The organism is Paenibacillus sp. ISL-20 (assembly GCF_018613005.1).
Classification (GTDB): Bacteria; Bacillota; Bacilli; order Paenibacillales; family Paenibacillaceae; genus Paenibacillus_AQ.
Genome location: NZ_JAGGRD010000057.1, coordinates 1 through 44,761, shown reverse-complemented (window position 1 = coordinate 44,761; position 44,761 = coordinate 1). Strand labels below are relative to the sequence as shown.

The 44,761-nt window shown below is 48.1% G+C and carries 48 protein-coding genes; 5 read left to right on the top strand and 43 right to left on the bottom strand.

What is annotated here, in order from left to right; genetic code table 11:
- Nucleotides 1–249: 249 nt before the first annotated feature.
- The 15 genes from J7E85_RS27680 to J7E85_RS27610 all read right to left on the bottom strand — a co-directional run bounded on the left by J7E85_RS27680 (nucleotide 250) and on the right by J7E85_RS27610 (nucleotide 16,677).
- Entirely contained in the window at nucleotides 250–588 is a 339-nt protein-coding gene (locus tag J7E85_RS27680; RefSeq protein WP_215163155.1) for a potassium channel family protein, read from the bottom strand.
- Nucleotides 589–690: 102 nt separating this feature from the next.
- The gene (locus tag J7E85_RS27675; RefSeq protein WP_215163154.1) at nucleotides 691–4,026 is read right to left on the bottom strand and encodes a DEAD/DEAH box helicase; all 3,336 of its coding nucleotides are present in this window, start codon (nucleotides 4,024–4,026) and stop codon (nucleotides 691–693) included.
- Nucleotides 4,027–4,457: 431 nt separating this feature from the next.
- Nucleotides 4,458–4,967 carry a GNAT family N-acetyltransferase gene (locus tag J7E85_RS27670; protein WP_076325112.1) on the bottom strand — a complete coding sequence of 170 codons (510 nt, stop codon included), beginning with the start codon at nucleotides 4,965–4,967 and terminating at the stop codon, nucleotides 4,458–4,460.
- A gap of 108 nt (nucleotides 4,968–5,075) precedes the next feature.
- Nucleotides 5,076–5,966 (bottom strand): TIGR01777 family oxidoreductase, encoded by an 891-nt coding sequence (locus tag J7E85_RS27665; RefSeq protein WP_215163153.1) that lies wholly within the window; start codon nucleotides 5,964–5,966, stop codon nucleotides 5,076–5,078.
- Nucleotides 5,967–6,160: 194 nt separating this feature from the next.
- Nucleotides 6,161–6,730: a methyltransferase domain-containing protein gene (locus tag J7E85_RS27660; protein WP_215163152.1), complete on the bottom strand. Its 570-nt coding sequence runs from the start codon at nucleotides 6,728–6,730 to the stop codon at nucleotides 6,161–6,163.
- Between the two features lie 243 nt (nucleotides 6,731–6,973).
- On the bottom strand, nucleotides 6,974–7,903 hold the full coding sequence (locus J7E85_RS27655; protein ID WP_215163151.1) for an aminoglycoside phosphotransferase family protein: 930 nt from the start codon (nucleotides 7,901–7,903) through the stop codon (nucleotides 6,974–6,976).
- Complete coding sequence (locus J7E85_RS27650) at nucleotides 7,900–8,400, bottom strand: STM3941 family protein (protein ID WP_251036089.1); 501 nt, start codon at nucleotides 8,398–8,400, stop codon at nucleotides 7,900–7,902. Before J7E85_RS27650 ends, J7E85_RS27655 begins: the two co-directional genes overlap by 4 nt.
- Before the next feature lie 105 nt (nucleotides 8,401–8,505).
- Nucleotides 8,506–9,393: a PhzF family phenazine biosynthesis isomerase gene (locus J7E85_RS27645; RefSeq protein WP_215163150.1), complete on the bottom strand. Its 888-nt coding sequence runs from the start codon at nucleotides 9,391–9,393 to the stop codon at nucleotides 8,506–8,508.
- Between the two features lie 289 nt (nucleotides 9,394–9,682).
- A complete protein-coding gene (locus J7E85_RS27640) occupies nucleotides 9,683–10,798 on the bottom strand; it encodes a class I SAM-dependent methyltransferase (RefSeq protein ID WP_215163149.1) in 1,116 nt (371 codons plus the stop codon).
- Between the two features lie 325 nt (nucleotides 10,799–11,123).
- A complete protein-coding gene (locus tag J7E85_RS27635) occupies nucleotides 11,124–13,259 on the bottom strand; it encodes an Ig-like domain-containing protein (protein WP_215163148.1) in 2,136 nt (711 codons plus the stop codon).
- Between the two features lie 209 nt (nucleotides 13,260–13,468).
- The gene (pgsA, locus tag J7E85_RS27630; protein WP_076325118.1) at nucleotides 13,469–14,053 is read right to left on the bottom strand and encodes a CDP-diacylglycerol--glycerol-3-phosphate 3-phosphatidyltransferase; all 585 of its coding nucleotides are present in this window, start codon (nucleotides 14,051–14,053) and stop codon (nucleotides 13,469–13,471) included.
- Nucleotides 14,054–14,099: 46 nt separating this feature from the next.
- A complete protein-coding gene (gene fosB, locus J7E85_RS27625; RefSeq protein WP_076325119.1) occupies nucleotides 14,100–14,525 on the bottom strand; it encodes a metallothiol transferase FosB in 426 nt (141 codons plus the stop codon).
- A complete protein-coding gene (locus J7E85_RS27620; RefSeq protein WP_215163147.1) occupies nucleotides 14,522–15,220 on the bottom strand; it encodes an HAD family hydrolase in 699 nt (232 codons plus the stop codon). Before J7E85_RS27620 ends, fosB begins: the two co-directional genes overlap by 4 nt.
- An 18-nt stretch (nucleotides 15,221–15,238) precedes the next feature.
- On the bottom strand, nucleotides 15,239–15,718 hold the full coding sequence (locus tag J7E85_RS27615) for an 8-oxo-dGTP diphosphatase (protein WP_215163160.1): 480 nt from the start codon (nucleotides 15,716–15,718) through the stop codon (nucleotides 15,239–15,241).
- 224 nt (nucleotides 15,719–15,942) lie between these two features.
- Nucleotides 15,943–16,677 (bottom strand): RNA polymerase sigma factor, encoded by a 735-nt coding sequence (locus J7E85_RS27610; RefSeq protein WP_215163146.1) that lies wholly within the window; start codon nucleotides 16,675–16,677, stop codon nucleotides 15,943–15,945.
- Between the two features lie 175 nt (nucleotides 16,678–16,852).
- On the opposite strand from J7E85_RS27610, the gene clpP reads away from it, so the two are divergent.
- Entirely contained in the window at nucleotides 16,853–17,434 is a 582-nt protein-coding gene (clpP, locus tag J7E85_RS27605; protein WP_036664303.1) for an ATP-dependent Clp endopeptidase proteolytic subunit ClpP, read from the top strand.
- Nucleotides 17,435–17,504: 70 nt separating this feature from the next.
- Nucleotides 17,505–17,717, top strand: a complete 213-nt coding sequence (locus tag J7E85_RS27600; protein ID WP_076325135.1) for a hypothetical protein — start codon at nucleotides 17,505–17,507, stop codon at nucleotides 17,715–17,717.
- A 29-nt stretch (nucleotides 17,718–17,746) separates the two neighbouring features.
- Here J7E85_RS27600 and J7E85_RS27595 read toward each other — a convergent pair whose 3' ends face one another.
- From J7E85_RS27595 to J7E85_RS27535, 13 genes are all read right to left on the bottom strand, one after another.
- Nucleotides 17,747–18,664, bottom strand: coding sequence for a phosphotransferase family protein (locus tag J7E85_RS27595; protein WP_215163159.1), 918 nt, complete (start codon nucleotides 18,662–18,664; stop codon nucleotides 17,747–17,749).
- 30 nt (nucleotides 18,665–18,694) lie between these two features.
- Nucleotides 18,695–18,982 carry an antibiotic biosynthesis monooxygenase family protein gene (locus J7E85_RS27590; RefSeq protein ID WP_215163145.1) on the bottom strand — a complete coding sequence of 96 codons (288 nt, stop codon included), beginning with the start codon at nucleotides 18,980–18,982 and terminating at the stop codon, nucleotides 18,695–18,697.
- Nucleotides 18,983–19,022: 40 nt separating this feature from the next.
- Entirely contained in the window at nucleotides 19,023–19,376 is a 354-nt protein-coding gene (locus J7E85_RS27585; RefSeq protein WP_215163144.1) for a DUF952 domain-containing protein, read from the bottom strand.
- A gap of 442 nt (nucleotides 19,377–19,818) precedes the next feature.
- Nucleotides 19,819–20,517 carry a Type 1 glutamine amidotransferase-like domain-containing protein gene (locus J7E85_RS27580; RefSeq protein ID WP_215163143.1) on the bottom strand — a complete coding sequence of 233 codons (699 nt, stop codon included), beginning with the start codon at nucleotides 20,515–20,517 and terminating at the stop codon, nucleotides 19,819–19,821.
- A 14-nt stretch (nucleotides 20,518–20,531) separates the two neighbouring features.
- Complete coding sequence (locus tag J7E85_RS27575; RefSeq protein WP_076325139.1) at nucleotides 20,532–20,744, bottom strand: hypothetical protein; 213 nt, start codon at nucleotides 20,742–20,744, stop codon at nucleotides 20,532–20,534.
- A gap of 39 nt (nucleotides 20,745–20,783) precedes the next feature.
- Complete coding sequence (locus tag J7E85_RS27570) at nucleotides 20,784–21,794, bottom strand: phosphotransferase enzyme family protein (protein WP_215163142.1); 1,011 nt, start codon at nucleotides 21,792–21,794, stop codon at nucleotides 20,784–20,786.
- Nucleotides 21,795–21,797: 3 nt separating this feature from the next.
- Nucleotides 21,798–22,859: an alpha/beta hydrolase gene (locus tag J7E85_RS27565; protein WP_215163141.1), complete on the bottom strand. Its 1,062-nt coding sequence runs from the start codon at nucleotides 22,857–22,859 to the stop codon at nucleotides 21,798–21,800.
- A 229-nt stretch (nucleotides 22,860–23,088) separates the two neighbouring features.
- Nucleotides 23,089–23,721 (bottom strand): histidine phosphatase family protein, encoded by a 633-nt coding sequence (locus tag J7E85_RS27560; RefSeq protein WP_215163140.1) that lies wholly within the window; start codon nucleotides 23,719–23,721, stop codon nucleotides 23,089–23,091.
- Between the two features lie 43 nt (nucleotides 23,722–23,764).
- The gene (locus J7E85_RS27555; protein WP_215163139.1) at nucleotides 23,765–24,310 is read right to left on the bottom strand and encodes an NUDIX hydrolase; all 546 of its coding nucleotides are present in this window, start codon (nucleotides 24,308–24,310) and stop codon (nucleotides 23,765–23,767) included.
- 40 nt (nucleotides 24,311–24,350) lie between these two features.
- Nucleotides 24,351–25,232 (bottom strand): GNAT family N-acetyltransferase, encoded by an 882-nt coding sequence (locus tag J7E85_RS27550; RefSeq protein ID WP_215163138.1) that lies wholly within the window; start codon nucleotides 25,230–25,232, stop codon nucleotides 24,351–24,353.
- 144 nt (nucleotides 25,233–25,376) lie between these two features.
- Nucleotides 25,377–27,071 carry a M3 family oligoendopeptidase gene (locus J7E85_RS27545; protein WP_215163137.1) on the bottom strand — a complete coding sequence of 565 codons (1,695 nt, stop codon included), beginning with the start codon at nucleotides 27,069–27,071 and terminating at the stop codon, nucleotides 25,377–25,379.
- A gap of 141 nt (nucleotides 27,072–27,212) precedes the next feature.
- Nucleotides 27,213–27,527 (bottom strand): DMT family transporter, encoded by a 315-nt coding sequence (locus tag J7E85_RS27540; RefSeq protein ID WP_215163136.1) that lies wholly within the window; start codon nucleotides 27,525–27,527, stop codon nucleotides 27,213–27,215.
- The gene (locus J7E85_RS27535) at nucleotides 27,527–27,874 is read right to left on the bottom strand and encodes a DMT family transporter (protein ID WP_076325147.1); all 348 of its coding nucleotides are present in this window, start codon (nucleotides 27,872–27,874) and stop codon (nucleotides 27,527–27,529) included. Before J7E85_RS27535 ends, J7E85_RS27540 begins: the two co-directional genes overlap by 1 nt.
- A 145-nt stretch (nucleotides 27,875–28,019) precedes the next feature.
- Here J7E85_RS27535 and J7E85_RS27530 point away from each other — a divergent pair, with 145 nt between their 5' ends.
- Entirely contained in the window at nucleotides 28,020–28,886 is an 867-nt protein-coding gene (locus J7E85_RS27530) for a LysR family transcriptional regulator (RefSeq protein ID WP_215163135.1), read from the top strand.
- A gap of 18 nt (nucleotides 28,887–28,904) precedes the next feature.
- Here J7E85_RS27530 and J7E85_RS27525 read toward each other — a convergent pair whose 3' ends face one another.
- From J7E85_RS27525 to J7E85_RS27465, 13 genes are all read right to left on the bottom strand, one after another.
- Nucleotides 28,905–29,786 (bottom strand): Cof-type HAD-IIB family hydrolase, encoded by an 882-nt coding sequence (locus tag J7E85_RS27525; protein WP_215163158.1) that lies wholly within the window; start codon nucleotides 29,784–29,786, stop codon nucleotides 28,905–28,907.
- A gap of 193 nt (nucleotides 29,787–29,979) precedes the next feature.
- Nucleotides 29,980–30,633: an HAD family hydrolase gene (locus J7E85_RS27520; RefSeq protein ID WP_353049567.1), complete on the bottom strand. Its 654-nt coding sequence runs from the start codon at nucleotides 30,631–30,633 to the stop codon at nucleotides 29,980–29,982.
- A 14-nt stretch (nucleotides 30,634–30,647) separates the two neighbouring features.
- Entirely contained in the window at nucleotides 30,648–31,160 is a 513-nt protein-coding gene (locus tag J7E85_RS27515) for a hypothetical protein (RefSeq protein ID WP_251036088.1), read from the bottom strand.
- Between the two features lie 69 nt (nucleotides 31,161–31,229).
- Complete coding sequence (locus tag J7E85_RS27510) at nucleotides 31,230–31,634, bottom strand: RDD family protein (protein ID WP_215163133.1); 405 nt, start codon at nucleotides 31,632–31,634, stop codon at nucleotides 31,230–31,232.
- Nucleotides 31,635–31,694: 60 nt separating this feature from the next.
- The gene (gene yqeK / locus J7E85_RS27505) at nucleotides 31,695–32,294 is read right to left on the bottom strand and encodes a bis(5'-nucleosyl)-tetraphosphatase (symmetrical) YqeK (RefSeq protein ID WP_215163132.1); all 600 of its coding nucleotides are present in this window, start codon (nucleotides 32,292–32,294) and stop codon (nucleotides 31,695–31,697) included.
- Between the two features lie 275 nt (nucleotides 32,295–32,569).
- Nucleotides 32,570–32,983: a VanZ family protein gene (locus J7E85_RS27500; RefSeq protein WP_215163131.1), complete on the bottom strand. Its 414-nt coding sequence runs from the start codon at nucleotides 32,981–32,983 to the stop codon at nucleotides 32,570–32,572.
- A gap of 23 nt (nucleotides 32,984–33,006) precedes the next feature.
- A complete protein-coding gene (locus J7E85_RS27495) occupies nucleotides 33,007–33,483 on the bottom strand; it encodes an NUDIX domain-containing protein (protein WP_215163130.1) in 477 nt (158 codons plus the stop codon).
- Between the two features lie 178 nt (nucleotides 33,484–33,661).
- Complete coding sequence (locus J7E85_RS27490; RefSeq protein ID WP_215163129.1) at nucleotides 33,662–34,582, bottom strand: Gfo/Idh/MocA family protein; 921 nt, start codon at nucleotides 34,580–34,582, stop codon at nucleotides 33,662–33,664.
- Between the two features lie 229 nt (nucleotides 34,583–34,811).
- Complete coding sequence (locus J7E85_RS27485) at nucleotides 34,812–35,243, bottom strand: histidine phosphatase family protein (RefSeq protein ID WP_215163128.1); 432 nt, start codon at nucleotides 35,241–35,243, stop codon at nucleotides 34,812–34,814.
- A 42-nt stretch (nucleotides 35,244–35,285) separates the two neighbouring features.
- Nucleotides 35,286–35,624, bottom strand: coding sequence for a YrdB family protein (locus tag J7E85_RS27480; RefSeq protein ID WP_215163127.1), 339 nt, complete (start codon nucleotides 35,622–35,624; stop codon nucleotides 35,286–35,288).
- Between the two features lie 49 nt (nucleotides 35,625–35,673).
- Nucleotides 35,674–36,117, bottom strand: a complete 444-nt coding sequence (locus J7E85_RS27475; protein ID WP_215163126.1) for a DinB family protein — start codon at nucleotides 36,115–36,117, stop codon at nucleotides 35,674–35,676.
- Between the two features lie 37 nt (nucleotides 36,118–36,154).
- Nucleotides 36,155–37,246: a winged helix DNA-binding domain-containing protein gene (locus J7E85_RS27470; RefSeq protein ID WP_215163125.1), complete on the bottom strand. Its 1,092-nt coding sequence runs from the start codon at nucleotides 37,244–37,246 to the stop codon at nucleotides 36,155–36,157.
- Between the two features lie 46 nt (nucleotides 37,247–37,292).
- Nucleotides 37,293–38,081 (bottom strand): ABC transporter ATP-binding protein, encoded by a 789-nt coding sequence (locus tag J7E85_RS27465; protein WP_215163124.1) that lies wholly within the window; start codon nucleotides 38,079–38,081, stop codon nucleotides 37,293–37,295.
- Nucleotides 38,082–38,406: 325 nt separating this feature from the next.
- Here J7E85_RS27465 and J7E85_RS27460 point away from each other — a divergent pair, with 325 nt between their 5' ends.
- Nucleotides 38,407–39,156, top strand: a complete 750-nt coding sequence (locus J7E85_RS27460) for an MBL fold metallo-hydrolase (RefSeq protein WP_215163123.1) — start codon at nucleotides 38,407–38,409, stop codon at nucleotides 39,154–39,156.
- Nucleotides 39,157–39,178: 22 nt separating this feature from the next.
- Here the strand turns inward: J7E85_RS27460 and J7E85_RS27455 are convergent, their stop codons facing one another.
- Both J7E85_RS27455 and J7E85_RS27450 read right to left on the bottom strand, forming a co-directional pair.
- Nucleotides 39,179–40,144 (bottom strand): aldose epimerase family protein, encoded by a 966-nt coding sequence (locus tag J7E85_RS27455; protein ID WP_215163156.1) that lies wholly within the window; start codon nucleotides 40,142–40,144, stop codon nucleotides 39,179–39,181.
- A 98-nt stretch (nucleotides 40,145–40,242) separates the two neighbouring features.
- Nucleotides 40,243–43,581, bottom strand: a complete 3,339-nt coding sequence (locus J7E85_RS27450) for a DUF5107 domain-containing protein (RefSeq protein WP_215163122.1) — start codon at nucleotides 43,579–43,581, stop codon at nucleotides 40,243–40,245.
- A 169-nt stretch (nucleotides 43,582–43,750) separates the two neighbouring features.
- On the opposite strand from J7E85_RS27450, the gene J7E85_RS27445 reads away from it, so the two are divergent.
- Nucleotides 43,751–44,644, top strand: coding sequence for an AraC family transcriptional regulator (locus tag J7E85_RS27445; RefSeq protein ID WP_215163121.1), 894 nt, complete (start codon nucleotides 43,751–43,753; stop codon nucleotides 44,642–44,644).
- Nucleotides 44,645–44,761 lie beyond the last annotated feature (117 nt).

Genomic DNA, 44,761 nt, shown 5'->3' with positions numbered 1-44,761 from the left:
CCCGCCTGAACATCTCAATTCTATCGGGATGGTCTTATTGGTCAAACCCTCGATCCCTCCACCCGCATAGCGGGTGGTTTTTTGTTTCGCACGTTTTACGCGCTCAACCGGCTAAAGCCTAAAAAAAAGATGACCTCGACGAATTCGAGGCCATCTGCTTGCTAGTTAAGTCCAGGACGGTTTTCTCTGAACCATCCCCAATCAGTTCACAGTTCAAACGCCTGAATGTTTCCTTTTTCCATTAGGAATTCAGTCCTTTTCATCCCTTTGATTCGTTCGGATTAAGGCATACGCCAATTGTCCAACCATCCCAAGGAATAAACCCGTACCGACGACAATATACACCATCGTGAATGTTTTACCAAGCGGTGTCTGCGGCACGAATTCCGGATGACCTACTGTACTCAACGTCACTACGCAGAAATACAGGGCATCCAGCACGGATAACCCTTCCTGCTTGGTATAAAACATCGTACCCGATATCAGCATAATGACGATCAATACAAACAGTGCTACAAAATACCGCTGCTTAAACGCTCGAAACAGACCGCTGAAGAGACGTTTTAACGTTAGTAAAAAAGATATCATCCCGAAAACCGTCCTATTCTATAACTGGAGTATACGTTACATCAATCACATACAGCTATTATATCAGCGTTTTATCCCCTGCGCCCATCCACACTTAGAGACTTAACCCTGAAGCGTCAGCAGCTCCCGGATTTCCGCCTCGGTCCAACTTGGAAGCGACTCTTCTCCCGGCTGAACCAGTTCCTCGATCAGATCCTTCTTCTTCTGCTGCAGGGCGACCATTTTATCCTCGATGGTATCCTGAGCCACCAGCCGTATCACCTGCACAACCTTCTTCTGTCCGATGCGATGTGCCCTGTCCGTCGCCTGCTGCTCTACAGCAGGATTCCACCACAGATCATACAAGATCACCGTATCGGCCCCGGTCAGGTTCAGCCCCGTTCCGCCTGCCTTCAGTGATATGAGGAACACTTCCCGTTCTCCTTCGTTGAAGCGTTCGCACAGCTTCACTCGCTCCGATGCCGGAGTCTGTCCATCCAAGTAGAAAAACGGGATCCCCCGATATCCGAGCTCCCCGGCAATCAGATTCAGCATCCCCGTAAACTGGGAGAATACCAGCATCCGTCTTCCCGCAAGCCGACATTCCTCAATGGTTTCCAGAAGCTGCTCAAACTTGGCCGAACTACCCTCATAGCCCTCCACGAATAGAGCCGGGTGACAGCAGATCTGGCGCAGACGAGTAATGCCCGCTAAGATGCGAATCCGACTCTTCTGAAAGCCATCCTGCGCCAAATGCTTGAGCGTCTCTTGCCTTAACTTCGCAAGATAGGCGGTATAGAGCTTCTTCTGTTCGACCAGCAGGCCCGATGCCTGAACCGTCTCGATCTTCTCCGGCAGCTCCTTGAGCACATCCGATTTCAGCCTGCGAAGCAGGAAGGGACGCACTCGCCTCACCACAGTTTCTTTCGGCAATTCCTGAAACGTTTTTCGATCTCCAAAGAGTGCCGGGAAAACAGCATCATATATGGACCATAGTTCCTCAAGTCGGTTCTCGACCGGAGTACCTGTCAGAGCAAACCGATAACGGGCATGCAGCGTTTTGACTACCTGAGCCGTTTGCGTTGTGTAATTTTTGAAGAATTGGGCTTCATCCAGAATTAACGTTAAGAACGGCAGCTTCGCATAGCGCTCAACGTCCCTGCGGAGCAGCGGGTAAGAAGTAATGATGACATCTGCGTTCCCCGCATTCTGTATGATTTTAGCCCGTTCGGTCTGCGTACCATCGGCAATGACGGCCTTGATCTCGGGCGCAAACTTCTGGAGCTCATTATGCCAGTTATAGAGCAGAGAGGCCGGCGCCACGATCAGCGCAGGTTCGTTACGTTCTCTGATCTCCGGAAGTACTGACAGAATGAATGCAATGCTCTGAATCGTTTTACCAAGGCCCATATCATCGGCCAAGATGCCGCCGAAGCGGTAGTGGGCCATCGTCTTCATCCATTGGAAACCAAACTTCTGATAATCCCGGAGGACCGTTTCAAGGCTCGGCGGCACGGCAAAATCCAAATGATCCGGATTCTTCACATGCTGCAGCATTTGGCGCAAGGATCGGCCAAGCTGGACCGTTGATCCCGAATCTTCCCAATCCAGCAGCTGAAGTCCTTGGACTGCCGGCATTTTGAACTGCGTGCCCTCCCCTTCGTATAACCAAGGCCCTACCCGGTTCATTAAGGCAACCATTGCCTGGAACTCAGCGCTTTCCAGCGGAAGCAGCGCGCCGTTTCGCAACCGGTGATATTTGCGTTTTTCTTCAAGCGATTTAACGATCTCCCGAATTTCGGCTTCCCGAATCCCCTCCATATCAAACTTCAATTCAAGCCAATCCGTCCGTTCGTCGACCTCCACCCGCACCTTGGCACCCATCGGTTCAGTAAGCACCCGTTCCTTCACGGCCGTTGTTGCATAAACAACCAGCAGCTTCTCCAGCTGCGGGATTGTATGATACAGGAAATCGTATTCGGCATCCTCATCGTTCATGAAGAAACCGCCATCGGTCTTGGCAAAGGAGGCGTTCTCCATGAGCTCAAGAATCCGCTGCTCCTGCTCTCCGTCGCGAACGAGGATCGAGCTGCTGCTGCGTATGGCGCGATGCCCCTCCAACGGATTAATGGTGATTTCTCCATATTGAAATTCGAGTCCGGCCAAAAGCCGGCCACGCACCCGGTCCAGATAGAGCTTCGCTTTTAAAGGCGTTTTGACAATGCGGTCAGATACGGTCTGTGCCACATGGACACTTCCAAGCTTCATTAGTCCCGGAACCACCCGCTCCATAATGGACTCCATCATCTCAGGTTGAATCCGGATATGCGGTTTATTCGCATTCTCAAGCAGCTGTTTCATCTCGGAGAGTCTTCTGCAAGCATCCAATTCAAGATGGATGAGCTTACCGTCCACAATGACGAGTCCGTAACCTTCCAGAACGATCATTCGCTCCAGTCCCTCGATCTTCATCAGGTATTGATCATTGCCGGCTTCATCAAACTCGAATTGAAGGGGGATCGGATCTTGAACGAATTCCAGCTTATCCGTGAGGATCCCGTCCAAAGACAACAGGGAATGGTTCGAATGGGATAGTCGTTCCCTTACTTGGGGCCAAAAAGTGGGAGGAATAATCAGCATTCGGTCACCGCTTCCGTGTTTGCCATGCGGAGCATACATGTCCAGTGACTGTTTAAACATGCTTTCATGCTCGTATACACGAATCAGCTCCTGGAGAATATCATCATCCTCCTTTTTAAAGCTGTGCAGCTCCGGATCGTACGTAAAATTCTTCGTGAACATGCAGGTTTTGCCGTGTTTTACACACGCCAGAAACTCTCGAATCCGCTGTACGATGTACAATCGTTTCTTACCTATACGCAGTTCAACGCCAAACAAGTATTTCCGATTTCCGTAAGGATATAACTTGAAGATGAACTCCATCTCCAGAACTTCTCGGGTGTCAAACCTGGACGCTGCCGTGGCCCTCCGGCCTTCAGAATAAGAGAACAATCCGAGCAGCTGGCTGCTGAGTAGCGCATCCTGTTCCCCTTCATCCGAGCTTCTGTCATGCTCCGGAGAATACCGAGGCGTTAATTGCCCGTCTTCTGTATTTCCGCTACCAGAAGGATGTAATAACGATGGATAAGGGCGTATCGGAGCTTCCACCGTTTGCTCAATATCACGGATGTTCAGGAGCAGCGCCGCAATATGTCTGCACCGCTTCCGGGAGAATCCATAATCGATGCAGCTGCATTCGGTGAATACATCCCCGTTCGAGTCAATCTCAGCATAGGCGATACCCAACTCCTGATCCGCCACTTCTGCCTCGTATTTTCGAGTGTCCGGATCTTGTTTCAGCATCGTTACATGTCCATCTCTATATAAAACCCCGCCACGATCATAGGAGGTCTTTCCGCATAATAGCTTGATCACCCGTTCGGTCAGCTGGTAACCCATAACCACAATCCCTTCTCTATTTACTGCTAGAAAACAGTATACCATTTTGTGCGGAAAGGCTAGTAATGCCGACGGCCGATATTCGAAAACGTCTATCGACGTACATTCTCAGAAAACTGACCGCATTTACTGGGATATTTTTCGTGCCATATCAGGAAGGCCCATACTTTGAAGTTTATCCTTACTGATATCAAAAAAAAGAACTCGCCGCTACGGCAAGTTCTTCTTCCTCTGTTTCTCATAATAACGGGTCAAATTGTCATAGCGGGTGTTTTGGCCTCTCCATGCTCCGCTAGAAATAATGAAACCGACAATCATATAGATAAGAAAATAATAATAATACCGTGTTATAAAAAAATCAGGATCAAACTTGTCCTTGTCAAGAAACCAGGTGGCTGCAGCCCACACAATATATAATAAAAAGCCATGGCTTAGATACGTTTGTAATACAGCACCGTCCCGTCCAGTTGGCCGTTAGAGGATATGGCATAATCGGGTATGACTCCAGCTTGGATGTAACCCAGAGACTGATACAGCTTGTTGGAGGGGTCCCCCTCCCGGGTATCTAAGACCAGCAAGGTTCTACCCTCTTGCTTGGCTTTCGGCTCCAGATGCAGCATCAACGCTCTGCCGATGCCGCCGCGACGGGATGCAGGATCCACCATCAGTTTCGCAACCTCGGCCCGGTGTCTGCCATTCGCCTTCATGGCGCACTGCAGTTGAACCGTGCCGATCATCTGCCCATCCTGCACGGCAACCCACAGGGTAACCCCTGGGCCAAGTACATCCTCCCAGTAAGCGAAAGCTTCATCGTAAGACAGCGGAGCTAAGAATCCTACCGATGCCCCATTTTCAACTACCCGAATCAATAATTCCGTTAATTGATGATGCATGTCGGTTTCTAATGGATCGACCTCTATTATGGAAAACGCAGGGTTCATTATAGGACACTCCCTCTCTCTCATCTAATAAAATCATTCTATCCGTTCCGTTGGCATATGCAATCATTTTTTACGATGCGAAAACCACGACGCGCGGTCAGAATCCTCTTATCGCTTCAAGATGTCAGCCAGTGCTTTATTCAGCGTATCGTATGAAAAATGAAACCCTGCCTTGCAGAGTCTGTCCGGAATAACCCAGCGGCTCTTCAGCACGAGTTCCGTTTCGGTTTGAATAAGCCGGGCGCCCAGCTCAAGCAGCCATTTAGGTGACGGCAATCCCAATCTGCGATTCAATGAAAGCCGAAGCTGCTCCATCAATTCCTTATTCGTAACCGGATAGGGAGACGCACAATTGAAAACCCCGCTCAGCTCTGCCCTCTCTTGTAAGAACAGAATCATGCGGTACAGATCCTCCACGTGGATCCAGCTGAACTTTTGCTTGCCCGTACCTTGAACGCCACCGAGTCCGTATTTTACCAGGTTAACATAAGGAGTCATGACGCCGCCGCCCGGTCCCAGTACGATGGCAATACGCAAAGCGATTTGTCTTGTTTGAGGCAGCGAGAATGAGAAGAAAGCGCGCTCCCATTCCTTGGCAACCTCGACGGAGAAGCCCGAGCCGATTTCGCCCTGCTCCTCCGTCATCGGCTTATCTTCCGCATGGCGATAAATCGTAGCCGTACTGGAATTAAACCATGTACGCGGAGGAGTATGGCATGCCTCGATGGCACTGCCGAGTATATTCGTTGTATCTACTCTTGATTTGATTATAAGCTCCTTATTTTTCTCATCGTAACGGCAATTGACCGATTTACCTGCTAAATTAATCAGCATATCCGCCCCCTCCAGGGCAGCAACGATAGCTTCTTGATCGTTCCATGCGATATGACCCTTCCGTCGGGATATCATAAGTACTTGTGTTTGCTGTTCATTCGTGAATTTTTTCGTAAGATAAGTTCCGATAAAGCCAGTTCCACCGGCCAAAACGATCTTTTTCATAGAATAGAATCAGCTCATTTCTCTTTGTTTTATCCACATAATAAACTTCCATGATATCTATTGTTTCTTACAACAATATACCATTTCCTCAATAGAGAACAAAAAAGAAAACACCTTCCTCATAGAAGATGTTCCATTCCAATTCCATATATCTCCGCCAAATTTATTAAGATGATTTCTGAAAATGATCGCACCTACTTGCCTGTCATCGAAAACAAATATGTGGAAAAATCACGGTTAATGTAATCCTTAAAATGCCTCTTGTCAGCTACGGGAAACAGATCCAGCTCCTCCGTTGTCCATATGCTTAAATGGGTCTCGAATTCGTTCCCGTATTCGGCTCCCTGGGGCCAATCCGTTCCAATCGGAATATTAAGCAAAACAAAACGGGATTTTTGGATACAGGTTTGCAGCAGGATAAGCGCCCGCTCTTTTGTAAAGTGCTCCAGAACGTCACCCAGGATGATCAGATCGAATTGTCCCGGCTGGACGCCCGTTTGTATATGGTCGTATGCATCCACAACATGAATATCGTTATAGAAACTGGAATGATAGGAATCGATATTAGCCGGATAGATTTCAATCCCCTCTATTCGCGTATTCCAATTTGCGCGAAATACGCGCCCTCCCCATACGTCCAAATATTCACGGCAGATCATACCCCAGCGGCCAAAACCAACGCCAACATCAAGGACGGACTTAGGAGATACATATCGGATCAGATCCACACAATAAGATAAATTCTGCCAGTTTGATGTTCCCATTCCCGGACCTCCATTCGATCTCTCTACGCCAAATTCCCATACTCGACCAAATAAACAGCAGGTTGTAATCCACGAATCAAAGTGTTATCCTGCACACCGCTCCTTACCCTATCAGCATGATTCAAGACGATCCTGCACTTCAACTCAACCTAGTCCAGTATATTCTTGGCCAATTATTCTGGACTCGTCAGTTAACTATTCCGTTTCACACATTTCCCCATAAAAAAAGATCCCCGTAGGGATCTATCGATTTAATAGAGACATGATTTGGTTTTTCATGAACTGATAGCTGTGGGGATCATCCTTCTTCGCATAAAAACGGAGTCCGTCCAGCGCTTTGAACAGTTGATGGCCTAACAGCCTCTCTTCAAAATAAGGAATACTTACGCCTTGCTGCTCCATCGCTTGCTGCAGCTTTTTGGGAAACTCCAGCATCGGGTACCACATATGAAGAACAGAGACATCCAGCATGAAGTCGCCAAACATGGCCATCTCCCAATCCACGATCCCCGTTACGTTCTCGTTCTCTCCCAGCATATTGCCCAAATGGAAATCTCCATGTACAAGATATCGCTCCGGAGGCGAATAACGAACCAGTTCGATCATCGTTTGGTAGATTTCTTCAAAGAACTCTTTTTCCAGAAAACTATTCTCATACAGGCTCTGCCATCCATGGTAGAAACCTTCTTGCTCCTCATCGAAAACAGACGTCAGGTAGGCCAGCCATGAACCATGAGCAGCCTTGCCTTGCGGAGTAATCCAACCGAAGCCTTCATAGGACTCTCCGATATGTATCTGACGGATCCGCATGAATTGTTGGACAATGTCGGGGATGATTCCTCGGATTTGGATCGGCTCAAGAGCACTTATCGGCGTGCCGGATACTTTATCCGAAATGGAGAAGTGAATATTCTCCACCTTCCCTATCTTGTGGATACGGGGAATGGGCAAGGATTGCGTGCCGTACATATCGTAGATTTTGAGCACTTTATGAAGGCTGTCCCCATTATCCTTAAAATGAATGACATAATCGGCATCTCCCTTGCGGTAACTGAACACCTTGCTCAGTTCCCCCATCTCGATGGGGGTGACATTCATTACCGCTTCCCCTTCAATAAACTTCAGATGACTTACCGCCATATCCAAAGTCATCTCCGGCTTAAATGTTTTCATAACATGATCTCCTCCTTCATCATCTGATCCGGGTTCGATTTGGACTCATTCCAACTTCGATATAACAAGGGGAATAATTCATATAAATTAGCGGAGATACTCGATGCAGAAATATGAATAGTAGAACCCGTCATGCCTTTATTCATGTTCATAAGCTTCCGCTTCCAGGCAGGATGCCTGGACATCAGATGATCAGGATCATAAACCTCAATTCCTATGAACTTCTCATTTTTTATCTGATAGATATGAATATTTTTAATTTCGTTCCACGCGACGGCTCCAGCGCTCACATAGGAGGATTTATCGACGATCCCCTCTTTATTGATCAAGAGTGCCGGGTCTGATTGGAAAAGCTTTGTGATGGCAAACACCAGTCCCGCGCCAAAAAACAACGCACAGATGATTCCGACAATGGCAATAACCATGTTGTCCGACGTCACCCCGCCGTATACTAATCCACTACCTAGCAGCACAAACGCCAGAGAGCCTATTAGCATTTTGTCACCTTGGAATAAATCTTTATCTCTTCTTGTTCCTGCATTAGTCGTACTCCTTGTTTGTATTAACTTATGTAGACGATTCTATCATTCGTTGGTCATCCATCAATAGCTAACCTGGAACTCCTTGACGAACACCGCCGTACCGGATATATAGACATCCATGGTCTCTTTACAGCGATTCACTTGAACATGCACTCTCCCGTCTTTCCCCATTTCCTGGCCTTGTTCAATATTAAATTGAGCGGAGGATACCTCAGGGTTCAGGTAAGTCATATAATAAGCTCCCATTACCCCCGATGCAGTTCCAGTTACCGGGTCTTCAACGGTGCCAGAGTATGGCGAAGAGAAATGTCTCGCGTGCATGAACGAAGACGCATCCATCGTTTCCAGGCAAAAAGGATGCAGCGAGGCTTTAGGATTTTCTGTTAAAACGTCCGGAAACACTGCATTATCAGGCACCATACGGTCAAAATGCTCCAACCCTTTTATCGGCACCAACAATGTCCAGATCCCCGTGCTTCCATACACGATGGGCATACTTAAGTCCAAATCGTCACGTTTAAGACCTATAGATGATGCCAGGCGGTCAACATCTCCCTTATAAGTTATGAATTGAGGATGATCCTGCTTCATCTTCATGGTTAACTGGCCCTCGGCATTTTGAAATTCTATGGGCAACATGCCCACTTTGGTCTCAATCCACACGGTTTCTTTTTCCGGCAGCAGTCCCTTGGTTTTCAAGGCATACATGGATGCCATAGTGGCATGGCCGCACAAATTCATTTCATGGCCGGGAGTAAAATATCTCAGTCTGATATCTGCTTGCTCTGACTTTAAGATAAAGGTGGTTTCATTGAATCCAACGCTGCGGGCGATGGATTGCATCTCTTCCTCCGTCAGTTCATCCGCATTCAAGACCACACCAGCAGGATTTCCCTTGTTAGGCTGCACCGAGAATGCATCATAATGAAGTACGTTCATGGATTTCATGTTCCTCTGATCCTTCCTCCTGCATCGTCTAGGATTTGCGATCGAAATTTGAGAAGATTTTACCATTGGATTATTGTTAAATCCAGACCATTTTACGAACGGTTCTCTTCATATGATAAATTTGATTTCATCCAATCAACTGTTATCGATATGTAAGCAATCTAAAAACCGGCCGGACGACCTGTTTTTAGATTGCTTTAGGAGGGCAAGACCATCATCTCCTATTAATCGTTTGGTTATTGCGAACACGTCCTCAGCTAAGAAGATGTCATTGCCATTCACGCCCACATTAACCTCTCGATTTCCGAAATACCCCGAGCTCTCTCGTTTTACCTGTACCTGTCGTTATACCAAGCTTCTCATAATGATCAAAATGCGTGCTACCCAGCAAAATTGCCTTTTCAAGCTCCGGTTGATCTCCGGATTCCCAAAATAACATTTCCTCAACAGTCTGGTTAATTTTACGTAAGAATGCATCTCGAACTTTCACGTTTTTCATCATATGATAAAATACGGTTAACAACAGGCCAATATCGTATCGTTCGATCAGATTGGATGTCTCAAATCGCTCTTTCCGCAAATCAAAATAAACTCTTTCCAGATGATTCAGTCGTTGAGCCAGTTCATAATGCTCGGTCAAAGCCTCTACTCCCGTTACAATTGCCCCTTCTCTTGTAAAGTGACGGGCATAATACCCGATATTGCAGCCGATATCGATTACCTTTTTCCCAGCAACTGAAGTTGCATTCAGATATTCAAGAATCAAGTCAAGTCTCGTCGGATAGATGTCATCCCGTTCGCTTTCTAGATCCATGAACGAGGGGTGCAGAATGGGAGTATATATGAGAGTTCGTTGTTGCTGCTGAAAAACTTCCAATACAGACCCGAGCACCTCTGCGTTTTTCCATTGATCATAATCCTGCTGAGTCATGCTAACCCATACCTGTTTGACGCCATGACAATGAAGAAATGCAGTGCGATGATGACCGTCCTTAAGATTAAAGTAACCACCATTTCCGTTGTATTTAACCAATGGTGGATCCTGCTGAAAATAGGAGGTTTGTTTCTGCGAAAGGGCTCCCTTCATTATGTTATATTGAACAAAACGCTGATCTATGATCTGAGTATCAGATAGAGGAGGAACAAGGTTTCTGGAAGAAAAGATGGTATGATACCAATCCAAATACATGCTTGGAAAATCGGCCCGCTTCATAAAATAATGATACAGTTGTTTATGCGGGGAAAAGCGAATAACGGGCTTATTGGCAAAGCGTTTGTGGTGCTCATACCAACGCTCCGTAAAATAGGGAATATCCCTAGTGCCTTCTTCTGGTATGAAATCCGTAAACAACAATTCAATTGGTACTTTCGTATTCACAAGTTGATTCTCATGGTTTACAGACATTGTCTCATCCTCCATTAAGGCAACTTTACTTCGCTCGGGACGAGGAATCTAAATATGTGGAACAATCCTTGTTGACGTAATCGGTTTTCTTAAATCCCCCGTGTACGAATATGCCTAGTGGCAGTATATTCCTCTGATTATGATGCGGACTCGTCAGTCATCTATATCGATTCATTTATTTACAAACTGAGTCCTTCATCCGGGATTCACGGTTCCAATAAGCTGATAGCGTAAGAGCCTTACTTTAACTCCTAAAGAAAAGCTATCCCGGAACAGACACAGCCCGGCTCTTCTAAAGAGCCGGGCTGCTGCTAGTCTATTGGATCTATTTGACAGAGACGGTTATGGATACGGTCTTGGAATTGTACTGCCCTTTAATGCGGGCGGTTCCCTTCGCGATCGCTTCAATACGTCCGTTCGTTACTTTGGCAACGCTGGAGTTGCTGGTTGTCCAAACGGCGGTGTCTCCAACATTTGTTTTCGCGCCGGTATCGAATTCAGCAGTAACCGTTACAGTCTTAACGTCACCGGGCTTCAGATTCAGTTTCTTCTCGCTTACCGTCAATTTCTTCAATTTCGGAACTACGTTTACCTTAACTGTAGCCTCTTTGCCTTGGTAAGAACCCGTAATCGTAGCCGTACCTTCGGCAACCGCTTTAACAGACGTTTTGGATACCGTCACAATCGCGCTGTCCGACGAGCTCCAATTCATCTTGGAGGAGAGAGAAACCGTCTTGCCATTACTGTAGTAGCCTGTAACTTTAATCGATTTGGATTTCTTGATGTTGAGATCGATTTTCTCGGGCTCTACAACGATTTTTACAACTTCCTGTTCAACCACTACCGGAATCTTGATGTCTTTATTCAAGTAAGTTCCTTTCAGTGTCGTCGAACCTTTGGTTAATCCCTTAAGCGTACCGTCCTTGATGACAGCTGCCGAACCCGTCAGTGACCATTCAACGGAGGAGGTCACATCGCTCTCCTTGCCATCTTCAAATACAGCATTTACTTTCGGCAGCGCAATGCTTCTGCCCATAACCAGCTGATACTCTTCTACATCCGGCAGCAGCACCAGCACTTTTTCATTGACGGTAACCAGCACCGTCGCTACCTCTTTGGAACCAATCTTACCGGTGATTGTTGCTGTACCTGCATCAATGGCTTTGATTTTGCCGTCTTCGGTCGTTACCACTTTCTCATCGCTGGAAGTCCAAATAACCGCACTGCTGAAATCCTCTTTCTCGTCGTCCAGAAGCGTTCCCGTCACTTTAGGGAAAGATTTAGATTCGCCTTTGAGCACTTCCACTTCCGTATCGGCTGCCTCAAACTTGGTCACGGTCGGATAAACCTTTACCGTGAATTCTTTGCTGATTCCCAAGTAACTCACCTTGATGTTGGAGGTTCCCGAAGCTCTAGCAGTAATCACGCCACCATTAACGGATACGGCCAGCGGGTTGGATGAGGTCCATTCCCCGGTCACGTCAATGGATTGCGAAGCCGCGTTGCGAACCTTGGCTTGTACCGTAATCGAATCATTCATAAACAGCACCGGATTCTTGACGAAATCCGTCTGATCCAGAATCAAAGCTTCATATGGATTGCGCACATACACATCCAGTTTGGCCGTTGAACCCAGATAGCTCACGCTGATCGTAGATTTACCCAACGCAACCGGTTTTAGCTTGCCATCCTCTATTGCAGCTACGGAAGAATTGGACGATTTCAGCTCGATCTTATCCGTTACATCCATACCTGCATCGGTCTCCGACTGCTTGGCGAATACTTTCAGCTCAACAGGTGCATCGCCAACTAAGAGCTCCAGATCTTCGCCCGGGACGATCGCAAGCTTTTGGTAAGGTGCCGTGACTTTGACCGTAAAGGAAGCCTTACGTGCTTTGTATTCCGCAGTCACAGTTGCGCTTCCCAAACCTACAAGGGTCAGTTCGCCTTTACTTACTTTTACTACGCTGTCATCGGAAGTGGTCCACTTCGCTTCTGTTGTTACGTCGTTCGTTCCGTCAGCCAACGCTTTGACGGTTAGACCTTCCGTTCCAAGCTTATGTTCCACTTTATCCGGCTGATCCAGTTTAAACTCGTCAATGGCAAATTTGACATCAACATCAATCGTTTTGATCGCGCCTTTGAATTTTGCCGTAATTCGAGCCGTACCTTTCTCCAGTGGAATAATGAGTCCACCGTCAACCTTTACGATTCTTGTGTTGGACGAACTCCACGTCGATTCATTGGTTACATCCTTCTTCGTAGAAGAGCCTTCAATGTTAGCCAATACTCGAAGTTGTTCCGTTGTTTCATTAACGGTTAAGTAAATTTTGCTCTCGTTCGTATCAAATTCAATCGACGTTACGTCCCCGGAGGCGGCGAATACGCTGGTTGGAAAAACCATCGCCAACATCATCACAACGACAAGAAACATCTTCGTTGTCTTTCTGTTTAAGCTCATTTATTTCTCTCCTTTGTACCTTCTGTCTCTCAGGCTTTTTTTCAGTCTATCTCTATATCGACAGTCCCGGATTAAATCGTTACCTTCTGACGTCAAAATAGGCACAAAGTAGGATGATTTCCCAGCTCCGAATTCGAAAAAATCCCGACGTGATGAAATGAACTGCTGCCCCAATTAGCTCAAGCCGGAGTGACGGTCATCTTACTCCATCAGTTCAATTTAATGAGTTTATAATTGTTCAACAGATAATGAATGCCCGAGTATATCGTCAAGGCTACTGCGGCTAGCATGAGAAATTCGTCCACTTGAATCATAGTGATGAGCTGAAACGGATAATTGTCCAGCAATACTGCTGCAATGGCTATCACCTGAAGCACCATTTTCAATTTCCCGAGACTGTCAGCGGACAATGCGATTCCCTGCTCGGATGCGACCATCCTAAGCCCTGTGATAACAAATTCCCGCGCAATGATGACAACGGCTATCCATGTCGCAACCATCCCTGATTGAACCATCATGATTAAGGCGACCGATATGAGCAGTTTATCCGCGAGCGGGTCCAGTAATTTTCCGAGATTCGTAATTTGATTGTATTTCCTCGCGATATAACCGTCCAGCTTGTCCGTAGCCGAAGCAAGAAGGAATATACCCAGCGCGATGTTGGTTCCATAAACATGAATGAATCCGAAAAAGCCGCTTTTCTCGGTCAACCATAATGGGTATTCTGCAAAAAAAAGAATAAATAATGGAATCAACAGCATTCTGGCTATCGTAATACGGTTGGCAAGGTTCATCGGCTCATCTCCTCGATCTGCAATTGGAATCGTTCGTTTCTGCTAACTATTCGGCATCGTAAAAGATCATATGCTCTTTATCCGCGCGGTAATAATCCAGCCTGTCTTCCAAGCTGCCCGTATGAAACTCGAACATATGCCCATCCGGGTCCAGAAAGTAGATCGACTTTTTGTCCTTCACATCCCTTGACCTACCCGGCAGAATCTCCACCTGGAGCGCTTGCAGACGAAGCAGCGTTGTTTCATAATCCTTCTCTTCCAAGGTAAAGGCAATATGCGTATACGTTCTATTCGCGGTGCTTCTATCGACATCTTCTTCATTTAAAGCAATCCACAGTCCATTCAAATCGAAATAAGCCAGCTTTCTCCCCTTGACCAGAAGCTTGGCCTCAAACACGTCCCTGTAAAAAGCGATGGACCGTTCCAATTCCGAAACGGAAAAACAAAGATGGTTAATGGCTTGCAGTTTCATGGCTCCGGCGACTCCATTTCTGTCGAAGATTCGATAAGATCCAGAACATGCAGCGGTTGATGGATCTTCTCGTACTCGCTCTCAATAAACGTATTGTACCAGTAAGCATGATACGGCCTTAAACCGGCGCTGCGAGCGCCTCTCAGCTCATCCGATCCGCCATCTCCGATAAACAGGGAATCCTGCGGTGTTACGGACAAGCGCTCACAAGCTAATCGATAGATTTCTTCATTCGGCTTGGCTATCCCAACCTGATAAGAGAAGATGACGTCATCGAAGTAAGGTGCCAATCCGCTCTGGCCAAAAGAAATCACCTCTTCTTCCGAGCAATTGCTGATTAAGCCCAGCTTCAGACCCCTTTTACGCAAAAGTTCCAGCATTCTGCATATCTCATTCGATATCCTATTGAAAGGGATTTTCTTCTCGCTGACTCTCGACTGATAAAGGAACTCCACGTGTTCCTGAGGATAGGGCAAACTCCGCGAAACCAGAATGTCACGGATTACCGAATGATAGTCGGGAAAATGCCCATTCATTCTTCGCTCAAAACGGGTTCTCCACTCCTGTTTAAACTCCGCTTCCGATAAACCGAGTCTATACATATAGTCATAGGATCTCTTGGATAACCGCTTGCCGTTTGCAAACTCCGTGATTAACGTCTCATATAAATCGAAGAACACCGCCCTGACCGCCATACCGCACAGCTCCCTTCGTTAATCAACGACACCCGCCGCCTGGGGCAATCCAGTCGGATACCGCTTGACCGTTTCATCCAGAACAATCCCTGCCTTCTCGTCCCAAATCTCGCTTAATTCAAATGTACCCTCTTCAAAAAACAAAGGAAACCGGCGTTTAAACCAATCCTGCATGGGCAGTTTCAATGCCTCTTCCCTGTCCACCCATAATAGCTCCCCTTCAGGTGGATGCTCCAGCAACTCCCCTTCAAAGGAAGTGGCCAAATAATTAAACACCATATACCGCAGACCTGTATTCGGCTCACACGATTCCTCGAGACCTTTATAGATGATGTCCTTTACAATCAAGCCGGTTTCTTCCCGTACCTCCCGAATGGCTCCGTTGACAATGCTTTCCGGAAAATCCACTTTGCCACCGGGCGCAATATAACCGGGAAATCCTTTGGCATCCGGTCTATTCATCAGCAGGATTCGGCTTCCGTCTTGGATCATGCACATGGTGTACAACTTCACTTCGGTCTGCAACCTAATCCCTCATTCCTAACAATTCTACTTGGTTATAGTATACAACCGGAAGCACTGGATGACGATATGATGAACGGATATCCATACCCGTTTTTTTCATCCTCAAGATTGTTAATCTGCATCAAAAAAAGGCCTGAGCAACTTCTGCTCCGGCCTTCCAAGATAAAGTGTATGATCAGCCAGCTTGAATCTTCGCTTTACGCGGCCATTCTCAAATCGGACGAATATCCGCCGTACATCATATAACTTGCGCTCGGGGTTTGAACCTGCATCGGAACCATGCAACCGATGGCAGATGCTTCACTGCTATTCCATTGAATAAGTCTAACGACCGCTTCAACATCCCCGGATTGGTATGCCTCTGCCAATGCCCGAAGATTCAAGGTCATCTCCTCCTCTTCCGACATAGCCAATGCAAGTTCCTCTTCCTCTTGATCCAGAGATTGCAGCCCTTTGTGGGCACGATGAAGGGCCGCTTTCACCGCGCCCTCCGTTGTTTTCAGTTTCATTGCGGTTTCCGAAACCGAATATTCATACACTTCACGAAGCAGCAGCACTGTTCGCTGCAGGGGCGACAAGTGTTCCAGCAGCCATTGAAAAGCGAACTCGATGTTCAGTTTGCTGTTCTCGTTCGACGTTTCTTCCCTAGGCAAAACATGTTCCAGCTTCTCATCCAGAATTCGTCTATAGGTCTGATCCCGGCGGACCCGATCAATCCATGTATTCTTGGCAATCCGAAGCAACAGCGCTTCAGGATTGACATGGCTCCGCTGCTTCACATGCTCCAATGCCTTGATCCAGGTGTCCTGCACCAGATCATCGGAATCCCATGAGGAGTTTGTAAGGGACAGACAATATCTGTGCAGGGTAGCATTCAATTCCTCCAGACTCAGATCAGCCGGAGGGGAGACGCTCGGTCGATATATCGTCATCGGAAGCCAACTCCTTTCCTCATCTCGGTAAGATATCTTATAGGTAAACGAACGAAGTTATCTTTTCGTTACTTTCGTTTTCGATTTTTATTTCGTGGTTTCTCCGTATCTTTTGCGGCTTCCTCTTCGTTTACTTGCTGAAACCAGAAAACCTAACGAATATGGAGGATGAAACATGAATATTGTTCCTTATGTTGTTGAACAAACCAACCGGGGCGAACGATCTTACGATATTTATTCCAGATTGCTGAAGGATCGGATCGTGTTTGTGGGTGCAGCCATCGATGACGCCATCGCTAACAGTATTATCGCACAGCTGTTGTTTCTGGCGGCTGAGGATCCTGAGAAGGACATCCACATGTACATCAATAGTCCGGGTGGCTCTGTTTCTGCGGGCTTTGGCATTTACGATACCATGCAGATTATCAAACCTCAAGTCAACACTATCTGCACGGGCTTCGCCGCTTCTTACGGCGCGATCCTCCTGCTGGCCGGGGCCAAAGGAAAACGTCTTGCGCTGCCGAACAGCGAGATCATGATCCATCAGCCGCTGGGTGGTGTACAGGGGCAGGCCACCGATATTGCCATTACGGCTAAACGCATCTTGAAAACCCGCGAGAAGCTGGCGCACATTATATCCGAGCGGACAGGTCAGTCGGTCGAGCGTGTCGAAAAAGATATGGAGCGGGATTATTTTATGTCAGCAGAAGAAGCGAAGGAATACGGGATCATTGACGATATCGTCACTAAACTGTGACGCTATTCAAAATCATGTCCAACACCGCTAGCCCCGATACTTTATTTTATTCACAAGGAGTGGACTGTATATGCTGAAAAGTTTGCTGAATCAGGAAGTAAGTATTTATTTTACAGATGGAAGTTATGTGCGGAGCGGCACGCTTGAAGAAGTAGGTGAACAATTCATCCGGTATAAAGATGAATACGAGATGCTGTATGTACCGTTAACCGCCATTCGTTACGTTTCGGTGAATACCAAGGAACGAGACAAACCGAAGGTCGGATTCACGCCGACTGCCTGATCGGATAAACAAGAACCGCATGGGCTAACTTAGCTCATGCGGTTTTCGTTTGTATCGCTGTTTATTTTGTCTAATATGAATGAGAGCATTCGCTGTCTGCAGGCATCGTTCTGCTCCCTCTGATGAAAGCCGATAAATTGCAGGGCATGAATAACGGAGTAGAAATCAATCAGCGCCCGCTGCTCTTCGTTCGCCCCCCATTGTCTGCATAACGCCTCCACGTAGGGCATTCCCTGATCTCCAATATCGGAGACCACCGCCGTCTGGGTGAGGGCGACCATGTACAGCGGATCCCCGTAGCAAACCCAGTCGAAATCAACGATGCCCTGAAGCTTGCCTTCGGCTACAATTACATTCTTGATTGTAAGATCATCAAGGAAACAGACAGGCTCCACTTGGTCGAAATACGGTGTGTAACGCTGCTTCATTTTTTTTAATTGGACGATGGTTTCCGGAGTAACATCATCGATAATGTTATCTATGTGATTGCGGATATCACGATCAATGATCTGTGTCCAGGATGAAAAAGGCCCCTGCTCCCCGATCGGAACCCATCCGAATCCGGTGCCCCTGGAAAGCTCTGACACTCTACGCTGGTATGAAATGATCTGTACGGCAAGTTCAGCCAATTGTTCATGTGTCATTCCCTCAAGCTCATATCGGAGGTCCCGTCCGGGAAAGTGCTCCAGTATCATATAAGCAAAGGGGACCTTTTCCAAGGATACATCCGTTCGGATCACTCTTGGTACCGGCAAACCTAATGAAGAGAGAATCGCAATATTGTCCGCTGTATGCTTCAGGACGCCGGGCTTGCGATTGGTTCGGAGAATGATTTGTTCATCTGATAATGTCACACGATACACCTGATTGGTATGGCCAAACGACATGAGTTCGTTCTTTAGCGGCGGACTACCATAAATCTCAGTTATAAGATCTTCCAGGCTCATCTCCAACACCTGCCTTAACGGCTGCTTTATTTATACATCTTCAAAATGTTCAACGACGGGGAATGGATCGTAAAAGTGGTGCAGCAATTCCTTCCATTCCTGATATTCGGCCGATCCCCTAAACCCTATCGTGTGATCCTCCAGAGTCTCCCATTTCACCAATAGAACGTATTTGTGCGGATCCTCCAGACACCGCTTCAACTCATGCTGAATATATCCCTTCATCTTGGAGATGATCCCTGAGGCGACTTGGAAATTCCGTTCAAAATCTGCCGTTAGACCTGGTTTCACCTGCAGCATGGCCACTTCGAGTATCATTGTTTTCCCTCCTTGGTATCAAGCTAATATTCATAACACTTTATCCTCTATATTCAAGCTCGGTAGAAGCCTGAAACGTGAATAACCCTTCTTCATCCGGCTCAAGACGATACACCTTCTGGACGGCGTTCAGGTTCAGCCCTCCATATATATGCGGGTACAACTGGTTCATCTTATATAAGTCCTCATATACAATCTCCGCATCCACCTGATCTTCTTGAATACCCAGCACCAATAGATCCGTCCTACCTGTATAGAACATATTGGCTACTCCGCTGACCTGCTCCTCTGTGGAGCAGTGGATAAATCGGTCCGTCTGTAAGCTCGGCGGCTCGTACAATCTATTCTCTCGTGCTACCTTCCAGGCTTCCTTAGAAATCATATGATAGATCATGCCCTACGTTCCCCCAGTCGCTTATTTTTCGTATATCTTGACACACTTGAAATAAAAAAACCATTCTTTTCTTATTGTTTTCATGAAGGCATCCTTCTCATTAGCGTGATCTGGCGGAATGCCCCTTTTTCCTGTTAGGAGACGCTCCGTGTACGAATCGTTCCTCCCATCGCTTGTCCGGAATCGTTTCGTCCTCTCCGCTACGTTGTGCGAAAACATACGTTAGACATACGAAAAGAAACCGTTTCTTGATTTCTGATTGAGGACTGACGAAAGTGAGTCTAGAGGTCAGATGGCTTTCGTTTGCCCATAATCTGCGTCAAGCAAGCAGCAACGGACCGAAGAGCAAGAAATAGCGGTGCAAGGATAACATCCTGAGCACCGCCATTTCCTCATTTGACACATTTTTTAATCTGACGAATCGTCAGCCAAGTGAGTAAACCTACTTATGGGACTGCCCCTTTACAATCGTATATTGATCCGGGTCAAAATCCTCGAAGATTACTTCATGGACGGATTCGCCCAAAGCATACGCCAGCTGCCCATTGATAAAAACGGCACATGCCTGCTCATCAATGCCGATCCCACGCTTCACCTTCTTAGTTCTCATACCCTCCAGCAGATTGGACTGGTCGCTCCACTCCGTATAGTGAACGCTGATCAATACATTCGAAAGTAACCCTACCCCTTGCTTAAACAGCATTACGCTCTGTTCATTATCCAGCGGCGATATGAGGCAGATCTCCGGAAGAATCAAGGCACCTGCTGAATTCCCCGCAATGGGAACACCGTTCTCATAACAGTTGATCAGCAGATCTTTAAAACGACCGGTCGCGTAATAGTGATGATATTTCTCCGTGTTGCCCCCGCCAATAAATATCCCCGTGGCCTGTGACAACACCTGTTCAGCCTGTTCCATGTCCAGGATCCCATCCTCATCAGGAACGATCACCTGCATATCCTGGGCACCTGATTCTGTCCACATCTGCTGAAACAGGGGAACATACTCCTCCCAGCCCGGTCTGTTCATGATGCATAAAACGATTCTAGCGTTGGAACCGCCCGCTTGCTCTACAAATTGTCTATTGGTCTCTGTTTGAAAGGAATGTCCTCCAAGCAAATATAGATATCGATCCCTCAAGATAACGCCCCCCTTTATTTCTTCTTTTTCGGACCTCGTTTGTAAACATAGAACAGCAGCACGGATATAAAATAAATCGGAAGCAGGATAATGCCAATCACAGCGCTCAGCAGGACGATGGAGAGCTGACCCCGGTCTGCCATAACATCGTAATTCACATACCCGTACACAATCCAAACCAGCCATACCAATGTAACGGCATATCCTATTTTATATGGTAATCTCACAGCATTGTTCACATCCTAGAAGTTGTTGACGTTACACATTCATAGACATTTCGAATACAACAATTCAGCAAACTCATGTTGGTTCCGTTCCATCCATTCACTTCTGATCAGAAGTTGCTTCAACATCAGGTGAAAATAGGAGGCGATGTTCCTTCCGGCCAAATGCTGTCCGATATAGATGCTTAATAATGAAACATAATATAACTCCATGATATAGGGAATCCACTGGATCTCTGCTCGGGTTAACCTCATATATTTTCGATATTCATCTAAAAACAACTCGACCTTCGTCAGGGTCTGGTCCTCTTGCTGAAGAAGATGGTTCAGACAGATGGATAGTTCCCATATCCGTAAGTCCATAGCCGCAAAATCAAAATCCAATACACCGCTCATCTCCCTGGACTGGGGATCGATCAAGAGATTAAAAACTAAAATATCATGATGGACCATTTGCTTAGGCAGTACATTCAGTTCAACTGCATGGTTCAACCCAGATTCATAGTATCCTTGCAAAACAGCTATCTGTTCGGCATCAATCTCAAAAGGAGGACATGTCAAAAACTCATAAATGTTCGTCTGATTGGCTAGAGAATGAAGGTTGTAAACTTCATGGAACGCAATCTCAGGACAAACCACATCAACGGAATTCAATTCGAATTGCTGAAGAGCATATGATATTTCCCCAACGGTCCGTCCATAACTAAGCACATCGGACATGCAGGATAGATCAGGGACCACTCCTTCGATAAAGCGTGTCAGGGAGCCCAAGGAACCGTCCGACAGAACCACGTACTTCGCATCATCCTTACAGGAGACGAAACCTGGAACATCAAACGATAAGGAACAACGCTCCAGATAAGCTGTTAATTCAACCTCGAACCGCAATCTCTCTTCATTCTTCGTATGACGATTGTATATTCTTGCAACGTATTTCCCTTGGTTCATTACGACAATTCGGGAGTCATTCGTCATGCCGAAAGGCACGGTCTCGATCGAATGCACAGGTCCATGAACATAATGCTGCAACAGCTCCAGAAATAAGTGTTCCAATGTCTACACCTCATTTTTTTCCAGCGCGTTCCCCTTATGATCAATCTTATAAACCCCATCCTGTTTCATGGTCTCACTCAGCAATACCCCCTGATATTCGTGTAACTTGTTCGACACATACTCACGAAGGAATGCTGTCACGTATAGACTAATTGTCCTTTGAACCTGCGATACTTCACCCTCTTTAAACAGTAGGGGAACATCACTGAAGGTCATGTGATTGGCGCCCTCTACCTTTAAACAGGACATATACCCAGACAAATAATAATACAACCCTTCATACCCATCGACAAATGGATTCAAGATCGCTTCTGAAAATTGGGGTTGGAGTTCCTTATGGGTACATTTTTCTTGCCGCATCACCAAAAACGGAGTTGCGATATCAGCTCTATCCTGCAGATGGAGAAGATGAAAGCTGGGATCCAGCAAAATCGCTGCCCTGAAATCCGCTTTTCTCTTCACGGCTTCAAATACAGCTGCCCCGCCCAAGGAATGTCCAACCAGACCGATCCGTTCCATGTCCATCAATGGGGATGAAAAACAAGACTCTAGCTCTTGCAAATGAGCAGCCGTATACAAAATATCCTCCACTCTTGCCTGCAACAGCTCGTCCCACAGAACAGTATCAGTACTTTCGATGGATGACATCTTTTCCGTTTGTCTGATAAAGCGACCATCAGGATAAATAGAAAACATGGATTCGTCAGTCGCTCCAATCGTTACCACGATAAATCCCTGCTTGACTAAATTTTCGATTTGAAACATGTACATATCTCTTACAATCCCAAAGGCAGGAACATAGAGAATAACCGGGCGTTTCTCAGCTGTATACATGGGCTCGGCTTGATTCACCACCGGAAATCCTATCGATTTAATATGATCCTCATCCGCCCCCATCTCTTTAAGGCTAGCGAGTGCCATTTCAGCACAGGGATCAAACAATCGAGCGTACGATGAGACCGTGGGACTCTCTGCATTAGTCTCTGCCGGATAAAATAGACTGATTATGATACTCCTACCCATATCGCTAGAGTCAAAATCCCCCCTTGAGCGATCGTAAAACACATGTACAAACCTTCCTATGTTCATTCACTTCACTCCAGAATAAGGCAGTTATTAACGTTGCGAATATTATCAAGGCCAGAAGGAACATATGATTCATCTGTGCTACTTACATAAGTGGATCTAAGGCCAACCCGGATTAACCTCCGGCAGCTGGCAATCCGATGAATAAATTGATAAAGAGTCATGACACAGCTCCTTCATCCAATGTCGGCGAGCCAGCGAACGATCATTACGCACCCTGTTTTTCCCTGTAATGACTGACATCCCCATGCAGGAGGATGGAAGGCACCTCATCCGTCAGTTCAATCTTGCTCAGGCATGTCGGGTGGATATAGGGCAGATCCCACAGCCGGTCCATGCTTCTCCCTTCAAAATAAGCCATTAACAGCTTGACCACCACAGTATGCGTGACAAGCAAAATGCTTGCGCCTGGATTCGAACCGACAATATCGACAAGCTTGTTAACCGCACGTTCTCTGACCTCGTCGAAAGTCTCGCTGCCCGGGACGCCGAACAGCTCCGGATGATTCCAGAAATGATCTAGCTGCTGAGGATATAATTCGCCGATCCGTTCCTGGGTTTGTCCTTCCCATACGCCCAGATTAATTTCTTTGAATTCATCGCAAGCCGTAACCGGCACATCTCGGTTCCCTCTAATAATCTCGGCTGTATGAAATGCTCTGTTACTGGTACTCGAATAGATGAGATCAATAGGGTCATGCTGTAAGGCTTCGCCAAGCCATTCCGCTTGCTGAATGCCCAGCTTTGTCAGCGGCGAATCCAGATGTCCTTGAAATCGGTGTTGCACATTCCACTCGGTCTGTCCGTGTCTTACGAGGTAGATGGTGGTTGTTTCTTTCATCAATGGTTCCCTCCCTAACCTAGTATGCAACTCATCGTTTTAACTAAATTAAACCGTCTGCTTGACGTATGGCATAAGCCAGCTTGTACAGATCTGCAATATCCTGCCTGCCCGTCTCTTCAAATCGCTTAACAGCTTCCTCCAAATCAACCGCCTCTACCGCGATGACCTGCTCGCCATCTTCGGGATTTAGCGGCTCTCCGACGATGCGTACATCCCCGTAACCTACCAATCGAACAAAATGAGGATGGGGAATATGCGGCCGATAGGGAGTCTTGCTGCTGGATTCACAACGAAACTGGCCGAAGACCCGATATGACTCAAGCTCTGCACCCAGCTCCTCTCGAACTTCCCGTCTAAGTCCATCCATATAGGACTCTCCGGGTTCCAGGGTTCCTCCTGGGAGCTCCCAGCTTCCATCCGCTACCTGAAAAATAATGCAGCGATCCCCGGCAAACGGAAGGATCGTGACATTGCTAACCTTCGATTTATCGAAAACTTCGCTAAGCACAAACCTGGCTCGCACCACGCCCCAATGGATATCATTCGAGAGAGCCCGGTACAGGCTCATATCCGTGTTTTTTCTCATGCACGCAATTCCTCTCGAACATTACAAATATTCATACAACCTATATAGTGCTGTATTCATGAACCATAAGCACCTGCTCCATCGAGCTCGTAAATCCAAACGCCTGCAGCACGTTCACCAGTTCCTGATGCGAAGCCCGGATGTTGAATGCAGATCGCTTGCAGGCATAACCGGGTTGTATCATCTCCAGTACTGCCGTCTTCATTACAGCTTCTGCATCGGGGTGTCCTGGAGCAGCCTCACAACGAAACAGCGTAATTGCTGCCAAACGACCTTGGGCATCGAACACCCGCTTAAACAAACCAAAGCCTACCTGTTCTTCCCCTTCATATACAATAACGCATTCGCCGTCCTTGATACTGGAAGCGTCTGTCTGCCAGACTTCACCGGATCGATAGAAAGCCACGGAGGCAGCCTCCGCAGCTAGGCCTCTGACTTGTGTGTATGGTGAAGGTGTATTCTGCACACGCTGCTCCTCAATGGTCTGTTCATTCGTCATGATGAGAAGCCGGTCGATGATTTCATACCCAACGCTTTCGTAAAGACGGATCGCTGGCGCATTCGTGCTGATCGCCTCTAAATAGGCACGATGGACGCCTTGTTCTACGTAGAGCTCGGCGTTTTTCTCCATCATGTTTTTGCCGATTCCTTTCCCCCGGAAATCGGGAGCTATCGCTGTCCCGCCGTTACGTGCAATCTTAACGCCATCTTCCTCCCGAAAACTGTTCATGACGATGCCGGCTGGTACGCCATTCATGTAACAAGCGAGTGATCTCTCCATGCAAAGACCATCATTTCCGATACGGGCAATGAAGCGGTCCAGCGGCATCGAGGCGTTAACCATGTATCCTTCAAACGAGTGATTCCAGAGCTCCGATACTTCCCGAATCGGAAGCTCGCTTAACGGTTTGTATGTGATCAATGTTTAATCCTCCTAATCAAGAGTCATGAGTGAGTATGGAATATGTAGAGATGCTCTCTATTAAAAACATGCAGGAAGAACACCTAAGTAAAGTACGTACTCAGTCGTGTTCTCCTGCATGTCTTAGCCATACTTATTTACGATTTAAAGAGCTGCATCATCTACGCTGTCCAGCCAAGCTTCGATGCTGCCAATGACGGAAGTGACACAGCCATCCTCGAATGGGGAGATCAAGCCTGCCACCTTCACCAATTCGGTGAAGGACTTGCTTCCACCTTGACGGCACAGGTTCAGATAATCTGCCCATGCAGCGGATTGATCCTCATGCATCTTCTTCCAGAACTGGAATGCACAAATTTGAGCCAGCGTATAGTCGATATAATAGAACGGCGAGCTAAAAATATGACCCTGCTTATGCCAGAAGCCGCCTTGCTCCAGATAGGAATTGTCATCATAGTTCCGGTGCGGCAGATATTTCCGCTCAATCTCACGCCATGCCTGTTTCCGTTCAGCTGGCGTAGCATCCGGATTCTCATAAACAAAGTGCTGGAATTCATCAACGGTGACCCCGTAAGGAATGAAGATGAGTCCGCTCGCGAGATGGTCGAAGCGGTATTTATCCGCCTCATCCTCGAAGAAGCGGTCCATCCACGGCCATGTGAAGAACTCCATGCTCATGGAATGGATTTCGCACGCCTCATAGGTTGGGAACCCATACTCCGGCACCTCAAAACCTCTGCTCTCATACACTTGGAACGCATGACCGGCTTCGTGCGTCAGCACATCAATATCACCGGAAGTCCCGTTAAAGTTGGAGAAAATAAACGGTGCGCCGTACTCACTAATATAGGTACAGTATCCGCCGCTCTGCTTGCCTTTTTTGGCAACCAGATCCATCAGGCCGTTCTCCTGCATGAAGGTAAAGAACTCGTGAGTTTCCGGAGACAATTCTTCATACATCTTCGCACCATGGTTTACGATCCAATCCGGGTCACCCTTAGGTGTTGCATTCCCCGATTTGAATGAGAAGTTCTCATCGTAGTACAGCAGTTGGTCCACATCGATTCGTTTCTGCTGACGTTCTTTCAGCTTGGTCGCAACGGGAACGATATGCTCCAGCACCTGGTTGCGGAAATTAGCGACCATCTCCGCGTTATAATCCGTACGGGCCATGCGGGCATAACCAAGCTCTACATAGTTGTTAAAGCCTAGCTTCTTGGCAATCTTGGTTCTCACCTTAACCAGATCATCATAGATACGGTCGAAGTTTGCTTCGTTCTCAGCCATGAAGCCGCTGGACGCCTCCATAGCACGTTTACGCATATTACGATCCGTCGATTGCTGGAAAGGAATCAACTGCGACAGGGTACGCTCTTCGCCTTCGAACTGAATTTTGGCGGAAGCGATCAGCTTCGAATATTCAGTCGTCAGTTTGTTCTCCTGCTGCAAATCCTCAATGATCTCAGGGCTGAAGGTTTTGAGTGATAGCTCTGCCAGCTGGAACAGCTGCCGCCCCCATTTGTTCTCAAGCTCGGCTCTGAATTTCGAATCCACGAGGGCACGATAATAATCCGTTATGTATTCCTGGATCACGGGTCCATTCTCGTCAAAGAAATCCTGCTCTGCCTTATAGAACTCGTCGTTCGTATCAATCGAGTGCCGTATATACACCAGTTGACTCAGGGTATCCATCTCACTGCGGAGTTTGTTAATGTGGGTCATCGCCTGGTCTTGCTCCTCATACGTGCTGGCGGAGGTGAAGGCGTTCAGTTGTTCCTTAAACTTTTGCTCAAAAGCTTTTACGTCGGGGCGTTCATAGCGATACTCGCTGAATTTCATAAGATACACCTGTCCTTTCCCATGTAAAAATGCATCCTGGCGTCTGATCGCATGGATTCAAAACACCAAACTATATCTAAATTCTATATGCTAATCACAATATCCTTCACAGGTCTATGAAATTCTACACGCCCCGATTGGTTACGTGATGATCTTAAGACCAATCGCTGAAGCCAGGATTAAAGCAATGAAGAAAACCCGACGCGCTTCCTTCGGTTCACCAAACGCAAACATCCCAAGCAGGGTGCTGCCGGCCGTCCCCATTCCCGTCCAAATCGCATAAGCGGTGCCCATGGAAATAAAGGCCATCGCGTACGTCAGCAGCAGGAAACTCGAACCAAGCGAACACGCTAAAAAGATGTAGGAGCCCAAGCTGCGAGTCAGGCTCACCCTTCTTAAGGCGATCACACCCAACACTTCACATAACCCTGCGGCGATCAGAGCGATCCATTCCATTACGCACCACTCTCCTTCGCCTGGTTATCCGTATCCTTCGTGACCAGTTTGAGTCCCAACACCCCTGCAGCCAACATGCCAATCAGCAGCAGCTTGATGGGATTCGCCTGCTCGCCAAACACGACGATCTCCACCAGCACCGTACCGGCTGTCCCAAGTCCTGTGAAAATCACATAGACCGTACCGATGGGAAGTTTAGCCGCAGAGTCCAGAAAAACTTTAAAGCTGAATATAATTGAAGCGATGGTAATGATCCACTGCCACCAGGTATCGGAATGCTTCAAACCGGATACCCATACAACCTCCAGTGCCCCCGCCAATAATAAGAGCCACCATGCCTTTTTCATCCTCCAACATCCTTCCACTCTATATTTGCATGAAAATATTTATGATGTAGTTGTGATTGTAATCTAAAAATGGCATACCGTATAATGATAAATAATAATGATGTCATCATTTTTAGTGATGCCTGAAGGAGAGAGGAAGGTTTAGATGGAGCTTACCGATCTGAAGGTTTTTCTGAGGATTGCCGATGAAGGGAATATTACCCGCGCTGCGGAGCAACTTGGGTATGTGCAGTCCAATGTTACGGCCCGGGTCAAAAAGCTCGAGAATGAACTGGGGGTTCCCTTATTCAACAGACACTCCAATGGAGTGACTATGACGGAAAAAGGACGGATGTTCCGGGACTATGCGTGTACCATTCTCAATCTGTCTGAAGAAGCGGTGCGGGCTGTACAGGAAACGCCTTATCCAAGCGGTTCTTTAACCATTGGCGTCGTGGATACGGTGCATTGCGGACATTTCATTAAATCCTTGTCGGACTATCAAACCATGTACCCGGACGTCACGCTATCGCTCTTGACCGGCAGCTCTTCGGAGCTGATTGCACAAGTATTAAACTACCAGCTGGACGGTGCATTTGTGACAGGAAACATTCCGCCGAAGCTGGTTGCCGATTATGTAGAAGAGGACGAGGTCAAACTGCTGATCAAATCGAAGGAACAGCCCTTTCCCGATCTTGCGGTGACCAAATGGGCCGTTGCTCCGGCGGGATGCCCGTTTCGAAGCATTCTCGAAAGGTGGCTGTTAAGCGAAGGAATTCCGCTAACCAATATGATCGAAGTCTCATCGTTAGAGACCCAGTTAGGCATCGTACGATCAGGTCTTGCCGCTACGCTGCTCCCCACCTCCGTCTTGAGCGGAGAATTTGCGAATATGGGCAGCTTCTCGATCCCGGAAGCGTTCCGGCATACCTCGACAAGCCTGATCCGGCGCAACGACCGGTTCAGGAACAAGGCATTTTCCGCTTTTACCGAACTGGTTAAAGTTAATTTCGATAAGACAGAAGGTTTATGAACTGTGACGTTCTCAACGTCATAATTGTCCTCCCAGAGTGGATATAATGGTATGCTCTCCCGACAGTTCGATCTGTTGCTGGATATAATGGGCGACTCCATCAAGCTCATTCGAGTCGATAATATGGTCAGCCAGCTGCCGAATCCTTTCATGCGCGTTTCGCACCGCAATCCGGGTGCCTCCGGCTTCAAATAGCCCCACATCATTGATGTGGTCGCCGAAGACCACCGTGCTCTCCAGATCAATACCCATATGGGAGGACCATAATTGCAGTCCGTCTCTTTTGTTTGCTTTAGCATGACTAAATTCCAGGAAAAAGTGGTTATGGATATAGTAATCCGGCATCATATGTGCATGAATCACATCACCGAATAATTCCATGACCTCGCACCGTATCGGCTCCAATTCATCAAAAAGTCCAATGTATGTAAGAGCTAGCGTCCGGTAATCCGGCGGACAGTTCAGGGTCTTCACTTCCATAAATCGCGGATCATGGGGCCGACTATGATAAAAAGCCTTCTCTCCCTCTCTCCGCAGCGCCTCATGCAAAACACGCTCACGATGATCCACATCCAATGAAAAATAGTAAGGAGTAATACCAAACTTCCTCCCCACGTCGATAATCTCATTTGAAATCTCCCGTTCAAGCCAGGAACCATCGATTACAGTTTGATTCACCCCGTCATATATCAAAGCGCCGTTATATAGAATCAGCGGGTACTTCCAGGAGATTTCCGAGACGACGCTTTGAGCGCTAATATAGCCGCGGGCAGTAGCAAACGTGACGACCACGTCCTGCTCCAGCGCATTCGCGATAACATCCCTAGTATAGGGTGAGAGTGTCTGATCTGATCGTAGAAGCGTGCCATCCAGGTCGGTAATATACGCTCTTTTCTTCATCATGAAGCAATGCCTCCTTCGCCGTCCAGTATGTGACAAAACCCAGCCATAGAGTAGCTCTTTCTAAGACTGGGCCTTTATTATGATTTAGACATCTTCCATGATTATACAACTTCTAAGTTGGAGAGGGTAAAGGAATTCTATAGAGTCATCAATATGGCATAACTTGTCTAGGAAATGGCACCTCCGAGATTTATTTAGTGATACGCGGCTGAAGATAATCTATAACTTCTTTTATATGCTGAATCTCGGCAAGCGGAAAAACACCCATGCTGTTCATTCTGGCGGTGTCCCCGCGATAGGCGATAAATGGAATTCCGGCGCTCTCGGAGGCCTTGCCATCCACCCAGGCATCTCCGACAGACAACCATTCCTTCGGTGATGTATGAGGGAAGTGCTTCAGTACCTCCAAATAACCATCAGGTGCCGGCTTTAACAAGCCCATGGCTTCTCTGCCAATAATGAGATCAAAATATTGCACAATCCGGTTCTCTTCCAATGCGGCCATCGCTGCTTCCACCGCATTATTCGTCACAATGGCCAGATGCATCTGCCCATGCAAGTGCTGAACAAGCTCGCTTGCGCCCGCTTCTAGTTCTGCACCCATCATCCCTCTCATCTCATGTTCCTTGGCAATATTCCACATCGCCTGACGAAGATCTTCCGACAGCAGCCCTGTATTCATGGCTTCAGCAATAATGGTTGAGGTCGTATGGGTGTCCATAGACAGACCTTGGGGCAAGATTCTGTGATGGCATAGAAAGGCGTAGATGTCCCTCTTCATCGCGCCAAAATCAATGCTGGAATGCAGCAGCGTATTATCCATATCAAAAATAATCCCTTTTATCGTGAACCCGATATCTAATCAACTCCAGTCATGGAAACGCCTTGAATTGCGGCTCCAGCAGGTAAGCCTGATTTGGGTATTCGGATCAATGATGTGACGCTTGCCTGGCCAGGGTAATCCTCCGTCCCATCATCTGCTTGTGAAGCTAAAGTGATATATAGATGATTTTTTGGATCCCCTATCTGTTCGCTGGTCATCTTCATGGATGCGATCCGAAAACCTTTTGCCGACGGAAGCTGTCCTCCGCTAATCAACATATAAATTTCCTGACTCGTTTCCTTAAGCACCCACCCGCCGGGAGCCCTATTTATGCTGTCATCATAAAGCTGTTGAATACCCGGATCAAGATGCTCTACCGAACGGGACTGCCAAGTAAATTCCGAGGCGGTTTTGGTATATAGAAGCTGCTCATATGGAACTTGAATATAGTCTGTCTCGCGGATTTCCCTTTCTTCTTCCGTTACACGCTCCGCATCGTAGAAATCGTCTGCTCTCTGCTCATAGCAGCCTGAAATCAATATCATCATAACAATCATGGTGAACGTCAGCCGTCTGTTGATGAGTAGTCGCAAAAAATGCACACACCCCTTCATCTCCTAATCATACACAACTTCCGTACCGGCGATAAAATCGTGAAGGGAACGCTTATCCTCGCGCATCGCAACCATAAAGATACTCACGATGAGACCAATTCCAAACGTTAGCGTATACACAATTCCCGCTACGAGGTTGCGGAGCAGCATCGTTCCTATGCCCGGCGGCTCAAGAAAATCGAATTTGCGTATGCGAATTCCGCATAAACGCTTGCCGATGGTATAACCATTCCAATACACGGGCACCAAAATGGCATACAGACCATAAATCAAATTATTGATCGGCTCATTCTCAAAATTCCCAGTGATCAAACCTGCAATGAACCATAACGGAAGGCTCACGATGATTCCATCCAGAAGATTGGCGCCTAGCCGGATCCAAAAACCGGCCACTTGGTTTTCGTCCATCAATATACCTCCTTAAAAAATCAAGATTGCATTCAATTATGGACTCCGATCAGCAAATGATTATACTCTTTGGCTAATTAGCTCACTTCTGGCTGCGATTAACCACGGATGCACCAATTTCATTTTGTCACGTTGATTCCATACATGGTCCAAATACACAAGCGCCGCTCCGTCTAAATCCAGTTCGTCCAGTTTAGTGCGCATGTCCGCTTGATAGGCGTGATCGCCTTCAAGTTCCCAAGAGATCTTATCCGCAACGAATAATACCTTATCCAATTGGCTTGCCCCGGCTTTTAACGTTGTATGGCATTCAATAGCGTTCAATATGTCCGGAGAAGTGCAGCCGAAGATACGCTGAGCCATTTCCATGGAAAGCTTCTGATGAATGATCCTGATATATCGGTGTTCCTCTTCCATAATGGGTAGAGACCATTCTTCCGCGGCCTCCTTCATTTCACTTACCGAAATAGCATTGCTGATATCGTGCAGCAGCGCCGCCTGCCGGGCTACATCTGGGTTTACATCAAATAACGGTGCGATGGCTAACGCCTCTCGAACTACATCCATGATATGCTCAAACGTTTCCTGCTCTCCATGCTTGATGAGAAAAGCTTCTACATCATCCCTTAGGTTATATGTAAACTCTATGCCATGAGTCAACTTACTAAACACGGAATCCCTCATCCTAGACACACACCTTTCCACACAACATTTTCCAATCCCTCATATCATTGTAAGCTCCGGTTCCTGATCGAACAATAGTTTTTCCCACATTTCCCCATCCCACCGTCATCCAGCTCAAGTAGAGAATGTAACTTTCACACAACTAAATCAGCCACAAATAAAAAAACAGAATGACTTTCCTACATCGTAGTTAAGCCATTCTGCTGCCTGTTATACACTATTTTATGTATGATCGAAATATGCGGTTACGGTTATCTGCTCCTCGATTTCATAATGACCCCAAGCAAACCATAACCAATCGTAACACCTACCGAGTTCAAAATAAAATCGTCCACATCCAGGCTTCCCCGCCGGGAGATCAGCTGTGCCATTTCAAGCACGAATAACCCGACTAAAAAGAAACCCAGCATCTTAACGAATCGAATTCGAAATACAACTGGAATCAACACCCCGAAAGGCACAAACACAGCGATATTCCCAACGATATTGATCAATGAAGCCAAGCTGCGAATGGGGAAATAGCTTGCCATCGTCGAAAATGGCACCAGATTATAACTAAATTCCGATTGTGTGGTCCTCCCGAATCCCCAGATCATCCAGTAAGTTAGCAACATGGTGTATCCAATGAGGAGGATCAAGGCGATCATTTTAACATGCGATTTCATTGAGGTCTCCTGTGAAAATGAATTCAAACATATTTATCCAATACGTAATCTTCGATTATTTCAATATTTCGGCGTTCCTGTGCATACTGTTTAATGTGCTTCTTAATATTCGGATACAAAATAATGTCGTCCAGCTGCTCGAGCGGAATCCATTTCACATCGGTTTGATTCGGATCTGGCGCAGCCGGAAGTTTCGGGGATGATCCTTCATGTGGATAACATTCAAACACGATGTATAGCGTGTGAATGCCCGATATGTTATCTCTAGACTGTTTATGCGGAGCATTCTCATACACAAATGCAACAGGTCCAGTCTGTGCTTCCAGCGTGGTTTCCTCATACAATTCTCTCAAGGCACCCTCAGCGATCGACTCTCCCGACTCGGCCCCGCCCCCTGGCAAATTGTAATGCAATCCGTTCTCATCTACATACTCGACCAATAGAACATGCTCATTCTGAAAGACTAACGCTGTCGGTCTCACCCGAATATGATACGTCATAAAAACCACCTCTCCACACGGCTAATGAATAGCTGCTGAATTTTCTTGATCTGTCTATCATACAATTAACGAAGTCAAAATGGGAATATTATGTATAATTGCAGGTCAAAAAGGCTATCGGGTGATCGCAGCAACCTCCCAGATAACCTCCATCCATTAACACATATCGTTAATTCTTTTAACTTCCTGTTCGATCGTTATCATCCAGTCTCACGGTTTCTCCCGTTTCGCGAGAGACATTCGCAGCCTCCAGAAAACGAATGATCTCCAGCGTCTCAGATAAAGGAACATCCGAGACACCTGTCGTGAACATCTTCATGATCTGTTCCAGCAGACTCGCATAATAGGGTTTCGGATGCGCCATGATGTCCACAAAGCTGCTAGACTCTGTTCGATGAATGGTCATCCCAAAGCGTTCGTTACCTGCCCGATTTCCCCGAATCGTCCCGACTCTCCCGTCATTCCAAACCGCTGTTAATACCTCATGCAATTCGGTCGCAGCGACATGCACGCTTACGCATCCGGGTCCGAGAACACGGTAAAGCATCTCCGCCGCATGGATTCCATACCAGAAAAATCCAGGCTGTGTAGGTTGAAGGGGCAGCGGTCCGGCGCAGTCCACGCCAATGATATCATCTACACCGCCGCTAGCCAATTCATCCTGAAGTCCTTGCGCATATCGAAGTGACGAGCTGCTCATAACGGTAACCTGAAACTGCGCCGCCAGTTCGGCAATTTCTATTGCGTCCTTACTGCTCACCGCAAACGGCTTATCAATAAATACCATTTGGCAATGAGGAGCAATCGCGCGAAACAAGGACAGATGCGACCTTCCGTCGACCGCTTCGAGCATGACCGCATCGACCTGTTTGGCCACGTCTCTCGGAGAATCCAATATTTCGGTTCCCCACGCAACAAGTTCCTTGGTATACCCGTCCACCCGGCTTATACTAAGCTCGAAGTCCGGTGATCCTCCGGGAAATGCCGCTGTAACCCGTGCGCCGGGTACATAATAGGGATGCGCCTTGTCATGCAGCATTTTCGAGAAAATGGAGACATGCGATGTATCCAAACCAATCATACCGATTTTCAAAGTCATAAGTTCATTCTCCTTTACCTGCAGGATTTTAGATGATCACACTGGCATTTCCATTCGCTACGTTACTGAGAGATATCAGCAGCCGAACATAGGCTTTTCTTTCAACCATCATATCATCCTGAACCACTAAAGGACGTGACTTTAATTCGTCTTTTAAATTAAACCTGAATCCAATGCAAAAAGACCGCCTCCATCTGATTATCAGACGTAGGCAGCCTTTTTAGAGGATTTATAAATGCTCCGTGCAGTTGAATAAGGGGCAATTCCATTCCTCCAAAAACTGAGCTCCCCGCTCAGCAACATCCTCATAACGTTCCATACCTAAGTCCAGTTCTCGCCAGGAGTGCCCCCAAGACACCAGTCTCTCTTCCTCTGTAGTTCCTTCAATATGACCGCAATCGATCTCGCAAATCCGTTGATCTTCCATGATATCAAGCACAGAGATCTCTTCAGCAATGATCCGCGCAGTAGCTCTGGCACGGATCAAGGGACTTGAGATGATGATCTCCCAAGACTCTTTCTTTAAGCGCTCAGCGATTCGTTGAGCCTGTTGCCTCCCCTCAGCATTAAGAGGAATATCGCTCCGTCCCTGAGCCCTATTCTGAACATTCCAATCCGTTATTCCGTGTCTAATAAGGCCGATGGTAGCCGTATCATCCACCTCCCACTAGGTACATCTCCATGTAAATCTGCAATATACTCACTAAGGCTGCATCCTCCATTTTATCACGATGAGGCGGTTCACCAGAGCCACAAATGCAAACACAATGGCAAACGTTATAAAGCCCGAGGATACCTGGCATGCCACCGAGGTTGCAAATATAAGAAATTCGATAAGCAACACCACGGCAAGCGGCAGCTTGATCCTTGCTTTCGGAGAGATGGTCATGCCCCAGATGACGGCTGCAAGCAGTGGAAGCCCAATACCGAGTGCAACCTGTGCCATGAGCCCGGAGCCATAATGGAAGCCCCAGTAACCTATCGAAAACAACAGAATCAATTCCAATATAAATCGGAGGGCGAGATTCAGTACTTTGAACATCGAGGAACACCTTCCGTTTCATGTCATGCACCTATTTATACTACAGGCATTAAAGCTCGATTTGCTCCAAATGATGGATCATATGATCCACGTAGTCGTTAAACAACCACTCCAGTGTGACCTCCGTTTTATCAGGCAGCACGCATTTTTTCTGAAAATCTGATGAATCGGCTTTTTGCATGACACGCAGAATCATCCGGTTCATCTGCTGCCACAGTGACAACACTTCCGATTGATCATATTGATCCTGGTAATTGTTCACCCGGACCCAATCGTTCTGCGCGTACCCCTGAATGGCAATCGGATAATCGGACAGCAAAATTTTTACAAACCGGATATGGTTATTTACCGCTGAATCGCAAAGGTGACCCAGGATCTCCTTCTTGGACCATTTATCGGGCGCAAGCTTCAGATTGAACTCCACCTCATTAGTCGCCGTTACAATCTCTGTCATTTCGGTAATCAATGCTTCCAGCTTCATGATTGACTCCATACGCTATTCCTCCTAAGAGCCCTCTCAGCCAATAAGCTTAGAGAGCTTGGTTCCATTCTATTCGTGCAATTGGCATTCCCATGAAATCGCTATACTGCTTGGCAGCTTTCATAAACTCCTCTTCTCGATCATTCCTTGGCAAAAACGGACTAAATGCGATTTCGATGCCGCTGCGCTTGATCTCCCGCTTCCAGACACCGACCACTTCCCCGCCTGCCACCATCATCGGTTGAAAAACCCCGTTGCGATGGGGAGCGATCTTCGCATCGTGCTCTGTCTCTATGATCGCGCTGCGATCCTTGTAACCCAAGTAATATTCATCAAAACCCGGAAGCAGAACCACCGAATCCGTATCAGTGGACACGGCCGGTATTGTAACAGAGCTCCAGTATTCCATGCCGTTGACAAAATCTAAACGAAGGTTTGATTTTACGGCCTCAAAGCCTCGTTTAGCTTCTGTCAGCGTTAATCCGACCCACCACGCAAAATCCTGAATCGTTGCGGGCCCGTGGCCTGTAAAATAACGAAGCGCAAGCTCCGCCAGCGATTCTTCAAGCGTTAGCTCCCTCGAATTCGGGACCCATTCATCCAGCAGCACGAAACTCTGCTGTTTACCTTCATGCGGGCCGAAACAGATCATGCCTGTCCGTCCCAAATATCCGAGAATGAAATAACCGCGGCCATTCTTGGTGCTGATCCCCGCTTCCTCCAGCAACTCCATCAGTCTGGGACGGGATACGCGGGTACAGCCACTCAACGCGTTGCGAATGATCGTGCGGCATCGATGGAGCGTACCTTCGTCAAGCTCAAGTTCCGCCTGCTTCTTCTTATCATGCGTGTGAAAGCGCGATGCCGTCAGCTTCAGCATCCACTTGGCATCCTCCGCAGGCACGAAGAATATCGTCCCTCGCATCGGCCAGGTCAGCACGATCTTGCGATCGATCATGGCCTGCTCCACATCGAACAGCTTGGCAGAATGTGTACGGAGACCGATTCCCCATACCGCTTGATGAAAATCCTGGGCCTGCACAGCGCCGAGCCCTCTTACGACTTGCTCTGGACTCTCAGGCTTCATACCTGTTATTCCTTGATTGAACAGCCTTCGATTCGCTATGATTCGACTTGGCACAATGGTCACTCTCCTAAGACATGAATATCTCGCGAGCCTTGAGCCTTCATTTTAAATCCGGAATGGACATCCAGGCGCGATCGTTCTGCCAACTCACCTCAACCGGCGTCTCAAAAAACGAGGTCAAATTCCCGCTTGTCAGCATATCCTTGGAGCTCCCCTGTCCGAATACTGTGCCCCGGCGGATGAGCAACGAGTGCGAGAAGATCGGCAGTATTTCTTCGATATGGTGCGTAACGAATAGCAGGGTCGGCGCATCGGGCTTTGAAGCCAGTGCCGTAATGCTGGACAGCAGCGCTTCCCTCGACAGAAAATCCAGTCCGTTACAGGCCTCATCCAGTATCAACAGCCTTGGAGAAGCCATAAGCGCCCTAGCGATCAGCAGCTTCTGCTTCTCCCCTTGCGAACAGGTTTCGTATGTACGACCCAGCAGATGAATACAATTAAAATCCTTCATGAGCTGCTCGGCCTGTTCCCGGTCCGCTTCATCCACCTTCTGATACAGGCCGATCGAGGCATGTTTACCGCTAATCACGACATCCAGCGTGGATTCGCTCGGGCGGATTCTTTCCTGCAGTGAGGAGCTGACCCAGCCAATTGATTTACGCAATTCTCTTAAATCCACCCTGCCAAAACGATGCCCGAGCACCGAAACCGTACCGCTGGTCGGCCAGATATAACCGTTAATCATATTCAAAATGGTTGTCTTTCCGGAGCCGTTCAGCCCAAGAACCGCCCAATGCTCTCCTTGCTGTACGGTCCAATCCACGCCTGCAAGAACGGTCTTCTGCTCCCGTTGCCAGGTTACGTTATTCAGTTCAATCGTCGTGTTCATTGCTGATCTCTCTCCTTCTCTACTTCGTCTCTCTTTTCCTCTTTTCAAGGATTATACCAGCAATTACTAATTCCTCAATAGCGAGATGAGATCCAGCCTTGTGAGCAGTCTACGTCTTGGAGTCAAGCTATGTATACCGAGCCGGACATTTCATTTATTAAAGAGGTTTTGATCAACGAATTAAATGTTGACGAATAATTATTTTTATGTTATAATATAATATTTTACTATTTACATGAGTTTGCTGATTTGATAATCTACTTCTACTCATCTCTCCCGGAAAGATAAACACGGGAAGAACCCTTTATACGTGGAGGTATGTAACATGCAAATCGATCAAGGCATTGCCATGCTGGAAATTTCCGCAGCCATGATGGGACGAATCGAAACGATCCATCCAACATTCATATGGGATCATCAGAACCGGGTGCTTATCGATACCGGCTATCCCGGCCAGTTCCCGATTATTCAGGAGCAGCTATCGGACATCGGGGTTTCCGTCCAGGATGTAAGCAAAATTATTATAACACACCAGGATTTGGATCATAACGGCAGTTTGCCGGCCATGATCCAGCACAGCAACCACGCCCCGGAAGTGTTCGCCAGCGAAATTGACAAGCCTTATATCGAAGGAGATACAAGGCTTGTCAAATTATCGCCCGAGGCCATTACACAAGCGCTGGCTTCGATGCCGGATCACGTTCCGCCGGAGTGGAGGAATGCGTTTAAGCAAACGCTGGAGAATCCTCCCACAGCCCCAGTGAACAGCATTTTGCGCGACGGCGAGGAACTGCCGTTTGGCGGCGGTATCATCGTGATCCATACGCCGGGCCACACCCCGGGCCATACCAGCTTATATCATATACCGAGCAAAACCCGGATTGCCGCAGATGCCCTGAACGTGATCAATGGACGGTTGGTCGGGCCGGATCCGGCAACTACATATGACATGGCGTCAGCCAAGCTTTCGTTGCAAAAGCTCACTCATTATGACATCCATAAGGTGATCTGTTATCATGGGGGACTATTTACGGACAATCCCAACCAGCGCATTCGTGAATTGGCTTATGCTTAAGCGTTTGTCGGTTCACTTTCCATCAAGTAGACTTCACTTCGTTCTTCTGTCCGTCGATCCAGCTAATCTCAAGGTACCACGTATACGTGCCGCCGGCCGGCACTTCGGCCGCTGCCTGACGATGCATGGCATACGAGAGATCATCGAGCAGCCCCGTCGCTGGTTCCAGCGCAAGATGGTACTGTCCCTGATAGCCACCGTAATTGGCCCATATCCCTAAATAAGGCACCTGCTCTTTAGGAAACGTCATGCGGAGTCCTTCTCCCGCAACCGGATCGTAAATGGAAGCTTGCCCATCCGGCAGCTCGCCTGCAAAATAAAACTTCTCCGCCGATGCTTCAAGCCTGCTCTCGGTTCGATTCAAGCGAATATGGAGCTTTTCATCCCATGGCTGCGGCCATTTCCGAATATCGCCGAATTCTCCCAACCGACCGTTCGCCGAGTACGATACGATGATCTCCCTCAGCTCGTGAGGAACAATAATCTCTGCGCCTTCATCGATTTGAAACAATGGATGCGCGGCCCACAGGAAAGAAAATGGGAACGGACTCGAATTATGAACGGCATAATCGATCCGCAGGGTATCTTCACGAGGGAAGGAGTAGGTTTTGCGCAGCTGATAGGGAATTCGGATTCCCTGCACGCTGCAGTGTAGCTGTTCTTGCTCGCTGCGCACCTTCCATGGAATGGACCATACCTCGCCATGATCCGGAAGCTCCGTTCCTTCCCATGGATACGCTGGATACCGGCAGTCATTGATCGTTGGAAACATTTCGTCCCAGCCGCTGCCGTCCCGCTTTCCGAATGAGCTTGCATACCCGTTCGTTTCCAGAGCTCCAGCAGGCTGCACCAGCCATTCCCGGCCAGTCTTTCGATTGCGAAGCGAGATGACCCTGCTTCCGAGTTCAGGCACCACGACCATCTCCATCACCTCCTTGCACCCTGTCCAAACCTCATATCCATCGAGCATCCCTTTGCTCCAGATCATCATCGTCATCCTCCTCCGTTTTAGTCAATGCATCACCCGGAATGCACAGATTCTCAAGGACCGTTCATAACGGCCCTTGAGAATGAAGTGTCGATCCCTTAAATAAACGTCTCGCAAAGCGCCAAATGCAACGCAGCTCCTTGATGGTGAGCCTCCAGCTGCAGCACTTCGCGGAACAGGTTCTCCGCGGACTGCCGGTCACCGAGGCCAAGATGCCCAAGCCCCATCATATAACGGCAATGAATTTCGTTTCTTCGGTCCAGATCTTCATCAAACACCAGGAAGTCCGGCAGCGAGACTGCAAAGTAATCGATGCTCTGAGGCTCGAATATATGCTTCTCCCCATAATCAATCAGCTTGTTAAACCGGCTGCGGGCTTCATTCTCTCGGCCCAGCCTCCGCAGCGCGGCCCCTTGATAAAAAATCATGTGCGGCGGCTGATCGTTGTAATACATCGCACTGGTCGGCTCATCCCGCCCCTCCGAAGATTTTAGGAAGTACGCCTCCGCCTCATCAGACCGGCCAAGCCCTTCGTATGCGAAGCCCAGATAATAATCGATGTTATTCTCCTGCGCTCCCGTGAGTTTCCCTTCATTGATGTTGAGCGGATATTGCTTGGCAGCAAGCAGCTGCTCTACGGCATCCTCGTAGCGATGCTCCTGAAGCAGCTGCTTCGCTAGCTCCACCCGGGCCAACACATACTGGGCCGGTACCTTTCCCTCGCCGCCTTCCCATGGGTGAAAGTTGCGTTTCAGAATCAATGCCAATGCCTCCTCATAACGATTCAGCGTATTATGCAGCGTCAAATATTCCAGATATAAATCATCTCGCTGCTCGACCAGCTCCATGTGCTCCTCCATCGCTTTCAAGCGATCGGCCGGAGCATGACCAAGCTTTTTATACAGCTGGTCCCGCTCGTAGAAGACCCTGGCGTCCGCCGGATTGAGCGAGAAGGCGGTTTGCAGGGATGCCAATGCTTGGTCGTGGTCCTGCATCTTGTTATAGTAAGCGAGCGCCAGATTCCGATGCGGCGTAGCGAAGCTGCCATCCAGAGCGACCGAAGCTTCCCAGCTGCTTGTGGCTTCATCGTAGCGCTTCTTGTCGTACAGCAGATTCCCCAAGTAGTACAAAGCCTTCGCATCCTGAGGGTGTAGGGCGAGCGCCTGCTTCAGCGTCGCGTAATCATGCAGGGAATTCGGGAAACAGTACGACGGATCGGCCGCTGAGGCCAATCGGTAACAAGCAGCTGCCTCCTCCGCTCGGTTCATCTTCATTAAATAACTGCCCTGATAGTAATAAACCATCGGATATACGGCAGGCCCTGTAAGGCGTTCGATGCGCTGCAACACATCCAAAGCGTCGGCATATTGGCCTGCTTCCGCATAGTCCTGAGCCAAGGCGATATAATTGTGCGGATCATCGCGCAGGAGCTGGGCAAGCGATTCATAAGCCCGCCGGCTTTTATCCTCTTGCTTCTGTTCTTGATATACGGCTGCCAGCTCGTTCATCGCGCCCGCATCCATGGGATCCAGCTTGAGCGTTTCCTCAAGCCATGACTTCGCATCCGCCAAGCGTCCCAGCTTTCTTAAGGCGAAACTCTTGAGATGCCGCGCCTTATAATTACGATACTGGGCAGCCAGTGATCGTTCGATCAGCTCGAACGCTTCCTCATATTCCCGCTTCTCGCAGGCAATCTGGGCCAAAGCCAGATATCCGGCGCCTTGCCAAGCCCCCGACCAGACCGACTTGTACAGATAAGCGTACGTTTCATCCAAACGGCCCTGCCACTTCAAGACTTTGCCTAAATGATAGAACGGTTCGCTGTCATAGGGCCGGGCATTGTGGCGGGTCAAGGTTTCAATAGCTTTTTTAAAATAAGTCTCACTTTGCGTGAAGCACCCTCTGCGCAGCAGGAGCAAACCATAGGCATTGTTCAGCCTGACGTCTCCGGCATCGCGCCGAAGACCTTCTATATAATAGGCTTCCGGTTCATAGGTTGCGTGCCTGTACTGCTCCAGATGCTGCCCTGCCAAGAACAGCGCTTCGGTATTCTTCAGGTCCTCCGGCTTGCCAATTGCCGTGGCCGGGTCCGGCGTCCTCTCCAAGGTACGCGGCTTGGGCTGGTAAGCGACCAACTCCTTGCCGTCCGCAGCGAATACCGCGACCCGCACATCTTCTTCATTGACACCGGGATCCAGATCGATCACGGCATGGAAGGTGTCGGCCGGCGACAGCTTGACCTTCCGATCCAAATAGGTGCGTCCCGCTCCGGTCACCAGGATGCGAGCCCCTTCCCTAACCGAGGTGGCATAGACATGGACAACGGCTTTATGGTCGTGAACTTCGAGATTTACGGCGGCGTCAATGGACGCGTTCTTCACCAGCCCGATGTCTTTATAGGGCATGAAGTACTGCTTAAAACTTTTTTCCTCATATGGCGCCAGCCAGGTGAAGTCAGGCTGGTTATCGGTATACACGCCGGTCATGAGCTCGATGTACGGGCCGTCTTCGTCGGTCAGGTTGCGATCCCAGGCCTGGCCGAATTCGCCGTGCCCCCATGTCCACTGTTTTTTGCCGGGAGATATATGTTTATTGGCGACATGCAGAATCCCCGCTTTCAAGCCATGGTCATATCCGCCGACGAAATCATAATCCGAATGATAGGCCATATAGGATGTCGGAACGGGAATGTTGCGGTACATGGAAATATCGACGCCCGCCGAATAGTCCTGCTTGTAATACGTCCCGGTTGCGATCGGAAATTTGGACACGTCCCGTTTCCCGTGGTCGAACACCGCGTGAACATCCGGTGGAAATACGGATTGGGTATGATCGTTGACTGCTACGGCCGGATTCGCCCACCACAGAAAAGTCTGCGGCTCCGAGGTCCGATTGTACATCTGCGCATGAATTTCCAGATACGCCTTGCCTGGATGCAGCGTGAAGGCGGTAGACACCTTCGTGCCGTACATCCGGTCGATCTCACCGACCCATACCGTCTTGCTGCCATTCGGATGATCCTCAAGTCTCCACTCTACTTCGCCAAAGGTGTTCGGACGGTGATGCTGCGGCCAGTTGAACTCGATTCCTCCTGATATCCATGGACCCGCAAGGCCAACCAAAGCCGGCTTGATCACTTGATTGTGGTATACAAAATCATAGTTGTTGGTTTTATCGATGGCCCGGTAGATGCGGCCGCCTATCTGCGGCATGATCTGAATCTGCACGTAATCATTTTCAAGGAAAATGATCCGGTAGGTTTTTAATACTTTCTCATCGTAAATTTTATCGATGACCGGCAGCGGATAGACACGCCCCGAGCTCCCCTGATACACCCGTTTCTCCAAAAACATCGGGTTCAGGTCCGGTTTCCCCACTTCATACGTGGGAATCTCCACAGTCTCTTCCCGTACGCTCACTTGCCGTTGTTTTGTCATGATTCGTCATCCCTCCATTAATATCAGCGTTGGCTGCTTCATGTCTCTATCTTATAAGCCCGCCTGCCCGCAGAGCCATTGACGATATCATGTTCATGATGGATTATATTCTGATTATCTTGCTCTCCATCAGGTTGACAAGACTGCCGCCCCGATACATAGTAAAGCTATGGATACCATACGAAAATCAGACGGATTCGCGTCTCAGAAAATCATTGTCCTCCCGGATCATATTATGAAAGAGGCGGCCCGCCATCCGCTTGTGGAACCGCTGCACGCAACTGACATCGGATACTTTCCGCGTGCGCTTCATCACTACCGGGAACGCCCGGAGGGCAGCGGCGCGTATATCTTAATCTACTGCGTAGAAGGTGAAGGCTGGTACCGGGTCAACGGCGGCAAAACCTATTCTCTGTTCAAGGGGCAGGCGGTCGTCATCCCTCCGGATACGCCGCATGAATATGCATCCTCGGAGCTTCATCCCTGGAGTATTTACTGGTGGCATATGAAGGGGACGAATGCGGGCCTATTATTTGAGGGCTTTAGCCATTCGGCGGAACCCGCCGTCCTTCCGGTCGATCAGTCAAGGAGCATCGTGGAGCTGTTTCATGAAAGTTACAATCTGCTGCAAAAAGGGTATACGCTGAACCATATCATCCATGTCTCGCAGCTCGCCGGCCACTTGGCGGCTCTGATCCGCCTCGCCCGGCTCCAACCGCAGCGGGGGCTGGATCAGCAAAATAAGCATGACATGGAGCAGACGCTTCGGTTTATGACGGAGCACCTGGAGGGACATGTGAGCCTGAAGGAGCTGGCGGTTAACGCCAATCTATCCATTCCGCACTTCACCTTCCGGTTCAAGGAAGCGACGGGCTACTCCCCGATCGATTACTATCTGCGGCTCAAAATCCAGCGAGCCTGCCAGCATCTGGACCTGACCGGCCAGAGCGTCAAGGAGATCAGCCAACGTTTCGGCTTCCAGGACCCCTACTACTTCTCGCGACTGTTCAAAAAAATCATGGGAAAATCCCCTTCCGAGTACCGAGATACCCGGAAGGGGTAGGTTTCTCCTCTTTATGTGTTGTGAGACGCTCCACGTACGAATCGTTCCTACCATCGGTGTTGTCCCCAATTTCTTGAATTGGTTCTCGTCAAGGAAGAAATTCGGGGACAAAGCATT

Excerpts from the sequence above, each read along its gene's own strand:
- J7E85_RS27475 (WP_215163126.1), bottom strand. The coding sequence starts at position 36,117 with ATGGAGTCAATCATGAAGCTGGAAGCATTGATTACCGAAATGACAGAG.
- J7E85_RS27545 (WP_215163137.1), bottom strand. The coding sequence starts at position 27,071 with ATGAAATTCAGCGAGTATCGCTATGAACGCCCCGACGTAAAAGCTTTT.
- J7E85_RS27480 (WP_215163127.1), bottom strand. The coding sequence starts at position 35,624 with ATGTTCAAAGTACTGAATCTCGCCCTCCGATTTATATTGGAATTGATT.
- fosB (WP_076325119.1), bottom strand. The coding sequence starts at position 14,525 with ATGAAACTGCAAGCCATTAACCATCTTTGTTTTTCCGTTTCGGAATTG.
- J7E85_RS27615 (WP_215163160.1), bottom strand. The coding sequence starts at position 15,718 with ATGTGCATGATCCAAGACGGAAGCCGAATCCTGCTGATGAATAGACCG.
- J7E85_RS27675 (WP_215163154.1), bottom strand. The coding sequence starts at position 4,026 with ATGGGTTACCAGCTGACCGAACGGGTGATCAAGCTATTATGCGGAAAG.
- J7E85_RS27590 (WP_215163145.1), bottom strand. The coding sequence starts at position 18,982 with ATGATACTCGAAGTGGCCATGCTGCAGGTGAAACCAGGTCTAACGGCA.
- J7E85_RS27500 (WP_215163131.1), bottom strand. The coding sequence starts at position 32,983 with ATGAAATCGCATGTTAAAATGATCGCCTTGATCCTCCTCATTGGATAC.
- J7E85_RS27540 (WP_215163136.1), bottom strand. The coding sequence starts at position 27,527 with ATGGAATGGATCGCTCTGATCGCCGCAGGGTTATGTGAAGTGTTGGGT.
- J7E85_RS27535 (WP_076325147.1), bottom strand. The coding sequence starts at position 27,874 with ATGAAAAAGGCATGGTGGCTCTTATTATTGGCGGGGGCACTGGAGGTT.
- J7E85_RS27645 (WP_215163150.1), bottom strand. The coding sequence starts at position 9,393 with ATGAAATCCATGAACGTACTTCATTATGATGCATTCTCGGTGCAGCCT.
- J7E85_RS27610 (WP_215163146.1), bottom strand. The coding sequence starts at position 16,677 with ATGACGATATATCGACCGAGCGTCTCCCCTCCGGCTGATCTGAGTCTG.
- J7E85_RS27530 (WP_215163135.1), top strand. The coding sequence starts at position 28,020 with ATGGAGCTTACCGATCTGAAGGTTTTTCTGAGGATTGCCGATGAAGGG.
- J7E85_RS27490 (WP_215163129.1), bottom strand. The coding sequence starts at position 34,582 with ATGACTTTGAAAATCGGTATGATTGGTTTGGATACATCGCATGTCTCC.
- J7E85_RS27560 (WP_215163140.1), bottom strand. The coding sequence starts at position 23,721 with ATGAAAGAAACAACCACCATCTACCTCGTAAGACACGGACAGACCGAG.
- J7E85_RS27660 (WP_215163152.1), bottom strand. The coding sequence starts at position 6,730 with ATGGGAACATCAAACTGGCAGAATTTATCTTATTGTGTGGATCTGATC.
- J7E85_RS27635 (WP_215163148.1), bottom strand. The coding sequence starts at position 13,259 with ATGAGCTTAAACAGAAAGACAACGAAGATGTTTCTTGTCGTTGTGATG.
- J7E85_RS27670 (WP_076325112.1), bottom strand. The coding sequence starts at position 4,967 with ATGAACCCTGCGTTTTCCATAATAGAGGTCGATCCATTAGAAACCGAC.
- J7E85_RS27445 (WP_215163121.1), top strand. The coding sequence starts at position 43,751 with ATGGATACCATACGAAAATCAGACGGATTCGCGTCTCAGAAAATCATT.
- pgsA (WP_076325118.1), bottom strand. The coding sequence starts at position 14,053 with ATGAACCTTGCCAACCGTATTACGATAGCCAGAATGCTGTTGATTCCA.
- J7E85_RS27620 (WP_215163147.1), bottom strand. The coding sequence starts at position 15,220 with ATGGCGGTCAGGGCGGTGTTCTTCGATTTATATGAGACGTTAATCACG.
- J7E85_RS27665 (WP_215163153.1), bottom strand. The coding sequence starts at position 5,966 with ATGAAAAAGATCGTTTTGGCCGGTGGAACTGGCTTTATCGGAACTTAT.
- J7E85_RS27510 (WP_215163133.1), bottom strand. The coding sequence starts at position 31,634 with ATGGACGAAAACCAAGTGGCCGGTTTTTGGATCCGGCTAGGCGCCAAT.
- J7E85_RS27465 (WP_215163124.1), bottom strand. The coding sequence starts at position 38,081 with ATGAACACGACGATTGAACTGAATAACGTAACCTGGCAACGGGAGCAG.
- J7E85_RS27555 (WP_215163139.1), bottom strand. The coding sequence starts at position 24,310 with ATGAGAAAAAACACGGATATGAGCCTGTACCGGGCTCTCTCGAATGAT.
- J7E85_RS27680 (WP_215163155.1), bottom strand. The coding sequence starts at position 588 with ATGATATCTTTTTTACTAACGTTAAAACGTCTCTTCAGCGGTCTGTTT.
- J7E85_RS27640 (WP_215163149.1), bottom strand. The coding sequence starts at position 10,798 with ATGTCTGTAAACCATGAGAATCAACTTGTGAATACGAAAGTACCAATT.
- J7E85_RS27525 (WP_215163158.1), bottom strand. The coding sequence starts at position 29,786 with ATGAAGAAAAGAGCGTATATTACCGACCTGGATGGCACGCTTCTACGA.
- J7E85_RS27600 (WP_076325135.1), top strand. The coding sequence starts at position 17,505 with ATGCTGAAAAGTTTGCTGAATCAGGAAGTAAGTATTTATTTTACAGAT.
- J7E85_RS27515 (WP_251036088.1), bottom strand. The coding sequence starts at position 31,160 with ATGATGATATTGATTTCAGGCTGCTATGAGCAGAGAGCAGACGATTTC.
- J7E85_RS27595 (WP_215163159.1), bottom strand. The coding sequence starts at position 18,664 with ATGAGCCTGGAAGATCTTATAACTGAGATTTATGGTAGTCCGCCGCTA.
- clpP (WP_036664303.1), top strand. The coding sequence starts at position 16,853 with ATGAATATTGTTCCTTATGTTGTTGAACAAACCAACCGGGGCGAACGA.
- J7E85_RS27650 (WP_251036089.1), bottom strand. The coding sequence starts at position 8,400 with ATGCTAATAGGCTCTCTGGCGTTTGTGCTGCTAGGTAGTGGATTAGTA.
- J7E85_RS27460 (WP_215163123.1), top strand. The coding sequence starts at position 38,407 with ATGCAAATCGATCAAGGCATTGCCATGCTGGAAATTTCCGCAGCCATG.
- J7E85_RS27655 (WP_215163151.1), bottom strand. The coding sequence starts at position 7,903 with ATGAAAACATTTAAGCCGGAGATGACTTTGGATATGGCGGTAAGTCAT.
- J7E85_RS27450 (WP_215163122.1), bottom strand. The coding sequence starts at position 43,581 with ATGACAAAACAACGGCAAGTGAGCGTACGGGAAGAGACTGTGGAGATT.
- J7E85_RS27495 (WP_215163130.1), bottom strand. The coding sequence starts at position 33,483 with ATGACGTATCATATTCGGGTGAGACCGACAGCGTTAGTCTTTCAGAAT.
- J7E85_RS27455 (WP_215163156.1), bottom strand. The coding sequence starts at position 40,144 with ATGATCTGGAGCAAAGGGATGCTCGATGGATATGAGGTTTGGACAGGG.
- J7E85_RS27585 (WP_215163144.1), bottom strand. The coding sequence starts at position 19,376 with ATGATCTATCATATGATTTCTAAGGAAGCCTGGAAGGTAGCACGAGAG.